Origin of the sequence: Oceaniovalibus guishaninsula JLT2003, assembly GCF_000299575.1 — a bacterium.
GTDB classification, from domain to species: domain Bacteria; phylum Pseudomonadota; class Alphaproteobacteria; order Rhodobacterales; family Rhodobacteraceae; genus Palleronia; species Palleronia guishaninsula.
Window position 1 is genome coordinate 1 of the sequence record NZ_AMGO01000004.1, and the last position, 46,740, is coordinate 46,740.

General features: G+C 64.4%; 51 protein-coding genes, 1 tRNA gene and 1 pseudogene. 24 read left to right on the forward strand and 29 right to left on the reverse strand.

The window, feature by feature from the left end; translation table 11 throughout:
* A pseudogene (locus tag OCGS_RS15180) lies at positions 1-651 on the forward strand (hypothetical protein); the annotation flags it as partial.
* Positions 652-669: 18 nt separating this feature from the next.
* Here the strand turns inward: OCGS_RS15180 and rpsI are convergent.
* Both rpsI and rplM read right to left on the reverse strand, forming a co-directional pair.
* Positions 670-1,158, reverse strand: coding sequence for a 30S ribosomal protein S9 (gene rpsI / locus OCGS_RS00695; RefSeq protein WP_007425288.1), 489 nt, complete (start codon positions 1,156-1,158; stop codon positions 670-672).
* 2 nt (positions 1,159-1,160) lie between these two features.
* The gene (gene rplM / locus OCGS_RS00700) at positions 1,161-1,622 is read right to left on the reverse strand and encodes a 50S ribosomal protein L13 (protein WP_007425289.1); all 462 of its coding nucleotides are present in this window, start codon (positions 1,620-1,622) and stop codon (positions 1,161-1,163) included.
* Between the two features lie 313 nt (positions 1,623-1,935).
* Between rplM and speD the strand changes: the two genes are divergently transcribed.
* The 3 genes from speD to speE are packed head-to-tail and all read left to right on the forward strand — an operon-like array spanning position 1,936 to position 3,786.
* Positions 1,936-2,424 carry an adenosylmethionine decarboxylase gene (gene speD, locus OCGS_RS00705; RefSeq protein WP_040610229.1) on the forward strand — a complete coding sequence of 163 codons (489 nt, stop codon included), beginning with the start codon at positions 1,936-1,938 and terminating at the stop codon, positions 2,422-2,424.
* A gap of 10 nt (positions 2,425-2,434) precedes the next feature.
* Complete coding sequence (locus tag OCGS_RS00710; protein ID WP_007425291.1) at positions 2,435-2,938, forward strand: 2'-5' RNA ligase family protein; 504 nt, start codon at positions 2,435-2,437, stop codon at positions 2,936-2,938.
* Positions 2,935-3,786: a polyamine aminopropyltransferase gene (gene speE / locus OCGS_RS00715; RefSeq protein WP_007425292.1), complete on the forward strand. Its 852-nt coding sequence runs from the start codon at positions 2,935-2,937 to the stop codon at positions 3,784-3,786. The genes OCGS_RS00710 and speE overlap by 4 nt, the downstream gene beginning before the upstream one ends.
* Here the strand turns inward: speE and olsA are convergent.
* The 3 genes from olsA to OCGS_RS14670 form a co-directional block, all read right to left on the reverse strand.
* Positions 3,762-4,556 carry a lyso-ornithine lipid O-acyltransferase gene (gene olsA / locus OCGS_RS00720; protein ID WP_007425293.1) on the reverse strand — a complete coding sequence of 265 codons (795 nt, stop codon included), beginning with the start codon at positions 4,554-4,556 and terminating at the stop codon, positions 3,762-3,764. The two genes, speE and olsA, sit on opposite strands and share 25 nt — an antisense overlap.
* The gene (gene olsB, locus OCGS_RS00725) at positions 4,553-5,323 is read right to left on the reverse strand and encodes an L-ornithine N(alpha)-acyltransferase (protein ID WP_007425294.1); all 771 of its coding nucleotides are present in this window, start codon (positions 5,321-5,323) and stop codon (positions 4,553-4,555) included. Before olsB ends, olsA begins: the two co-directional genes overlap by 4 nt.
* A gap of 167 nt (positions 5,324-5,490) precedes the next feature.
* Positions 5,491-5,661, reverse strand: a complete 171-nt coding sequence (locus OCGS_RS14670) for a DUF3553 domain-containing protein (RefSeq protein ID WP_007425295.1) — start codon at positions 5,659-5,661, stop codon at positions 5,491-5,493.
* 36 nt (positions 5,662-5,697) lie between these two features.
* Here OCGS_RS14670 and OCGS_RS00730 point away from each other — a divergent pair, with 36 nt between their 5' ends.
* The gene (locus OCGS_RS00730; RefSeq protein ID WP_040610238.1) at positions 5,698-6,297 is read left to right on the forward strand and encodes a histidine phosphotransferase family protein; all 600 of its coding nucleotides are present in this window, start codon (positions 5,698-5,700) and stop codon (positions 6,295-6,297) included.
* Here the strand turns inward: OCGS_RS00730 and OCGS_RS00735 are convergent.
* The 8 genes from OCGS_RS00735 to OCGS_RS00770 form a co-directional block, all read right to left on the reverse strand.
* On the reverse strand, positions 6,287-7,552 hold the full coding sequence (locus OCGS_RS00735) for a glutamate-5-semialdehyde dehydrogenase (RefSeq protein WP_007425297.1): 1,266 nt from the start codon (positions 7,550-7,552) through the stop codon (positions 6,287-6,289). The genes OCGS_RS00730 and OCGS_RS00735 overlap by 11 nt on opposite strands.
* A gap of 30 nt (positions 7,553-7,582) precedes the next feature.
* A complete protein-coding gene (gene proB / locus OCGS_RS00740) occupies positions 7,583-8,695 on the reverse strand; it encodes a glutamate 5-kinase (RefSeq protein ID WP_007425298.1) in 1,113 nt (370 codons plus the stop codon).
* Positions 8,683-9,711 carry a GTPase ObgE gene (obgE, locus tag OCGS_RS00745; RefSeq protein WP_007425299.1) on the reverse strand — a complete coding sequence of 343 codons (1,029 nt, stop codon included), beginning with the start codon at positions 9,709-9,711 and terminating at the stop codon, positions 8,683-8,685. The genes proB and obgE overlap by 13 nt, the downstream gene beginning before the upstream one ends.
* Positions 9,712-9,741: 30 nt before the next feature.
* Positions 9,742-10,248: a GNAT family N-acetyltransferase gene (locus OCGS_RS14425; RefSeq protein ID WP_007425300.1), complete on the reverse strand. Its 507-nt coding sequence runs from the start codon at positions 10,246-10,248 to the stop codon at positions 9,742-9,744.
* Between the two features lie 5 nt (positions 10,249-10,253).
* Entirely contained in the window at positions 10,254-10,790 is a 537-nt protein-coding gene (locus tag OCGS_RS00755; RefSeq protein WP_052026091.1) for a GNAT family N-acetyltransferase, read from the reverse strand.
* Between the two features lie 134 nt (positions 10,791-10,924).
* Positions 10,925-11,194, reverse strand: coding sequence for a 50S ribosomal protein L27 (gene rpmA, locus OCGS_RS00760; protein WP_007425302.1), 270 nt, complete (start codon positions 11,192-11,194; stop codon positions 10,925-10,927).
* A 6-nt stretch (positions 11,195-11,200) separates the two neighbouring features.
* Positions 11,201-11,728 carry a 50S ribosomal protein L21 gene (gene rplU, locus OCGS_RS00765; protein ID WP_007425303.1) on the reverse strand — a complete coding sequence of 176 codons (528 nt, stop codon included), beginning with the start codon at positions 11,726-11,728 and terminating at the stop codon, positions 11,201-11,203.
* A 192-nt stretch (positions 11,729-11,920) separates the two neighbouring features.
* A complete protein-coding gene (locus OCGS_RS00770) occupies positions 11,921-12,751 on the reverse strand; it encodes a DUF2059 domain-containing protein (RefSeq protein ID WP_007425304.1) in 831 nt (276 codons plus the stop codon).
* A 120-nt stretch (positions 12,752-12,871) separates the two neighbouring features.
* Between OCGS_RS00770 and OCGS_RS00775 the strand changes: the two genes are divergently transcribed.
* Both OCGS_RS00775 and OCGS_RS00780 read left to right on the forward strand, forming a co-directional pair.
* A tRNA-Ser gene (locus OCGS_RS00775) sits at positions 12,872-12,961 on the forward strand.
* 280 nt (positions 12,962-13,241) lie between these two features.
* Entirely contained in the window at positions 13,242-14,597 is a 1,356-nt protein-coding gene (locus OCGS_RS00780; RefSeq protein WP_238538198.1) for a site-specific integrase, read from the forward strand.
* A gap of 28 nt (positions 14,598-14,625) precedes the next feature.
* Here the strand turns inward: OCGS_RS00780 and OCGS_RS00785 are convergent, their stop codons facing one another.
* On the reverse strand, positions 14,626-15,354 hold the full coding sequence (locus OCGS_RS00785; protein WP_040610231.1) for a hypothetical protein: 729 nt from the start codon (positions 15,352-15,354) through the stop codon (positions 14,626-14,628).
* Positions 15,355-15,491: 137 nt separating this feature from the next.
* Here OCGS_RS00785 and OCGS_RS00790 point away from each other — a divergent pair, with 137 nt between their 5' ends.
* A complete protein-coding gene (locus OCGS_RS00790) occupies positions 15,492-15,734 on the forward strand; it encodes a helix-turn-helix domain-containing protein (RefSeq protein ID WP_040610243.1) in 243 nt (80 codons plus the stop codon).
* Positions 15,735-15,826: 92 nt separating this feature from the next.
* On the opposite strand, the gene OCGS_RS00795 is transcribed toward OCGS_RS00790, so the two are convergent.
* From OCGS_RS00795 to OCGS_RS00850, 12 genes are all read right to left on the reverse strand, one after another.
* Positions 15,827-18,451: a DEAD/DEAH box helicase family protein gene (locus OCGS_RS00795; RefSeq protein ID WP_007425307.1), complete on the reverse strand. Its 2,625-nt coding sequence runs from the start codon at positions 18,449-18,451 to the stop codon at positions 15,827-15,829.
* Positions 18,448-20,385: a DNA methyltransferase gene (locus OCGS_RS00800; RefSeq protein ID WP_007425308.1), complete on the reverse strand. Its 1,938-nt coding sequence runs from the start codon at positions 20,383-20,385 to the stop codon at positions 18,448-18,450. Before OCGS_RS00800 ends, OCGS_RS00795 begins: the two co-directional genes overlap by 4 nt.
* 113 nt (positions 20,386-20,498) lie before the next feature.
* Positions 20,499-21,830 (reverse strand): hypothetical protein, encoded by a 1,332-nt coding sequence (locus OCGS_RS14910; protein WP_156800924.1) that lies wholly within the window; start codon positions 21,828-21,830, stop codon positions 20,499-20,501.
* Between the two features lie 730 nt (positions 21,831-22,560).
* Positions 22,561-24,399 carry a DEAD/DEAH box helicase gene (locus OCGS_RS00810; RefSeq protein ID WP_007425310.1) on the reverse strand — a complete coding sequence of 613 codons (1,839 nt, stop codon included), beginning with the start codon at positions 24,397-24,399 and terminating at the stop codon, positions 22,561-22,563.
* Positions 24,400-24,499: 100 nt separating this feature from the next.
* Positions 24,500-24,886: a hypothetical protein gene (locus tag OCGS_RS00815; protein ID WP_007425311.1), complete on the reverse strand. Its 387-nt coding sequence runs from the start codon at positions 24,884-24,886 to the stop codon at positions 24,500-24,502.
* Positions 24,886-26,208: a recombinase family protein gene (locus OCGS_RS00820; protein WP_007425312.1), complete on the reverse strand. Its 1,323-nt coding sequence runs from the start codon at positions 26,206-26,208 to the stop codon at positions 24,886-24,888. The genes OCGS_RS00815 and OCGS_RS00820 overlap by 1 nt, the downstream gene beginning before the upstream one ends.
* Positions 26,205-26,705, reverse strand: coding sequence for a DUF2924 domain-containing protein (locus OCGS_RS00825; protein ID WP_007425313.1), 501 nt, complete (start codon positions 26,703-26,705; stop codon positions 26,205-26,207). The genes OCGS_RS00820 and OCGS_RS00825 overlap by 4 nt, the downstream gene beginning before the upstream one ends.
* Positions 26,702-26,920: a hypothetical protein gene (locus tag OCGS_RS00830; protein ID WP_040610233.1), complete on the reverse strand. Its 219-nt coding sequence runs from the start codon at positions 26,918-26,920 to the stop codon at positions 26,702-26,704. The genes OCGS_RS00825 and OCGS_RS00830 overlap by 4 nt, the downstream gene beginning before the upstream one ends.
* 131 nt (positions 26,921-27,051) lie before the next feature.
* Entirely contained in the window at positions 27,052-29,082 is a 2,031-nt protein-coding gene (locus OCGS_RS14675; RefSeq protein ID WP_007425314.1) for a S8 family peptidase, read from the reverse strand.
* 309 nt (positions 29,083-29,391) lie between these two features.
* Entirely contained in the window at positions 29,392-30,474 is a 1,083-nt protein-coding gene (locus OCGS_RS00840; RefSeq protein ID WP_083848162.1) for an AAA family ATPase, read from the reverse strand.
* A gap of 254 nt (positions 30,475-30,728) precedes the next feature.
* Positions 30,729-31,343 (reverse strand): hypothetical protein, encoded by a 615-nt coding sequence (locus tag OCGS_RS00845; protein WP_238538199.1) that lies wholly within the window; start codon positions 31,341-31,343, stop codon positions 30,729-30,731.
* A 19-nt stretch (positions 31,344-31,362) separates the two neighbouring features.
* Complete coding sequence (locus OCGS_RS00850; protein ID WP_007425316.1) at positions 31,363-32,040, reverse strand: XRE family transcriptional regulator; 678 nt, start codon at positions 32,038-32,040, stop codon at positions 31,363-31,365.
* Positions 32,041-32,149: 109 nt separating this feature from the next.
* On the opposite strand from OCGS_RS00850, the gene OCGS_RS00855 reads away from it, so the two are divergent.
* From OCGS_RS00855 to OCGS_RS00920, 16 genes are all read left to right on the forward strand, one after another.
* Positions 32,150-32,833: a hypothetical protein gene (locus OCGS_RS00855; RefSeq protein WP_040610234.1), complete on the forward strand. Its 684-nt coding sequence runs from the start codon at positions 32,150-32,152 to the stop codon at positions 32,831-32,833.
* A gap of 212 nt (positions 32,834-33,045) precedes the next feature.
* Positions 33,046-33,252 (forward strand): helix-turn-helix transcriptional regulator, encoded by a 207-nt coding sequence (locus tag OCGS_RS00860; protein ID WP_007425318.1) that lies wholly within the window; start codon positions 33,046-33,048, stop codon positions 33,250-33,252.
* Complete coding sequence (locus tag OCGS_RS00865; protein WP_040610235.1) at positions 33,249-33,614, forward strand: hypothetical protein; 366 nt, start codon at positions 33,249-33,251, stop codon at positions 33,612-33,614. Before OCGS_RS00860 ends, OCGS_RS00865 begins: the two co-directional genes overlap by 4 nt.
* A 26-nt stretch (positions 33,615-33,640) precedes the next feature.
* On the forward strand, positions 33,641-34,129 hold the full coding sequence (locus OCGS_RS00870; RefSeq protein ID WP_007425320.1) for a hypothetical protein: 489 nt from the start codon (positions 33,641-33,643) through the stop codon (positions 34,127-34,129).
* The gene (locus OCGS_RS00875; RefSeq protein ID WP_007425321.1) at positions 34,126-35,016 is read left to right on the forward strand and encodes an ATP-binding protein; all 891 of its coding nucleotides are present in this window, start codon (positions 34,126-34,128) and stop codon (positions 35,014-35,016) included. Before OCGS_RS00870 ends, OCGS_RS00875 begins: the two co-directional genes overlap by 4 nt.
* 13 nt (positions 35,017-35,029) lie before the next feature.
* The gene (locus OCGS_RS00880) at positions 35,030-35,629 is read left to right on the forward strand and encodes a hypothetical protein (RefSeq protein ID WP_007425322.1); all 600 of its coding nucleotides are present in this window, start codon (positions 35,030-35,032) and stop codon (positions 35,627-35,629) included.
* Between the two features lie 7 nt (positions 35,630-35,636).
* Positions 35,637-36,866 (forward strand): DEAD/DEAH box helicase, encoded by a 1,230-nt coding sequence (locus OCGS_RS00885; protein WP_238538200.1) that lies wholly within the window; start codon positions 35,637-35,639, stop codon positions 36,864-36,866.
* 9 nt (positions 36,867-36,875) lie between these two features.
* Entirely contained in the window at positions 36,876-37,304 is a 429-nt protein-coding gene (locus OCGS_RS15375; protein WP_007425324.1) for a hypothetical protein, read from the forward strand.
* Positions 37,305-37,528: 224 nt separating this feature from the next.
* Complete coding sequence (locus OCGS_RS14915; RefSeq protein WP_007425325.1) at positions 37,529-37,729, forward strand: DUF6511 domain-containing protein; 201 nt, start codon at positions 37,529-37,531, stop codon at positions 37,727-37,729.
* Positions 37,729-38,487 (forward strand): PD-(D/E)XK nuclease family protein, encoded by a 759-nt coding sequence (locus OCGS_RS00895; protein ID WP_007425326.1) that lies wholly within the window; start codon positions 37,729-37,731, stop codon positions 38,485-38,487. Before OCGS_RS14915 ends, OCGS_RS00895 begins: the two co-directional genes overlap by 1 nt.
* Positions 38,484-40,775: an AAA family ATPase gene (locus OCGS_RS00900; RefSeq protein WP_007425327.1), complete on the forward strand. Its 2,292-nt coding sequence runs from the start codon at positions 38,484-38,486 to the stop codon at positions 40,773-40,775. Before OCGS_RS00895 ends, OCGS_RS00900 begins: the two co-directional genes overlap by 4 nt.
* Positions 40,776-41,242: 467 nt before the next feature.
* Positions 41,243-41,779 (forward strand): crossover junction endodeoxyribonuclease RuvC, encoded by a 537-nt coding sequence (locus OCGS_RS00905; RefSeq protein ID WP_007425328.1) that lies wholly within the window; start codon positions 41,243-41,245, stop codon positions 41,777-41,779.
* Entirely contained in the window at positions 41,776-41,973 is a 198-nt protein-coding gene (locus OCGS_RS14680; protein ID WP_083848163.1) for a hypothetical protein, read from the forward strand. Before OCGS_RS00905 ends, OCGS_RS14680 begins: the two co-directional genes overlap by 4 nt.
* Positions 41,970-42,398, forward strand: coding sequence for a DUF6362 family protein (locus OCGS_RS00910; RefSeq protein WP_040610237.1), 429 nt, complete (start codon positions 41,970-41,972; stop codon positions 42,396-42,398). Before OCGS_RS14680 ends, OCGS_RS00910 begins: the two co-directional genes overlap by 4 nt.
* A gap of 443 nt (positions 42,399-42,841) precedes the next feature.
* Entirely contained in the window at positions 42,842-44,218 is a 1,377-nt protein-coding gene (locus OCGS_RS00915) for a site-specific DNA-methyltransferase (protein WP_007425330.1), read from the forward strand.
* A 1-nt stretch (position 44,219) separates the two neighbouring features.
* Positions 44,220-44,972, forward strand: a complete 753-nt coding sequence (locus tag OCGS_RS00920) for a DNA cytosine methyltransferase (protein WP_238538201.1) — start codon at positions 44,220-44,222, stop codon at positions 44,970-44,972.
* Here OCGS_RS00920 and OCGS_RS14920 read toward each other — a convergent pair.
* From OCGS_RS14920 to OCGS_RS00930, 3 genes are all read right to left on the reverse strand, one after another.
* Positions 44,882-45,445: a hypothetical protein gene (locus OCGS_RS14920; RefSeq protein ID WP_156800926.1), complete on the reverse strand. Its 564-nt coding sequence runs from the start codon at positions 45,443-45,445 to the stop codon at positions 44,882-44,884. The two genes, OCGS_RS00920 and OCGS_RS14920, sit on opposite strands and share 91 nt — an antisense overlap.
* A gap of 36 nt (positions 45,446-45,481) precedes the next feature.
* A complete protein-coding gene (locus OCGS_RS00925) occupies positions 45,482-46,075 on the reverse strand; it encodes a DUF3489 domain-containing protein (protein WP_007425332.1) in 594 nt (197 codons plus the stop codon).
* 95 nt (positions 46,076-46,170) lie between these two features.
* On the reverse strand, positions 46,171-46,479 hold the full coding sequence (locus OCGS_RS00930) for a hypothetical protein (protein WP_007425333.1): 309 nt from the start codon (positions 46,477-46,479) through the stop codon (positions 46,171-46,173).
* Positions 46,480-46,740: the final 261 nt, after the last annotated feature.

Below are 46,740 nucleotides of genomic sequence, written 5' to 3' on the forward strand. Positions count from 1 at the left end.
AACGCGATCCGCGAGCGCGTCAGTATCATCCAGCGTGCGGGCGGTTGCAGCTCTCGTGTGGGCGCCTCATACATCAACGGAGCCGCCTACAATCCGCGCGTTCTGATCGCCCTGATGAACATATGGCGCGTGCACTACAACTTCTTCGACTGGAGACCCTACAGAACGCCTCTGGAGGCGGATGCTTCGACTGCGGAAGGCCCAGCGACTGGCGCTGCTGAAGATGGCGCTGGTCCAGCAGAGAATGGCGAACAGTTGAGGCGCCTCACGGTGCCCGGCACGGACAAGGTGATCTTTGTGCCGAAGAGGCGCGCCAACAAGGTCGCCCGGACCACTCCGGCGATGCGGATGGGCGTCCAGCAGCCATCGCAACCGAAGGATTCGGGGCAGGAAGCGGAGACCGCCGAGAAGGTGGAAGGCTCGCTGAAGCCGCCAAGAAGAAGCGAGACCGCCGACGGGACGACCGTCCTCACCTGCCCAACCTCGCCAGGATTCTCTACCAACCGTGGCTGTTCCACGGCACGCCGATGTGGGCAAAACTTCAGGGTCGATGACGGCCTGAAACGGAACACGGGCGACAGTTTCCTGCCGCCCGTGTCCTACAAGTCGGAATGGCTCCGGCAGAACCCCGGCCGTTTCGATAATCCATAGGCGCAAAGCGCCGGGCGATCAGCGCTTGGAGAACTGGAAGCTCTTGCGCGCCTTGGCCTTGCCGTATTTCTTGCGCTCGACCACACGGCTGTCGCGGGTCAGGAAGCCCGCGGCCTTCAGCGCGCCGCGCAGCGTTGGATCGTAAAGCTGCAATGCCTTGCTGACGCCATGCTTGACGGCGCCCGCCTGCCCCGACAGGCCGCCGCCCTTGACGGTGGCCACAACGTCGAACTGCCCTTCGACATTGGCGACGGTGAACGGCTGCTTGAGGATCATCTGCAACACGGGACGCGCGAAATAGGCGTTCACGTCCTTGCCGTTGACTGTGACGCTGCCCCGGCCCGGCTTGATCCAGACGCGGGCGACCGCATCCTTGCGCTTGCCGGTCGCATAGGCGCGCCCGTGCTCGTCGCGCACGGGTTCGCGCTGCACCTGGGGCGCCGCGTCGAGGGGGGTGCCCTGGACGGCTTCGTTCAGCTCTTCCAGCGACGTAATCTGTTCGGCCATGGTCAGCCCTCCCGCGTGTTCTTGGCGTTCATCGCGCGGACGTCCAGCGTCTCGGGCGATTGCGCGTCGTGGGGATGTTCGGTTCCCGCATAGACGCGCAGATGGGTCATCTGCTGACGGCTGAGCGGTCCGCCGGGCAGCATCCGCTTGACGGCCTGCATAACCACGCGTTCGGGGTGCTTGCCTTCGAGGATCTGGCCGGTGGTGCGCGACTTGATGCCGCCCGGATGGCCGGTATGCCAGTAATGCGGTTTCATCCGCTTGTTGCCGGTCAGCTGCACCTTGTCGGCGTTGATGACGATGACGTTGTCGCCCATATCCATATGGGGCGTGAAGGACGGCTTGTGCTTGCCGCGCAGTCGCATGGCGATGATCGACGCAAGGCGGCCCAGAACGACGCCCTCGGCGTCGATCAGGATCCAGCGCTTGTCGATATCCGCCGGGGTAGCGGTGAAGGTCTTCATTTTCTGTCCTGTCGCAATGGGGCAGCCCGCGCCGCCCGGATCGGATGCGGGGGTTCTATACCATGGCGAAGCGTCGTCAATGGTGTTCCAATGCCATATTCGCAATGAAAACAACACCCTGTAAATTAGGTACTCCAATACCCCACGTATCGTGCTTGCCTACCCTGTGAAAGTGCTTGCATCGCCGGACCCGCCCCCCTATCTCTGACCTACTTCTAAGGGACCGATCCCAACCCCTGTCGCGCGGTGTGCGGTCCAGGGGGGGGCGCTAAGGGACCACGGATTTCAATCTACTGGAAAGAAGGGGTGTGCCATGACGGGCTCCAACCTCTTCCAACTGGGGATCGGTCTGGAGACTGGCGCCCAAGCGGAAGACACCAACGTGTCGGCAGAAGTTCTGCGCGACGATCGTGACGATCACTTCATTCGCGAGGATGGCCGCGTATTCGCGGGCCGTCACCTTATCATCGAGGTGGTCAACGGCCACGGCCTCGACGACGAGGCGCGGATCCAGCGCGCGTTTCGCGACTGCGTGAGCGAATGCGGCGCGACCCTGCTGCACATCCATACGCACAAGTTCAGTCCGCAGGGCGTCAGCGGCGTGGCGGTGCTGGCCGAAAGCCATATCAGCGTCCACACCTGGCCGGAAATCGGTTACGGCGCGTTCGACGTGTTCATGTGCGGCGACGCGGATCCCTGGCGGTCGGTCGACGTGCTGAAGGCGGCCTTCGCCACCGACGACGTGCGGGTGCGGTCGCTGCGTCGGGGCGACGGGGTGGTGACGGACGTGGCCGCGGCCTGACGGCCGGACGGTGATCCTGACGCTGGGTTTCGATCCGGGCAGCTTTGCGCGGCTCGAACCCCTGCGTCAGCGATACTTTCCGCCGTCACGCAACTTCATTCCCGTCCACATCACGCTGTTCCAGCAGCTCGATCCCGTTTTGCTGAACCGGATCGTCGGGGACATCGCCTTTGTCTGCGATACGACCCCGCCCCTGCCCTTCACCGCGCGCGGGATCCTCGATTTCGGCGGCGGTGCGGCGGTCGATCTGGACATGCCGGGCGCGGACCCGCTGCACGATGCGCTGCGGCGGCGCTGGCGCGGCACCCTGACCGCAAGCGACGACCGACGCAGGCGGTGGCATGTCACCTTGCAGAACAAGGCGGATCGCGGCACGGCGCTGGCGACGCAGGCGGCCCTTCGCGCGGGCCTCGTTCCCTGGGACGGGCTGGCCGACCGGCTGATCCTGTGGCACTACCGCGGCGGTCCGTGGGAACGGATCGCGACATTTCCCCTGACCGGAGGCCCCCTATGACCGACATGACCGGATGGAGCGTGGAGCGTCTGCACGAGGATCATAGCCAGGCCCTGCGGGTGGAGCGGGTGCTTTACGAGGACGCGACCGGCCACCAGCGCCTGCGGGTGATCGAGAACCCGACCTTCGGGCGCGTCCTGACGCTGGACGGCGTGGTGCAGGTGACGGAACGCGACGAGTTCATCTATCACGAGATGCTGACGCATGTGCCGATCTTCGCTCACGGCACCGCAAAACGGGTGCTGATCGTAGGCGGCGGCGATGGCGGCATGGCGCGCGAGGTGCTGCGCCATCCGGTCGGCAGCGTCACCATGGTCGAGATCGACGCGGGCGTGATCGACTTTTCGCGCGAATACCTGCCTGCGATTTCGGATGGGGCGTTCGACGATCCGCGGCTTGAGGTCGTCATCGCGGACGGTGCCGATTACGTGCGAAGGACCGAAGGGGGCTTCGACGTCATCATCGTGGACAGCACCGATCCGGTCGGACCGGGCGAGGTTCTGTTCACCGATCATTTCTATGGTCATGCGGCGCGGGCCCTGGCACCGGGCGGCATCCTTGTGACGCAGAACGGCGTGCCGTTCCTGCAACCCGAGGAATTGCGCGGCACGATGCGGGCCTTTTCGCAGATCTTCGCGGACGCGACCTGCTATCTGGCGACGGTGCCGACCTATGCCGGCGGGGCAATGGCGTTCGGATGGGGAACGGACGGCGATGCGCGCAGGACCGACATGGCGGACCTGTCCCGCCGGGTCGCCGCCAGCGGGCTGACCTTCGGCTATTACAGCGCCGAGGTGCATAAGGGCGCGTTCGCGCTGCCGCCTTACGTTGCCAAACTGTTGCCCTGAACCTCGAACGGCGCGCGAACCGCGTCCTCGCAGGCTTGCGCCAACGCCTTGCGGTCGGGATGGGCCGCGGCGTCGATGGGCGCATGGCGGATGACCCTGACCCTGCCGTGGCGCTTGAGCGACAACATCCGCAGCAGGTGAGGGCCGAGCGCCATGTCGCCCCACCAGCCGTAAAGACGCGGATCGGCGCCGGGGGGCGCGTCATAGATCACGGTGACGGGCTGGATCCACAAAGGCTGGCCCGCGAAAGCGGCGAAGAGGGTCGTCTTGAAGGGCAGCACCCGCTGGCCGTCCGTCGATGTGCCTTCGGGGAAGAACAGCAGCCTTTCGTTCCGGGCGATCCGGTCGGCGATTGCGGCGCGCTGGGCGGTGGCCTCGCGTCGGTCGCGGCGGATAAAAAGCGTGCCTGTCGCGCGCGCGATCCGGCCGATGCCCGGCCAGTCCGCGACTTCGGCCTTCGACACGAAGGTCACGCGGCCGCAGGCGCTGAGCACCAGAATATCCAGCCAAGACGCATGGTTGGCCACCAGCGCGCCGGGCATCGTCATGGCACGGCCCACCGCCTCGACCCGCAGGCCGATCACGGTCAGCGCCATGCCCGACACGGCGCTGGCGACCGCCGCGCGGCGGTTCGTCGATTTCAGCAGCGACACCGCCAGCAACCCGCCCGCCAGCAGGGGCAGCAGGACCGCGCCGCGCAGGATCGCGCGCGTCCATCCCGACAGGTCGATGCGCGGTTCGGGCGGGGCGATGTCGGATCGCCATGTCATCGGCCGTCGCGCCGATAGATCGCCGCCCGCATCGCGTCGAGGCACCCGGCATCCAGAACCATGCAGACATCCACCGTGTTGAAGGCCCGATCGACGAACGCGCCATCCCCCACCACGCCGCCAAGCCGCAGATACGCCTTGATCAGCGGGGGCACCGCGCGCATGGCCGCGACGCGGTCGATCCTGTCCAGGAGCCGCGAGTTCATGGGCACCGCGCCGGGCGGCCGCGCACGAACCCGCAGGTGGGGCGGCGCGAGATGGCGGTGATGAAGCACCGATAGCGACGCCGCCAGAGCGTCCGTATCGGTACCGGGAAACGAGGCGACGCCGAACAGGATGCCGGTGTCATGCTGTCGGGCATAATCGGCCAGCCCCACCCAGAGGTGATGCATCGCCATGCTGCCGCGATAGGCGGGATGCAGGCAGGATCGGCCCAGTTCCAGCAAATTGCGCCCGCTGTCCAGAAGCGGCGCCAGATCGTATTCGCGCGCCGAACAGAAGCCCGGCCCCGCCCCCGCGACCTCGCCGCGCAGCAGGCGATAGACGCCGACCACACGCTCGCCTTCGGGGCGGGCCAGATCCTCCAGCAGCAGATGGTCGCAATGGGTGTCGAATTCGTCCCGTTCCAGCCGCGCGGCATGATCCACCCCATCGCCCGTGCCGCCGAGTTCGCCGACGAAGATCGCGTATCGCAGACGTTGCGCCGCCAGGACATCGTCGGCATCGCGCGCAGGACGCACGGCGAAGCGGGGGGTATGAAGGATCATGGAACGGCAACGCTCCGGCATGGGGCAGGACGGTGCAATCGGCTGCGATCCGGCGACCTGCTTCTAGGATGCAACACCGGGCTTGACAACCGGCGCCTGCCGCAAGGCCGGCAGGTTGACAGCCGGCGGGCGATGACACTGGGTAGGACGATCAACCTATAGACGAGTCAGGATGAGACGATGATCAGGTCCACGCGCGTTCCGTCCACCACCACCTTGCCCGCATCGCGGAACATCACCGTGATCCGTCCGCCGATATTCGACTGCACCTGCCCGTCGCCCCAATCGGGACGATCGGGATGGCGGACGATCATGCCCGGCTCCAGCAGGGCGTTCATGGGGTGGCCCGCTGTATGCCGGCCGGGGGCGCCGCATTGACCGGGCGTGTCGAGGGCGATCTTGCTCCGCTGGTCAGCTCGCGTATCTGCCACGATCTCGTCTCGCCCTTGGGCGCCATCGCCAACGGGGTCGAATTGATGCAGATGTCGGGTGCCCAGGCAACGCCCGAACTGGCGCTGATCGCGGAATCGGTCGAGAACGCCAATGCCCGCATCCGGTTGTTCCGGGTGGCCTTCGGCGCCGTGCAGCCCGGCCAGACCATCGCCCGGTCCGAGGCGGTGTCGATCCTGCGCGGGATCGGAAAGGGGCGCGGATTGCAGGTGGACTGGCGCCCCGAGACCGATCTGGCGCGGGATGAGGCGCGGCTGGCCTTCCTGCTGCTGCTGTGTTGCGAAACGGCGATGCCCTGGGGCGGCACGGTCGCCGCCGACCTGACAGCCGGGCGCTGGCGGCTGGAAGGACGCGCAACGCGGATGCGGATGGACGGGGATTGCTGGACTGCGCTGACGGGCCGTCCCGATGGCCTGCCCGCCCCGGCCGAGGTGCATTTCGCCCTGGCACGCGATGCCGCCGACAGGCTGGCCCGGCCCATCGGCGTGCAGCGGCAGGCGGATGCGCTGATCCTCACGGCCTGAGCGCGCCGTCCGCCCTGACGACATATTTCGTCGTCGTCAGTTCCGTAGCGCCCACCGGGCCGCGCGCATGCAGTCGCCCCGTGGCGATGCCGATCTCGGCGCCCATCCCGAATTCGCCCCCGTCCGCGAACTGGGTCGATGCGTTGTGCATGACGATGGCGCTGTCCACCCGCGACAGGAATCGCGCGGCCGCTTCCGCATTCTCGGTCACGATGCAATCGGTGTGGTTCGACCCGTGCCGGGCGATGTGATCCATCGCCTCGTCCATATCCGCGACGACCCGCGCGGCGATCGTCATGTCGAGGTATTCGCGGCCCCAGTCGGACGAATCCGCCGCAACGGTGCCCTCGATCGCCGAAAGCCGCGTATCGGCGCGCACCTCGACCCCCGCATCGAGAAGCGCGCGGACGACGCCCTGGCCGATATCGTCGACGATGCCGCGGTGGATCAGAAGGCATTCGGCCGCGCCGCAGATCCCCGGACGGCGGGTCTTGGCGTTCAGCACGATCCGCAGGGCCTTTTCGGGATCGGCGTCGGCATCGAGATAGATGTGCACGATCCCTTCCAGATGCGCGAAGACCGGCACGCGCGCGTCGCGCTGGACGCGGCCGACAAGGCCCTTGCCGCCGCGCGGCACGATCACGTCGATGGTGCCGGTCATCGCCAGCATTTCGCCCACCGCCGCGCGGTCGCGGGTCGGGACAAGCTGGATCGCGTCTTCGGGCAGACCGGCCATCCGCAACCCCTCGACGAGGCAGGCATGGATCGCCTGGGACGAATGCAGCGATTCCGATCCGCCCCGCAGGATAACGGCGTTGCCGGCCATCAGGCACAACGCGCCGGCATCGGCCGTCACGTTGGGGCGCGATTCGTAGATGACGCCGATCACCCCGATGGGCACGCGCACGCGCTGTATATGCAAACCGCTGGGCCGGTCCCATTCGGCCGTGACCTCGCCCACCGGATCGGTCTGGGCGGCGACGGCGCGCAGGCTGTCCTGCATGGCGCGCACCCGGACCGCGTCCAGCGCCAGACGGTCGAGCATCGCGCGGTCCAGCCCTTTCTGCCGCGCAAGATCCATGTCATTGGCATTCGCCTCGAGGATTTGTGCGATGTTGCGGCCCATCCCGTCCGCCGCCCCCGTCAGCGCGGCCCGCTTGTCGGCCGTGGCCGCACCGGCCAGAACACGCGCCGCGGTGCGGGCGCGTTGCCCGATATCGGCCATCAGCGCGGGGATGTCGGTGGTATCCAGCATCAGTCAACCCTTCCCTGGTCGGGCGATGAATTACAGCGCCATGTCGTCGCGATGGATCAGGGCCGCGCGGCCCGGATGGCCCAGCAGCGCCTCGATCTCGGACGACCGGCGCCCCTTGATAACCCGTGCCTCGGCCGCGTCATAGCGCGCCAGGCCCCAGCCCAGAACCCGCCCGTCGGCGGTCTCGATGGCGATTGGATCGCCGCGCCCGAACGCCCCCGCCACGCCCGTCACGCCGGCGGGCAGCAGCGACTTGCCCTGCCCCAGCGCGGCCTCGGCGCCGCTATCGACGGTGACGGATCCCTGCGGCTTCATCGCGGCAATCCACGCCTTGCGCGCGGTCTGCGGATCGGTCTGCGCGGTGAACCATGTGGCGGGCGCGCCGTTTTCCAGCGCCTTCAGCGGGGCCATGCGCGATCCTTCGGCAATGGCCATCGCGCAACCGGCGCCCGTCGCCGTGCGCGCGGCCATCAGCTTGGTCCGCATACCGCCCTTCGACAGCCCCGATCCGGCATCGCCGGCCATCGCCTCGATCTGCGGGGTGATGGCGTCGATCACGTCGAACCGCCGCGCCGCGGGGTCTTGTGCGGGGTTCGCGCTGTAGAAACCGTCCACATCCGACAGCAGCACCAGCCGGTCGGCCCCCACGGTCACAGCGATCTGCGCGGCGAGCCTGTCGTTGTCGCCGAACCGGATCTCGTCGGTCGCGACCGTGTCGTTCTCGTTCACGATGGGCAGCGCGCCCTGCCGCAGCAGCGTCGCCATCGTCGCACGCGTGTTGAGATAGCGGCGGCGGTCGGCGCTGTCTTCCAGCGTGGTGAGGATCTGGGCGGTGACGACGCCGCGCGGGGCGAATGCGGCCTCATAGGCGCCGGCGAGGCGGATCTGCCCCACGGCGGCCGCCGCCTGCGCCTGTTCCAGTGCCAGCGCGCCCTGTCCCAACCCCAGCACTCCTCGCCCCAGCGCGATGGACCCGGACGAGACCAGCACCACCTCGGTCCCGCGATCGCGCAGCCGCGTCACGTCGCAGGCCAGCGCGTCCAGCCAAGGACCGCGCAGCATTCCGGTCGCGCGGTCCACCAGCAGGGCCGAGCCGATCTTGACGACGACGCGACGCGCATCCCGCAGGGTCAGGGCCGCCACGGCGCTTCCTCGGGCATCGTCCGGCGCAGGCGGTCCGCGCCGATCCGCGCCTGCACGGCCCGCAGCACGTCGGTCAGCCCTTCGCCGCTGACCCCCGACATGGCCATGACCGGACCTGCCACCGCCTCAAGCGCGGCCCGTGCCGCGATCCGGGCGTCGTCGTCCAGCGCGTCGATCTTGTTCAGCGCGGTGATCCGCGGCTTGTCGGCCAGATCGCCGCCATAGGCCGCAAGCTCGTCGATGACGATGCGCCAGTCCGCGGCCACATCGTGCGACGTCGCATCCACAAGATGCAGCAGGACTGCGCAGCGTTCGACATGGCCGAGAAACCTGTCGCCGATGCCGCGCCCTTCATGTGCGCCCTCGATCAGGCCAGGAATGTCCGCCACGACGAATTCGGTCCCGTCGATGCCGACGACGCCCAGATTGGGGTGCAGCGTGGTGAAGGGATAATCGGCGATCTTGGGGCGCGCGTTCGACGTCGCGGCCAGGAAGGTGGATTTTCCCGCATTCGGCAGGCCCAGAAGCCCCGCATCCGCGATCAGCTTCAGCCGCAGCCACAATTCACGTTCTACCCCTGGCTGGCCGGGATTGGCGCGGCGCGGCGACTGGTTGGTCGACGACTTGAACCGCAGGTTGCCCCATCCGCCATTGCCGCCATGGGCCAGAACGACGCGCTGTCCCAGCGCGGTCATGTCGGCCAGCACCGTTTCCTCGTCGGTGTCCAGCACTTCGGTTCCGACGGGCACGCGCAGCACGATGTCCTTGCCGCGCGCGCCGGTCCGCTGCTGGCCCATGCCGTGCTGGCCGTTGCCCGCGAAGAAATGCTGCTGATAGCGGAAGTCGATCAGCGTGTTCAGCCCGTCCACCGCCTCGACGATGACATCGCCGCCATCGCCGCCGTCGCCGCCATCCGGGCCGCCGTATTCGATGAACTTCTCGCGCCGAAAGGATGCGGCGCCCGCGCCCCCGCTGCCCGAACGGACCGTCACCTTCGCCAGATCGAGAAACTTCATGGACATGCCTTCGCAGCGCTGACCTGCCGCCTAACGCAAGGCGGTTTGGTTCTCAAGCCAGACCGACCGCGTCAGCGCCATCCGGCCGGAGGCGACGGGCTGTCCCAGTGCCGCCGCTTCCCGCAGGCCGTCGCCGGTTCGCCGGAACCCCAGCCGCCGCAGCAGGCGCAGGGATCGGTCGTTGCCGTCCTGCACCCACGCGACGACATCGTCGTGGCAGCACGTGAAATGCAGGTCGAGCACGGGGCGCAGCATCTCGGTCCCGAAGCCCTGCCCCCACATGTCGCGCCGCAGCCAATAGCCGAGTTGCCCGTCGAGAGAGACGCCGCCGATGAGGCTGTCGGAATGAAGGACAAGCCAGTGACACGGCGAAGACGCCGTCTCCTCGATGAAGCCAGCCGCATCCTCGATGCCATAGGGATAGGGAACGCTGCCCAGCCAGCGCGCGACGCTCAGATGTCCCACGCCATCGGCCAGGGCCGCGGCGTCGGCGGGTCCGGCGGCGCGCAGAACCAGACGCGCGGTTCGCAACGGCATCGGCCTCAGCGCATCCGGCGCAGATAGGTCCATGTCGGAACGGCGCCGCCGCGCGCGGCGCAAAGGGCCTCGGCATCGCCGATATAGGCGAAACCGGCATTGGTCAGCACGCGGGCGGAAATCGGGTTGTCCTGAAAGACGCTTGCGAACACCGTGGCGCAATCCTGCGGATTGGCTTCGAGAAGCGCGCCGACCGCTTCGGATGCAAGGCCGGTATTCCAAAGATCGGGCGCTACCCAATAGGCGATTTCGGACTGGGCGCGATCCATCGGTGTCAGCGCGACGACGCCCGCGACCTCGGGCAGATCCGACCGGCTGCCATCCATGATCCAGGCATCCTCGGTCCGTTCGGGATGCGCGGATCTGGCGATGAACGCATCGACCGCGCCTTCGGGCAGCGGATGGGGGATGGACCGCGTGGCGCGCGCGACGCGCGGATCGGATGTGAGCGTCCACAATGCCTCGGCATCGGCGGGACGGGGCGGACGCAGTTGCAGGCGCGCCGTCTCGATGAAGGGCTGGTTCACGAGTATCCCGCTCATCGGGGCCTGCCCGGCCGGCCGCATTTCAATGTCAGACCGGCAATCGTCATTGCGCACCCGATCAACTGATACGACAAAAGAAAAAAGGACCGGCCAGGGTTGCCGGTCCTTCGGGATTCATCCGCGCCGAAGCGCTATTCGGCCGCTTCGGCCATCGGCGTCACCGAGATGAAGGTACGGCCCTTCAATCCCTTGTGAAACGTCACGCGGCCTTCGGAGACGGCGAAAATGGTGTGGTCGCGTCCCAGCCCGACGCCTTCGCCCGGCCACCACTTGGTGCCGCGCTGGCGGACGATGATGTTGCCCGGCACGACTTCCTGGCCGCCGAACTTCTTGACGCCCAACCGGCGTCCGGCGCTGTCGCGACCGTTGCGGCTGGAACCGCCTGCCTTCTTGTGTGCCATCTGTCGTTACTCCTTCTCGGGTGCCGCATCGGCCGCCGGTTCGGCGGATTTCTCGTCGGCCTGGCCGGTCGCCACGCGCTTGTTCATTTCGGCCTGGCCGGTCGCCACGCGCTTGTTCATTTCGGCCTGGCGTTCGCGGTTGGTGGCATAGCGCTCGCCGTCGCCCTCGACGCCCTTCCAGCCCGCGATTCCGGCGCCGATCGCCGCCTTCACGCCGCTATCGGCGGCGCCGCTGTCCAGGATGTCGCCGATCCGCACCAGCGTCAGTTGCTGGCGATGGCCCTTGGTGCGCTGGCTGGAATGCTTGCGCCGGCGCTTGACGTAATGGATGACCTTTTCGCCCTTGATCTGGTCGATCACGGTCGCCTGAACGCCCGCGCCTTCCACCAGCGGCGCACCGACAGTGGACCCGATCATCAGGATTTCGTTGAACTGGACGGTTTCGCCAGCATCGGCCGCAATCTTCTCGACGCGGAGGACATCCCCCGACTTGACCCGATACTGCTTGCCGCCGGTCTTGAGGACCGCGAACATCGTTTCTTCCTTCTCTGCCGCGTCCTTCGGCCCCCTTGCGGGCGTTCGGGGGAAATCCCCGCCTCGGACTGCGCGGCCCCGTCGGGCCTCGTTCGCCGCGTGCCCCATGCACCGCGGCCCCCGCGCGAACGATGTCCGCCGGGATGGCGGTGTATCCGGTCGCGGGGCCGGCTTGTCAAGCCATGCGGGCCGTCACAGATCCTCGCTTGCCATGAAGCGGGCCGCGGCAAGGCCCAGATCGCGGGATATGTCGACATAGACCTCGTCGAAGGCGGCAAACAGCGCCCGGTTCAGCGCCTGTCCTTCCGGGGTCCGCGACAATTCGGTATAGGCCGCCAGATCGGCGTCATCCAGCGGTTGGTAGGCCAGATTGAGATAGGAATAGAGCCAGCTCAGAGTCTCGTCGCGGATCTCGGGTTCCTGCGACCAGACATCGGCCAGCATCTGATCCTCGCCCAGTTCCGCGCCGAACGCTCCGCCATCGGCCAGCCCGGTCATGAAGGCGTAGTTCGCGTTCATCGCGCCGACGACGTTCTGTTCGATCAGGTCGTTCGCCTCGACAAAAGCCTCGATGCCGGCGATACGCGGATCGTCCTGCCTCTGCATGCGCTCCAGCGCGGCCTCGGCGGCTTCCTCCAGCGCCTCGTCCGCCATGGCGCGCCGCGCCTCCAGTTCCAGCGTCACGATCTCGGCGCCGGTATCCGAGGTGAAGAAGTCCAGAAGCGGCGTGACCGTCGCGTCTTCCATTCCTTCGACGAACAGGGCGCGCATCCGCCCTTCCATGTTGTCGGGGCCGTAGATGTCGGCAAGCGCGCGCTTCCAGCCAACACCGCCCCGCCCGGCGAAAAGATCGTCCTCCAGTTCCAGCCCGCTTTCCGTTCCCTCGACGCGCATGATGGCCAGAAGGTCGTCCAGCCGCAGCGCGTCGTAAAGCGCCTCGGCCTGCCGCGTATCGGTGGCGGCGGGCAGAACGCTGGCCGCCAGCAGCGGTAGGGAAAGGGCGGCGGCAAGGGCGAGGCGCATGGAATGTCCCGTCATGGTTCGGTTCGATCTAGGCCCGCGCGCGCCCGCTGCCAAGGGTGCCGAAGGCCGCAAGACCCCCTTGCGCCCGCCCCGTCCCGGTCTATTGCGCCCCCACCCCGCGGAGAGGTGCCGGAGTGGTCGAACGGGGCGGTCTCGAAAACCGTTGAGGGTGCAAGCCCTCCCAGGGTTCGAATCCCTGTCTCTCCGCCAATTCCATATAGATCAGTGACTTAATAGTTGGGCAGGCAAGTGCGACACAAAGTGGAGCACCACGCCCATGAAACTGTCCGCCTTCCTTTCGCCGTCGCGCCACGGGGTTTACTATTTCCGCTGGCCCTTGCCTTCCCCAGACCGCCAAAGCCGACGCACCGTCAGGATTTCCCTTCGCACCAAGTGCCCAGATCGGGCTGGCGATCTGGCCCGTCATCTTGCATCATGCGGGCGATTGGTTCGGGATAACAAGGCATTGGCGAGGCTCAGGCAAGATGAGATGCGCGAGATGGTGCGAAGCTACTTCGCGGCTTCGCTGGATGCGTATGTTGAGAAGCTGAACGATACCGGCCTGCCGGATCGGTCCCTTGACCTGCTGCGCCAAGAACTTGCTGCCCACGCGGACGCCGCAGAGGGCAATGACGACCTGTCGGACATGTTCCTTGACCCAGACGCCTTCCGGGCCTCAGCGGGCCTCACAGACGCTCAGTGGACCGAGAACGCGCCATCTCTGCGCCAAGAGATGCGTAAGGCCCGCCGGGACCAGATCAAAGCCATTCTAAGCGCCGCTGAGAGCCTTGAAGGCTATTCCTTCACCAAGCCTGCCCAGACAGCGCCAAGGCCATCACAGACCCGCTCAGCGTCTCTGAGCGCGGCCATCGCAGATTTCAAAGCCGAGCATGGGCCGCAATGGTCACAGGAGATGCGGAACAAGGCGGATGCGTACCTTGCCTTGCTGGTGGAGCATTTCGGACCGGATCGCCCGATGGACCAGATCAGCCGCCAAGACGCCGCTGACATGAAGAAGCTAGTGCAGGCCCTACCGGCGAACCGCAAGACCAAGCCCGAAACCCGCAATTTGAGTTTGCATGAAGCCATAGACGTTCCCGGCTTGCCCAAGATGGGCGTGAAGACTGTCAACAGTTACATCGACATGTTTCGCCGCTTCTGGGACTGGGCAGAACGCCACGGGCGCGCGCCCCACAAGCTGTTTGACGGCATGAAGGTTGCGAAGGCTAAGCAAGCCGCAGAGAAGCGCAAGGCGTACAGCAAGGAACAGCTTTCACGCCTCTTTGTCGAGTTGACGGAAAACCGCTCTGGGCTGGTCAAGAAGGACGATCACAAGTGGGGAACGCTTCTGGCCATGTTCACCGGGGCACGGTTGCGGGAAGTCGCGCAACTGGTGCCATCTGACATTCGGAGTGAAGGCGGCATCTGGTACATCGACATCAACGCGGATGGTGAGAAGAAAAGCCTGAAGTCGCTTGCCGCCAAACGCCGGGTGCCCGTCCATTCGGAGTTGATCCGCCTTGGTTTCCTTGAATGGGTCGAAGGCTGCGGGAAGCAAACGCGCCTGTTCATGTCGTTCACGCACAACACCAAAGAAGGCTATGGCCGCAATCTGGGCCGCTGGTTCGGCACGTTCCTGACCAAGATCGGCATGAAGGATGACGGCCTTGTCTTCCACAGCCTGCGCCACACCGCGATTACCCGAATGCGTCAAGCCAGTGTCGAGTTGTCACTTGTGCAAGAGATCGTCGGGCATGAGCGCGACACCGTGACAGACGGTTACTTTGGCGAGGGCTACACACTGGCGCAGAAGAAGGACGCGATTGAGAAAATCACCGCGCGTTAGACGCACAGCATAAATCACATGCAAAGGATCAGGACGAAGGAGTGGGGCCAAACCGCATGGCCCCTTCCGCCATATAGGCAAAACGGCCTGCTTCGTCGCGGATCGCTTCAAGCGCACTGGAAGTCATCGCTTCGTCGGTAACTTCAGCAATCCAGTCAGGATCAACCCTGTCAATGTCAATGCGTTCAAGGTTAGTCAGTTGGGCGAGGATAAATGCCGCGCCGTTGGTGTGCATATCAAGATCAGACAGCCGAAGGCGACATGCTTGCAGCGTTCCGTCGAATGCGCCAAGCGCGGCGGCTGCAAACTCTTTGTCGTCCACTTCGCGCTTCATTGCGTTGAGATACCCAAGATGGTGAATAGCAGCCGCATCTTGAACATGCTCCAAATCTTCAGACTGAGGCGCTTCATTGGGTTCATTTGCAGCAGGCTCACCCATAGGCGCGTTATCTTCGTGCCGGAGCGGAACAATGAAGTTGTCTTCCGCTCTCGGGTTCATTGCGCCCGCGCAAAAGGCGCTCACCACGAAAGCAACACCCAAGGGCATAACGAAAGCCAAGAGCAAGAAACCGGCAACGAGAAACAGCCACCAATACGCCCGGAATAACCGCATGGTGCCAGTGGCGAGCAAGAGTTGCATTTGCAGGTTCCACCAATAGCGCCCGATCACGCCAAGGCTGGCACTTGCAGCCGCAACACCTTCGGTCGCAGCACCGTAGGCGATGTGGTGGTCTGGTGACTTGTTGTTGAGGCTCATGGGGCGCTCCGACGGTGAGACTGACATGCGCCCCGGCACAGCCCTAAACTGGACAGCAAGGACGCTCAATATCCAGATTTTAGATACCTACTTTTGAGATATAGTCAATGCGCCCAGTGCAACAGCATGGGGCGTTCATGCCTAAAACTCTTGGAGATCATAGGCATGATGCTCTTGTCCGCTACCTCATCGAGAAGCGCGGAGAGGCAGGCTTGAAGCAGGTGGAACTTGCGGAGCGGATGAAGGTCTATCAGTCCTTCATCGCGCGGCTGGAAAGCGGTCAACGCCGCGTTGATGTGGTGGAACTGGTCAAGCTGAGCGAGGTGCTGGGCTTTGATCCAACCGAGATCGTGGGCAGGCTGGCGAGGATGTCGGACTGAGCCCGCCACGGTCCCAGCTTATTTGCCCCAGTAATAGGGAGAAACCATTTATAGGCCCGCCAATCCCGCAGACTTAGACAGGTGGAACCGGGCTATGCGTCCAGCACCTCAGTCTCGAATGCGGCTTTGAAGTCAGTATTGGTCTGCCCCGTCTCATTGAAGAAGGGCAGCCCCAGAACGGTATAGTCCCGCCCTTGGAATACCGTTTCAAGTCTGGCCTTGGCTTTCACTTGCGCAAGGAAGTCCTGCTTCCAGTCGTCTTGCGGGCGCAACTGGTCGCCCTTGGGTTCGATGAATAGCTGCAAGATCGTGCTGGCTTGCTCGCCCTTCTTCCTCAGAAACAGAACGAAGTCGGGTTCAAAGGCGCGTCCTGTGTCGAAGTCGTACAGCTTCACCGCCTTCTCGTTCCGAAGCAGGTAGAAGTCGTCATATAAACCGCGCAACCGGGCTTCCTGATCGTGCATGTACTTGATGAAGTGCTTTTCCTGATCGGTGCCATAGCTGTCGTCATAGGCGTGCCAGTCCTTGCCGCTCAGGTCGATCTGGTCCAGCCCCGGCACGTTGCTTTCGGTCCAGCTTAGCCCGGTCTCGCCTTCGATGCGCAGTTTCAGCACCTTGTCGGTGAAGCGGTCCTTGATGGGATAGGGCTTGAAGTCCTTGGTGCCGATAAACTCGACACTTTCGCGTTTCACGCCGCTTTCGATCTGGTGCAGGACGTATTGCGCGATGTCCAGTTTTTGCCGCGCGGTCAGGTTGTCCAAGTCATCGGGCAAGCCGCGCACACTCACTGTCACGCCGCCAAGATAGGTGTCAGAGGTGACAAACTGCGAGGCGCTGGCGAGTTGCGGGAAATAGGTCCGCAAGTTGGCGAAGTGGAAGAAGTCATTGGCATCCATCGCAAAGCCCAGAATGGCCCTGCCGAAGTCGGCCAGCTTGAAGTCGCGAGACACGGGTTCCTTGCTTGACGGTTTCAGCGTCAACTGCCCACCGCCAAAGGCTGAGGCTTGTGTCACGCGGCCTGTCATCAGGTTGGGATAGGTGAAGGGGCCTTCGATCTTGTAGGCGTCCAGCCCTGCCACACCGTCGCGCGGGTTGCGCACCCGATCATTCACCCAGACATGATCCCGCTCATAGAGGTCAGTCTGCTTGAAGCTGTCCTTGAGCCGCAAGCGCACCGTCCGGGCAGTGTCATCGAGCATCCCTGTTTCGCGCAGGGCGTTGCGAATGTCTTGGATGTACTTGGGATTGTGGGAACAGTGGTAGTGCAGTTCCTCCAAGATGCGCAGGGGCGTGTCCACGGCGCTGTCGTACTTGCGCTTTTCCCGCGCCGCGTCGGGCTGGTCCGGGGCCATGAAGGGGAAGTACCGCGCTCCGCGCCCGATCAACTGCGCCTCGGCCATCGTGGTCTTGCCCACCTTGTTGGCCTTGCCGTCGCGGGTGTCGTACAGGCGTACAATGTCGAACAGGTTCAGAACGTCCCAGCCTTCGTTCAGCTTATCGACGGCAAAGATCACCCGTATCTCGTTGTCCCGGTCCTCCAAGGCGTTCAACTCAATCTGTCTGTTTTCCAAATCCTTGGGGTTGTTGACGTTCACCACCTTCTCGGGGGCAAAATCGCCCTGTAGCTCACGGGCGAAATCCGCGCCGCTCATGGCCCTTTCATCCATGATGAAGGCAAAGACCCGCGAAAGCGTCTCATCGCCCTCAGAGGCCGCCCTGAGCGCGTCCAGCGCCTCGCCGGTCAGCCCGGCCACCATCGCAGTAAACGCGGCTTCGTTGTCGGCGCTTTCCTTGATCGTCTTGGACTTCATCAGGATCACGGGCTTGCACTGCAGCCCATGCGCCTCGGCCACCTTGCGGCGGTACTGGCTCAGAACCATCGCCTGCATCATCCGGGCCTCAGGCGGCAAATCGGCCTGCCGCAACTCGATGTCTTTGGAATAGCCGTCTTCGCGAAACTGCCGAAGCGAATAGTCGTAGAGTATCTTGTCGGCATACTTCGCCCGGATCGCCTCATGGCTCAGGTCCACGGTCGCGGTAAACTCCAACAGCATGTTCTCGGGGTGCTGGCGGAAAATCTCGGAAACAGTGCCTTCCCAACTGGCCTTCTCTGCCTTCTCGCCTTCCGTCAGCGTCTTCTTGGTCTCGGCGTTCAGGTGGTGCGCCTCGTCCGAGACCATCACCACCTTGTAGTCGCGGAAATCCTCGATGGTGACGGCATTCTCTTTCGGGTTCTGCATCCGGGTGTGCAGCCCTTGTATGGTGGTGAAGTGGATGTTGATCGCATCGCCTGACACCGCGTCGAAGGTGTCCACCGCGCGGATGTCCACGGGTTTGTCGTCAATGCGCACCGTGGGCGCGAACAGGTGTTTGGCCGATGCGGGGTTGAGGAAGTTTTCCTTGGTCTTCTCAATGATCTGAGCAGAGTTCACGAAGAACAGGAAGTTGCGATAGCCGCGCCGGTACAAGTCCAGGATCAGCACCGCCATCAGCACCGTCTTGCCGCTGCCCGTGGCCATATGGAACAGCAGGTGCGGGGCCTTGGGCCGCGCCTCATACTTGTCGATGTAGAACAGCCAGCGTTCAAGCGCCGTGTGTTGATAGGGGCGCAGGGTGATCTGTGGTGCAAGGTTGCCGGTGATGTCGTCGGGCAGGTCCGCTTTCAGCGCGCCATACTTGGCCAGCGCGTCAAACTCTTGGCTAAGCGTCTGGCTCATCTGTCCAGCCCATAGAAAGAGCGGGTGGCGCGGGCGTCTTCGTCCGAAATGTCGAAGTCCGCATCGCCAAGTGAGCCGAGATTGACATAGAGGTGGTTGGCATCGAGGCAGTCCATCAGCACGCGCTTGGCGTCATCCAGTGGAAGCGTTGCGAGGTCGTCGGTGTCGAAGGCGCTCAGGTCCACGTCATAGCGCAGATAGCCGGTGGCTTGGATGTCGGCATGGATGGTTTGCAGCGCGGCCATGTCCGGGGCCGCTTCGATCCGGTCGGCAAAAGCCGAGTTGGAAGCCGCGAGTTCGGCATAGACAAACGATCCGCCACCTTGCCACTCGACGGCTTTGGAAATGCCGCCCTGTTCACCTTCGATGACTTTCTTGAGGCGTGATGCGGGCAACTCAAGAATGTAATCCATCTGTTCAACGGCGATCCAGCGACGGCCCATCTTGTGCGCAACTGCGGCTGTCGTCCCTGAACCGGAATAGAAGTCCAAAACGATGTCACCGGGATTGGTGGCAATGTGGACAATGCGCTGTAACAGTCGCTCAGGCTTTGGCGTGAAGTCAGACGCTTCGTCGGAACCGACGATTGCATTTAGCTCCTTCTTTGCCTGTTCGTTTGTCCCTGCGTCTTGATGTGCCCACCAAGTCGATGACTGAATACCGTTTTCGTCCTTGAGGTATTTCTTGCGTCTCGGTTGATTGCTTCCATCCTTACCGAACCAAAGGCGCTTCTCTTTCTCAAGGATGCGGTATTCATCCTCCGTTACTTTCCAGCAATAACCTTCTGGCGGATAGAACCGGTCGCCAGACGGCGAAGTGATCCAGTACATCTGATTTTCACGGCCCCACTTGCCATTTTTCTTTTGGTTCTGGGCAGTGAAGTCTCTATGAACCCAAGGGCCTTTCGGGTCATTGTCTGGGTTTTTATATTCCGCGCGTTGCTTGTCTGTCATGGGCAAGCGATTGGCGCTTTCCTCAAAGATCGTCTTAAAAGTGCCGTTCGACCGCTTGGTTGTGCCTTGCTCACGGGCAAAGACAAGAATGTTGTCATGTGAGTTGCCAAGGATAACACGGTCGTCGGGTGAAGTTCTCTTTTGCCATGCAATATGTGCAACAAACTTTTCACGTCCGAAGACCTCATCCATCATCACTTTCGCGTAGTGTACTTCCGTATCATCCAGTGTGACGAAGATAGCACCATCGCGGGTTAGCAGCGACTTTGCGATTTCAAGTCGCCCCTTGAAGAAGGTCAGCCAAGCCGAGTGATTGAAGCGGTCATTGTACCGGAACCCGTCATTGCCGGTGTTATAGGGCGGGTCGATGTAGATCAGCTTCACCTTGCCCGCGTAGCGCGCTTTCAGGGAATGCAGCGCCAGCAGGTTGTTGCCCTTGATAAGCAGGTTGTCGTCCTCTGACACCTCGCCTACGGGCTTGGACTTGCCCTCTGCCACAGCCTCGCCGTCCCAGCGTTCCCAGCCGGTCAGCACCTTGGGCTCAAACAGCCGCGTGATGTCGTCCGGGGCCAGCGTCGTGTTCCAGAAGACCTCGTTCCGGCCCCGGTCCTCTTTCGTCATGCCGCCTTCCAGCACGCAATCCTTGTAGGGCCACGCCAGCACCACGTCGCGCGACTGGCTCAGGTAATCGCCGCGCCCATCAGTCAGGCCGATGCGGTTCTTGAAGGCAGTGTAGCTGTCGGGCAGGAAGGCTTTGTTGGACACGAAGTCCTGAAACTTCACCTTGTCGAAGACCAGCGCGCCCGCCACCTCGGTGAAGAAATGCGCCTTGATCGTGTCGGACTGCATCAACAGTTCCAACAGCCGCGCATCCATATTCAACGCCGCCTCGATCACCGCGTTCTTGAGGATTGCCCCGTCCGAGATGAACGCCTGTTCGGCTTGGAGAAGCGCCGTCAGGTCATCGAGAAGGTTCTGCATGGATGGTCGCCCCCGTGTTCGTCTTTTTTCCCTTTGTGCCTGACGGGACAGGGGAAATCCAGCGGTCCCTTATTTGCCCCGGTAATGGGAACATTGGGTTAATTAGGGGCAGGTCAGCGCAGGGCGTAGGACCGGGTGACTTTGACAGTGGGAACCTGCCCAAGGCGGGCCTTGAAGGTGTCCTTCATCACCTGCACCAGTTCCCGTTCCAGATGGGCCTGCACGATGAAGGCGTCATGGATGGGCAGGATCGCATGACCTTGCCTTACAAAGTGCAGCATGATCGCCTCTGCAATGTCGCTTTCCAGCCGTTGCAGGGTCAGGCCCTTGTCGGTGCCCAGCATGGCAGGAACCATCGGGAAGGCGTCCAGCACCTTGGCGCGAAAGCCCTCTGCCGTCATGCCCCACCGGGCGCTGTCGAAGTTGCGGGGTTCTTCGGTAGCGCCTGTCTTGGCGTTCAGCAAGGCCGCAAGAGTGGCCTTGGCATGGTTCCGTAGATCACCGGGCGCATTCGCCCCCACTATGGGAGAATAAGGGTCATCCGGTATGGGCTGGCCCGCCTCGGCCAACAGCACCGCCGGGTTGAAGCCCCGGAAGTCCGCTTCGATGGTATGCTGCCCGTCTATCGTGATCTTGGGCCGCGCATGTTTCTTGATGTTTTGCCACCACCCGCCATAGAACCGGCCTCCGTGGTCGAAGCTGTCCCGATTGAAGACCCGATGCAGCCTCACCTTCCGGCCTTTGTAGTCGGGTTTCTTGTCGTGGATCGTTAGCGGCTGCGTTGTATTGATCTCGGACACCTCCAGCTTTGCGTTGATCTCGGCCAGACGCGCCCGCATCGCCACTGTCCCGAGTGTGTCATCGTATCCGCAAAGCCGGTCTTCCATATTCTTCAATCGGATGGTCTCTCTGCCCCGGTCCACTTTGAAGTCGGCAAAGGTCCAATCCTCAACTTGCAGTTCGCTTTCGCCTTTTTCGGTTAATGCAAAACGGCTAGTCTGACTGTGGCCGGGAAGATTAAAGCCGCGCTTGACCATCTCGATAAGGCCAGCTTTGACAAGCCAGTCCTGCACTAGTACGAACCGATCAGCGGTCATGTATCTTGGCCGGTATCGCCTTTCACGGTCCAAAGCGCCTTGACCGCGATACATACCTATTGTCGTTGGCCACTTGTTGCACTTTGTGCGCATCAGGTTTGCAAGGATTGCACTGCCGCAGTCGATAAACTTCTGTTCAGTAACTCGGCTCGGTTTGCGGTGCGGGAAAGACGCAGCCCATTCTGCGCATACGTCATCCATGAGCAAGTCGATAAGGTTTTGTGCATCGGGGTTGGATGCCACAAGATAGGGTTCAAACGCCCACGACTGATCCCCAAGTTGGCTGGGCAGCTTCGCGGCTAAAGCTGCTGCCTTGAGGGCAAAGGGATGTTTCGGCTCATCAGTCATCGCAAAATCTCGGGACATTTTTTCGTGGCCCAATCTATACATCGCCACGGACCAACTTCCCCCATACCCCACCCATGCAGGCAGGGATACGCCCCGGCTCGCAACCCGGCCTCACCATAGGACAGAAGAAGCGTCAACTGTCGGCACCCGCACCACCTGTACAGGACAAGAACCGCCGCGTCGTGACCCGCCGCCACTATTGGACGAAGGGAAAGCCAAGGCGGCATTCGGGCCACCTATAGGACGATGGGAAGGCCACCTGAGCGACACCCAGCGGTTGACAGAAACGGCACTTGCGGACCATAAGTGGGGCGTCAAGTGAGACACCAGAGCAACCTTCGCGCTTGGATGTCCAGTTAAGTCAACGACTTACGAAAATGGTGGATTGTCCCTGTCTCTCCGCCATCACCGCTGTTGCGAACACGGACAGGCGCCCATAGCGGCGCGGAAATAGTCGTGTTTTCAAAGGGCTTTGCCTCCCCCATGCGAACCTCCGAGGCTGCGCGCCAGGCCCGTGCCGGGCTCTGAATGGCTCTCCGTCTCTGTTCGGGCGAACCTCGCGAAATTCGGTTCGGTCGGATTTTTCCACGCCTTTCCAATGGCCTGAGCTTCAACCCCGCCAAAACTTCGGGCCTTGCGTCCATCGCCTTCAAGGGGAACAGAGCCGCAACAGGCGAGAGGCGCAGCCGCTGGGTGCGCTGGCCGAATGGCGCGTAGCGGTGACGGTGCTCTAAGCTTGCCGGAGGCGAACTCGAAGCGGGTTTGCGTACTCACCGTTCCGATCCCAAAGGCGTCGTGCGCGATCAGATATGGCGAAAAGGAACGGGTTCCGAAGATCGGCTTCACCAGCGAGGATGATGAGGTGCGCTTGAGCACGGGACGCGGCAACGTTGATGAGCCGACGACCGGTCTCGCTGTTCAGAAACGGGCTCCCAGCATCGACGGGATCGAATATCACGATCTTTCGCTCGCTACCCTGTGCTCGGTGGACTGTACTGACACGAACTTCCTTCTGCCCCTGGCGTCCAAGCATCGACCTGATGAGCGCGCGCTGAGCGCGGAACGGTGTAAGGATCAGGATGTCGTCTGCTTCAACGTAGGATCCGAGCAGCTCGTGGACCAAGGCGGCGATGATTTCGGCGGATGCGAAACGGATCTTGCCATTGTACTTCTTCGACCAGGTCGCGTCGCCTGCACGGTCGTCTATGAGTACACGCGGTATCTCTCGACCATCGAGATACCATGGAGAACGAGCTCGCTTCCATTCCGGATCTCGAGCGGCTTTTCGGCATACAATGAGCTCGCCACCGTAGAATGTGTGCGAAACGATATCGCAGACGCCTTGGCACATCCGCGATTGCTCATTGAGGAAGACGCTGGGAGCATCCTTGAAGACGTCAAACGCTGTCTTGCCGAGGATCGCTTGCGTTGACAGATCGTCGCTTTGGACGATTGGAGCAAGCTGTTGCGGGTCTCCAGCAAACGTGGCGCATTTCGCGATGCTGGCGACCATCAGAGCCGCCGGCAACATGATCTGACTGGCTTCATCAGCGATTGTGAAATGCCACGCCCCAACGCCGGGGTTCGCGATGCTGTCGAAGTGGCGGAATAGGGAGTTGGTCGTGATCGCGACCACGCGCGAAGGAGCTGAGATGTGCGCGACATCCGTCTTCAGCTTGGCTCGCGCAGCCTCCAATTTCTCTTTCCAGGCGACGTAGCGCTCGATGTCGCTCTTCGACGGCTCCTCGAGCTCCAGCATGCTGATTTCCAGAGACGCCTCATAGATGCCCTTCGCGAGCAAATGATCACGACCGCGGAATTTTTGCGTGTCGAAACGGGAGCCTATCCGCTTCATGGACTGTCGGAGATCGTTACGACCAATTCGAGTTAACCAGTCATCCGCGGCAATCAGCGCCGAATCGACTGCCGTGTTTGTTGGGCCGCTGACGAGAATCTTCGCGTTCGTGAACCGGGTTAGCAAATACGCTATCATGCAGCCAATCGTGAACGTCTTGCCAGTGCCGGGCGGCCCATGAAGCAATCCCACGCGGTTCAACGGCAGTGAGACAGCCTGCACCTGCCGAACGCGGAGCATAGAAAAACCCGCGGGAAGCGCCTTCGTTTCCGCTGCGGGCTCTTTCTCACTCCGGCGTAGAGCCGCAGCAGCTTTCTTCCTGGTTCGCTCCCGCTGCCATAATTCAATGAGTGGCGTGATGAAGTCCTGGGGATAAAGTGTGACGCGTTCATCCGCGTCCGGGAGTGGGCCCTGGACGAAGCGAAGGGCAAACTCGCCTTTGTCGGGGTCGACAACAACGACCTCCCCCCTGCCGCCGGCCTCACCGTACCAAACTGCGCGCGAACCCTCGAGACTTTCATCAAGCGCAGCACTCGAACGTCCATCGCGCATGGGTTCGACGGCAAGAACGACAAGATTTGCTTGCCGCCGTGACGACAAGACCTTGAACGGCAGCCCGCGCTGCGCCGCTGTTCGCTCGTCCTCAAGAGCAGACAGAATCTTGTCCGCAGTGATAGCCATCAATATCCCGACCTGGAACCAAAGGGGCAGCACGAGCCCCTTCCTGACGGCAGGATAGTGCGGGATCGCAAGTCACCGCAATCAAAAGAAAAACGGTATCTGCGTTCTTTCCAGGATCTGATCGACAGAGAGTTCAGTCAGGATCAAACACCCGTCCCGGCTGCTCTTCCCACGGCAGAGACGCGACGAAGCACAGGTCGTAGATGCTGATCGTCGAGGGCTCTCGGTGGACGACCAACCGCTCGAGGACGTCAGGCGCGAGCCATGCGAGGCGCATCAGACGGCTGACGTAGCGATCGGACAGGCCCTCGTCGCCGGCCAGATCGCTGAGCGTGGCAACGTCGCCGCGTTCCAGCCGCTGCCGCCAGCCCCATGCCCGGCCAATGGCGCGCAGGAGGTGCGGATCCTGCCCGTGGTCCATGGCGGCCTCGACATGCTTCGGCGGCAGAATGCGGGGGCGGCCGCCGCGGCGGCGGAGTTCGAGCGGGATGACGATGCGCAGGGTCTCGGGCTGGGGCATCAGGCGACCTCCTTCTTCGGCGGAGCCATCAGCGCGGCGATGGCTCCGAGGCCTTCGTGACGCAGGTCGATGGCAAGGCCCGCCTCGCTTACCGTGATGCGCGCGACCAGCAGCTGGACGATTCGCGCCTGCTCGGCCGGGATGAGCGCCTTCCACAGGTCGTCGAACTGCGCCAGCGCGGCGAGAACGGTGGTCTCATCGAGATCGGGGCGGTCCTTCCGCACCGCTCGCGCGGTGCGCGCCGCCACCTCCGGCGTGCGCAGCATCCGGCGGATTTCGCCGATGACTGCATCCTCGACCATGGCACCCGGCAGCCGCTGCGGCCCCCGTAGCTCAGCCGCCGGGCGCTTCCGGATCACGTCCATCGAGGTGTAGTAGCAGTAGCGCTTTCCTTTCCGCTTGGTGTGGTGGGGCGTCATGGCCGCACCCGTCTCGGTGAAGATCAGCCCGCGCAGGAGCGCTGGCTGCGCCGCGCGCGCCACCGCCCCGCGGGCGACGCGGTTGTTGGCGATGACGGCGTGGACCTCGTCCCACAGCTTCTGGTCGATGATCGCCTTGTGCTCACCGAGATAGACCTCGTCCTTGTGCACCGCGAGGCCGAGATAGACCTTGTTGTGCAGGAACTTCAGCAGGTAGCCCCGGTCGAACACTGCGCCGCGCTTGGTGCGGATCCCGCGTGCGTGCAATTCCTTTAGCACCTGCGCGGTGGAACTGGAGCGGGCGTAGAGGCGGAAGATCGTGCGGACCTGCTCGGCCTCGACTGGCTCGATCACCAGCTTGCGGTCCTTCACCACATATCCGAGCGGAACCGGCCCGCCCATCCACATGCCCTTCCGGCGCGAGGCCGCAAACTTGTCGCGGATGCGCTCGCCGATCACCTCGCGTTCGAACTGGGCGAAGCTGAGCAGGATGTTCAGCGTCAGGCGGCCCATGGACGTCGTGGTGTTGAAGGACTGGGTGACCGAGACAAAGGTGACGCCGTGGCGGTCGAAGATCTCGACCAGCTTCGAGAAGTCCATCAGCGCGCGGCTCAGGCGGTCGATCTTGTAGACCACGACCACGTCGATCAGCCCGGCCTCGATGTCGGCGATCAGCTGCGTCAGCGCGGGCCGGTCCAGCGTCCCGCCGGAAAAGCCACCGTCGTCATAGCGGTCCCGCAGCGCCACCCAGCCCTCGGCGCGCTGCGAGGCGATGTAGGCCTCGCAGGCTTCCCGTTGGGCGTCGAGGCTGTTGAACTCCATGTCGAGCCCTTCCTCGCTCGACTTGCGTGTATAGATGGCGCAGCGCAGGCGGCGGACGGGTTCGAGCTTTGCGCGGCTCATGAGCGGGCCTCCGCGCCATGGGCCAGCCCGAAGAACTTCCACCCGTTCCAGTGACTGCCGGTGATCGCCCGCACTGCGGCCGAGAGCGACTTGAAGCGCCGCCCCTGCCATTCAAAGCCTTCGGTCAGCACCGTGACGACCTGCTCCTCGCCCTGCCATTCGCGCACCAGCTTGGTGCCGGGGATCGGGCGGCGGGGATCCGCGATCAGCGGGCCCGGCGCGCCCGTGGCGACCTCTGCCGCCAGCGCATCCAGCGTGCGGCGTGTGGCGGGCTTGATGCCGCCATGGGCCAGTTCCTGAATGCGATAGCCGATACGCAGCTCCAGGTTCCCACGACTGGCGTTGGGGGCGTGCTCGCCGAACATCACCCGCCACTTGCTCTGCAATTCGGGCACCGTCATCGCCTTCAGCGCCGCCAGTTCGGCCAGGACGTCAACCTCCGCCGCCTGGCCGGTGAGCGTAGCCTTTGCGCCTGATTTCCTTGCGTTTTTCTTCATGCGTCGTCTCCAACTCGGTTTTGCACCTGTCTCCGACGACGGCGTCTGAGGGCGAGAATGTCCAGCGAACTGTCTCCGTCGAGCGGAGAATTTTCGTTCATTTCCCGTGGGTTGGTGCGCGCGACGGTGCTGGCGAGGATGGCGGCCAGTTCCGCCAGCCGCTCATCGGTCGTGAGCGTCTCGGCGGGTGGCGCGAAGGCGATGTCGTCTTGCATGGGGAGCGAACCTCCTGAGGCGGTTTGCTCCGTGTTCACCGCGCGTGGCGATGGATTTCAAGTTAAAACAAGGGGTTGTCGTATGCCCGCGTGCTCACGCGTAGCTTATGGTATCCAACGACGACATGACGTCAGACGCCAATCTGGGCAACATTCAGGTTCGCGATCGCCGTTTCTACTTCGGTGTAAAGGTCAGCCTCAACGTCACCGGCATCCAATTCAACGACAAGTGCAAAGCGCGCCGCCTTCCGGTCGACGTTCTGAACCGACTTGGATTTCCACCATCCCGCCACTGGTTGGACGGCGAGGAGATTTCGCTGTGCGAGATCCGAGGCAGGACAACGAAGCTCATCGATGTGCAGGGAACCCACGTCACGCCAGTTGCGACCGAAGATCCAGCCGTCATTGTCGGCTACCGGATCGGCATCCGAGTCATCGGCCAGCTTGTTTATCCGTGCCTGGAATTGCGCCCGGTTCTCGTTGGCTCGGTTCAGCTTGAACCGCAGATTATGGGAGGCATAGCGGAATTTCGAGCCGCGAGCCGCTTCCGAAGGATTGGGTTCGACAAAAGTGCTGAGTGCCACGCGAAGAGTGACCTCCGTCGCACCCAGCTGCCGGAGCGCCTCTCTTGGCCAAGGCAGCTGGAAAAATTTCATCTGGTTGTGGACGGGCTCGGCTCCAGCGGTGGCGCTTGGCCGGTACGGAGTGATCGTGTCTTGAACGATGAGGGACAGAGCATTTTCGGCGCTACGCCTTGCGCGCGCCTGATCGGGCACGCCGTAGCCGTATCTCTGAAACAGTCGTACGAAGTCGCCCTTTGAAGGATTTGCCGGAAGGTGCGCCTCCATCTGCCGCGTCCATCGCGCAGACGAGACGAAAATCGCCCGGATCGTTTCCGGCCACAGGTGTGGGTAGTCTTCCCAAAGCTCGGTGATCGCTTTGGCTGCCAGCGCCGTCGCGGCGCTTGTGTCAGCAGTCGTCGTAAGCGACCGCAGTGGGTATTGATGGTCCGTGGTAAGCAGCGAGAGCGCCGGGTGACTCAATGGCGGCGGAAGGTGATCTTGAACCCAGTTTCCGCCCTCCATCACGATGTCGGGCTTGATCGGCCAGTGTTTCGACCAGCTTGCGGTGCGCGACGAAGGTGCCAGATCGCCTGCAATAGCAACGGCCTGCCCGGGCAGGCCAGCAGGCATCCTCACCTTTTCGGTGTAGGCGCCGACACAGATAGAGTTCCAAGCCTGTGCCGGAGATTCAATCTCGTGGTCGGGGTCGTCGCAAACCGAAAGGTATTCACCTCCCTGGAAGCGGTTCTGGTCAGTGTTGCCTGCGGAAAGCACGAATAGCCGCTGTCGATTCTGATTGCCCGACACGCCAGCTGTCAGCTGATCGATTTCGCTCGACCATGAAGTCGGTGCGCCGTCATGAGGTGTGTCTTCGTCGGTCGTGCTGGCCATCGAAAACGTTCGGCCGCGCTCGGCATTTGCCTCGACCGCGTTGACAGCATTGAGCACTACGGCTCCCAGCAGATGGTGAGGGTTCTGGCCAGCATCAGGGATGATCTTGGCAGACTCGAGCCGATGCCTGACATGAACCGGCATGTTGCTTTGGATCACTGGCAGCAGGTCTCCGTAGAGCGAAAGGCCCGCCAACTGTGTGCCGTGCCCACGGCTGTCGTCTAGACTCCAGCCCGGTTCCGCTGCGTGGCGGTCGGCCGGGTCAAGGAAAGGTCGAATCAAGGGATGATTCAGCCCGATGCCGCTATCGAGGAGCGTGATGCATCGCGGATCCGCAGCGTCGGGGGGCTGCAATAGATCCTCCATCGCTCGCGCCCACTCAGCCTGTTCTTCAGGCGGCATTCCTTCGAAAAAGTCGGATAGGACCGTGGGCGCGGCGAGAGCTTTCACTGTTCCATAATGGCGAACAGCCTCGGCGATCTGGTCGTGGGTGCCATAACCGATGACGACAACGTCCTCGGGGAACTGCAGACGATCGGCCTCGAAACGGATCCCGAGAGCGTTTGCCCGCTCAAGAAATTGGTCGGCTTCGTTTCTTTCTAACCATATCTCCCAGGGATGGACCGGGCCCTGAGCGGGAAATCTCGCATGCGGGCTCCGCCAGAGGGCGCGCAGTCCTGCTTCGACGATGGCCGAGATGCTTTGCACGAAATCCGCGTTTTTTGGCCTACCCTTCTTCGTGTTCTCGTCTTGGAAGGCCTGGACCTTCTTCCGCAGACTGCTTACGCCGGTTGGCGACGCGAAACGGTTGCACGGGCCGGAGCTGCTTCATTCTCGGGGTCGGTAGAAACCTTTAGAAGACGGAGGCCGCTGGCATCCAGGCTCTTCGTCACAAAGGGTTCGTTCGGCCTCGCTTGGATCTCGAGGTAGACACCGGGGCGGTCCTGCGCGGCCAAATTGCCGATCTCGTCAATCGCTCGGAGGAGCGCCTGCGCATGTGCGCGGCGGTTCGGTACGTCACTCGGTCGCCTTGGCTGACCTCCGCCCTTGGCCTGAAACGCGACCGCCTGTCCGAGGTTGTTTACGATCAGATGAGGGCGATTTCGTTCCATTCGGCAATGTTCCAAGTCCCTGTAACGAACGCCTGCGTTCCATCGAAGCGATCAGCGTGTCCGTCAGAATTCGGTCTGTCGAGGACAAGACAGCGCGTCTTCCCGCATCTTCGCCCGCAGCAACAACATCTGCCGTCGAAAGGCCTTCCGCAACCCTAGATACAGCGTCCCAGTCCACATCATCGACGTTGAAGCCGATCAGGCGCCGCCGCATCGCCTTCTGGACGGCTTCCCTTGAGGGCAGCTCATAGGGCAGCACCAGTTCGAAACGCCGAAGGATTGCCCTATCGAGAATTTCAGGAATATTGGTGGTGGCGACAACAATCGAAGGGCCAGTATCTTCATCGAGGAACTGCAGAAACGAGTTCAGAATTCGCCTAGCTTCGCCAACGTCGTTTTCGTTTCCACGGGAAGCCGCCAGCGCATCAATCTCATCGAACAGATAGACACCGCGCGTTGTGCGGATGGCATCAAAGATCAGGCGCAGTTTCTGCGCAGTCTCACCCTTGAATTTGGTTATGAGTCCGTGCAGAAGCACCGTGAACAACGGGAATTTTAGCTCTCCGGCCAATGCCTCGGCGCTCAGGGTTTTTCCTGTCCCAGGCGGACCGGAAAAAAGAAGGCGTCGGCGTGGATGCAGGCCCTTTTCCTCCAGAAGGTCACGTTTCCGAGTCTCGACAACGATCTGGCGCAATTCGTCGGAGAGGTGGTCTGGTAAGATCAGATCGCTGAGAGTGGTTGTCGGATATCGTGCACCCAGGATGCCGGCGAGATCGCCGCGCGGCGCGGCCAGCGGTGTCAGCTTTGCAGTAACACTGGTCTTTGGAACGCGCGATGCCTCCGCCCACTGGCGCAGCTGTTCCGCCAGTCGAGTGTGCCCACGCTGCTCTTCCGCGGCGGCAAGCTGCATCGCGAGATCGAAGAAACGCTCTTCGTCCCCCTCCGCGTGGCTCTTTACAAGCCCGATAAGTTGCTGTGCCGACGCCATTTTCGAGCCTTTACGACTTTCTCGGCGCAGCCTAAACTACCGCGCCTTTCTCCATTGTTTAGCAATGTCGCTGGCTGATGCGCCAGCGAAACCGGTCCTGCGACCTGAGTTTTTCTGTCACGTTGCCGAGGAGACTCAACGCCGCCTCGGGCGATCAATGCCGCGTCGCCCCATGAGCTACCCCATCTGTCTCCAGCCGCAGCGTCGCCCGCCACAACGGTGTCTTCATGAACACGGCCTCCTCGAAGCGATAGCTAGCCGTGCCGCGTCCCTGCTGTAGCAGCCCCGCCCAGCAGAGCGGGCGCAGCACCTGGATGTAGAGCTGGCCCATCACCTCGTCGTAGCGCGGCAACGGCCCCATCTCCGGGTTCTCCGAAGAGCACGCGGCGGAGGTGCCCGCCGGTGGTGCCGTCTTCGGTTTCGACGTTCAGCACGTTCAGGAACACGTCCCAATTGCCGAGGATCAGCGCGTCGTCGAACCGCGACATGCTGGCGTGGTTGATCCGGAACAGGAAGAACGGGACGACCGTGCCGAAAACTCGGCCGGGATGGCCCGCCAGCGCCTGGCCAGCCTTGGTCAGGCGGAACTCGCCCTTGTAGTGGCGTCCGAGCTTCATCGCGATCATCAGGTCGTGCAGCACCATGAGCGGGGCGAAGTCGGGCTCGTTCAGCACCTTGTTGACCGCGAAGAGATCCGCCTCGGTGTGGCCGGGCCAGTCGAACTCCGCCGCGGCCCAGTGCACGAACACCCGCTTGAACGCCTTGGACGGCGTCAGGGGGATGCCGCCGTGTTCGCCGATCCAGGCGAAGGTCTTCTCGACACCACGCACTAGCGGCGAGAACGCCAGCGCCGGATCGGAATCGTCCATCTCCCGAAGCGCGATCACCTCAGATCTCCCGCGCGAACCAACGGATGCGGCCGACGATGTGGATCTCGTCGGCCGTTCTTTCATATTCGGGGTAGTGCTTGTTGTCGGAGATGACGCGCACCGCGGGCGGGTCGCTGTTCGGGATGTGCTCCAGCCGCTTGGCGACCAGCCCCATCCCGTCGTCCAGCACGAAGATGCCGGGTGGGTTGGGCGCGCGACGGGTCATGTCGACCAGCACCGCGTCGCCGCTCACGAGCGTCGGCGCCATGCTGTCGCCCTCGACGTGCATGATGCGCAGCTGCGACGGGCTGGCCTTAAGCTTGTGGCGGATCCACGACTGGCGGAAGTGATAAACACGGCCGGGCGTGTCGCCGTCCTCGGTTACCACCGCGCCGCCGCCCATCGCGGGGCGAGGGGTGGCGTGGGCGATGGCGACGAAGGCATCGTCAGGATTGTCCACGAAGGGGGGCGTGCCCTCGACCTCGCCGATGCCGTGGATCAGCCAGTCGCGGTCTACCTTCAGCACGCGCGCGACCTCGGCCAGCCGGTCGATGCCGGGACGCGCGGAGCGGCCGCGCAGGATGTCATAGACGAAGGAGCGGTTCACGCCGGCCATCTCGGCGACATGGGCAGGCGTCAGGCCGAGCTGATGGGCGCGGGCCCGCAGGCGGTCGGCCAGGGTGTGCTGCTCGGTCATGTTTTCCCCAAGGGTATGTGGATGAAATAGGATAAAACAGGATTGATGCGGACCCGTCAAGCGATTAGAACAAAACCTAAACAATCGCACATGGGAGTCGGGGGTCCGGATGGAGATCGAGAAGTCGTATTTCACCCTGCCGGAGATCCTCGAGCGCTGGTCCATGTCAGAGGCGGACCTCGTCTACCTCGCAGAGAACGACCAGCTGCGGCTGTCGATTCGGGTGTTCAACCTGGCCGTCGAGTTCGGCGACTACGAGGAGACACCAGAGGGGGAGCGATTCTCCGTGCCCTTCGAGCGCGGCCCGTTCAACGGGCTCCTGGATCTCCACGCCCATGACGTCTTCCAGCTGTTCCGGCATGGCGAGGTGAAGCTCAGCCGCTTCCGCTCGCACAAGGCCGACTATGCCTGCCTGACCGGGGAGCGAGAGCTGATCACAGTGCGGCAGCGCGATCTTTTCCTAAGGAGGGACGAGCGTGACCGGTTTGAGGCCGAGACGAGATTTGCCGGAGCGGCTGCGGGACCACGACCCGGCGCGTTCCATACCTCGACCGACTACCAGGACGTCGGCTGCAACGGACAGCACTTCCGGCTGGGCGCAATCCAGGCGCAGGTCGTGCGTGCGTTGCACGAGGCCGCTGGCCGCGGCGAGCCCTGGCAAAGCGGAAAGGCGATCCTCGCCGCGGCGGGCTCGCGCAGCCTCAAGATGTCCGACGTCTTCAAGTCGAAGAAGAACTGGCGCCTCCTGATCGAGTCGGACGGCCGCGGCGCCTATCGCCTGCTCGGGCTCTGATCTCGCGCCAACTCTCCCGTTCGCGCGCCCTCCCGCTTCCCCCTGGGGGATGCGCCGGGGGATGAGAGGGGGATGACGATCCCCCACAGAGCCGTTCTTCCTTGGATTGAAAAGCTCCTGACAATCCCCCTCCGAATCCCACTCCAATCCTGACGACATCCCCTCGCGGGATTTCGCATCGTGCTCCCGACAAACGACATCGGGAGACGACGATGCAGCAGAAGACCTGCCTCACACAGAAGGAGCTCGCGCGGCGCTGGACAATCTCGCACCGCACGCTCGAGCGCTGGCGATGGGCCGGGGAAGGCCCCGCCTACATGAAACTCGGCGGCCGGGTGGTCTACCGGCTCGAGGACATCCTCGCCTTCGAGAAGGACCAGCTCACGCATACCGCCGACAGCGCGCGGGGGGCGGCATGATGGAGCGCCCGTCCACCATCCACGGCAGCCGCGTCGTGTCGATCTTCGGCGCCGCCGGTCCCGCGCTCGACGAGGTGGGGCTTTCCGCCTGGATCGCGCAGGCCGCCCCGGGCGAGGCGCTGGTCTATCACCGCGGGTTCCTCGCCGTCGACGCCACCGGTGCCGTCTCGAACCTCACGCCCGAGCGCCAGCGCACCCTGCGCGGTGTAGCGGCCGCCGCCTTGCGCGCCGCCGAGCAGCGGCTCGTCCACCTCGTGCAGGCCCGGCTCGGCCCCGACCACTTCGCCTACATCGCCGTCGCCCGGCCGAAGCCCGGCCCCGCCGGCGCCGCCCTTTCGATGCGCCTCCTCGAGGCCGCCTGACCCTATCCCCCATCACGGAGATCCCCATGCCGTTCCCTGAAAACACCCCCTCCATCGACGAGCTGATCAACCTGCCGGCGGGCGAGATCGCCCAGCTTCCGGTCGAGCTTCTGGCCGCCATGCAGCGCGAGATCGACGCCGCCGCCAAGCAGATGAAGGCCGTCACCGCGCGCTTTTCCACCGCGCTCGAGGTCCGCTACGCCACCCGCGCCGCCGAGGCTCGCCGCGCCTGCGGCAAGGACACCGGCACGGTGCGCCTCGCCGATGGCGATTTCACCGTGGTCGCCGATCTGCCCAAGCGCGTCGAATGGGACCAGACCCGGCTCGTCGCCATGGTCGAGCGCATCCGTGCCGCGGGCGACTATCCGTCCGAATATGTCGAGATCAGCTTCAAGGTGCCCGAGCGCGCCTATGTCGCCTGGCCCGAGGCGATCCGCCAAGGCTTCGAGCCCGCTCGCACGGTGAAGACTGGCGCGCTGAAAATTTCGATCCTGCCGCAGGAGGACCGCGCGTGAACCTCCCCATCATCACGGCCGATCAGCGACTGGCCGAGACGCGGGGCGTCAAGGGCGTGATCTTCGGTCCCTCCGGGATCGGCAAGACCAGCCTGCTTTGGACGCTGGAAGCCTCGACCACGCTGTTCTTCGACCTCGAGGCGGGCGACCTCGCCATCGAGGGGCTCCACATCGACGTGGTCCGGCCGCGCACCTGGAAGGAGTGTCGGGACTTCGCGGTTTTCATCGGCGGCCCGAACCCGGCGCTCCGGCCCGAACAGCCCTACAGCCAGGCGCATTTCGACGAGGTGTGCGGCCGGTTCGGCGATCCGCGCGTCCTCGCCAAATACGACACCGTCTTCATCGACTCGATCACCGTTGCCGGGCGGCTCTGCTTCCAGTGGTGCCGCGGTCAGCCGGAGGCGCATTCGGAGAAGACCGGCAAGCCGGACGTGCGCGGCGCCTACGGACTGCACGGGCGCGAGATGATCGGCTGGCTGACCCACCTCCAGCACACGCGCGGCAAGAACGTCTGGTTCGTCGGGATCCTCGACGAGAAGCTCGACGACTTCAATCGCAAGGTCTTCGTCCCGCAGATCGACGGCTCGAAGACCGGGCTCGAGCTGCCCGGCATCGTCGATCAGGTCATCACCATGGCCAGCCTGCCGGACGAGCAGAACCGGCCCCAGCGCGCTTTCGTCTGCCAGACGCTGAACCCGTGGGGCTACCCGGCCAAGGACCGCTCCGGCCGTCTCGACCTGGTCGAAGAGCCCCATTTCGGCCGGCTGATGGAGAAGGTCCGCGGCCCGCTGATCCCTGCGGAACGGCGGCTGACCTATTCGCCGCCGCAGCTGCCCCCGCCGCCCGGTCCGACGGCGACCGACACCCATTCCTATCCCACCAACTGAAAGGACCCGAGCCATGTCCGGTCTCTGGAACGACTTCAACGATGCGCAGTCCAACACGAACTTCATCCCCAAGGGCACGCTCGCCAAGGTGCGGCTGACCATCCGCCCCGGCTTCGACGACCCGTCGCAGGGCTGGACCGGGGGCTATGCCACCCGCGGCTCGACCGGGGCTGTCTACCTCAACGGCGAGTTCACGGTGACCGAGGGCCAATACGCCCGGCGCAAGATCTTCACGCTGATCGGTCTCTACAGCCCCAAGGGTCCGGACTGGGCCAACATAGGCCGCAGCCTCGTGCGCGGCATGCTGAACTCGGCGCGCGGGATTTCGGACAAGGATCAGTCCCCGCAGGCGCAGGCGGCGCGGCGGATCGGCGGCTTCGCCGATCTCGACGGAATCGAGTTCGTCGCCCGCATCGACGTCGGCAGTGACGCCATGGGCGAGGAGAAGAACGAGATCCGCGCCGCGATCACGCCCGATCATCGTGACTATGCTCAGGTCATGGGGCTGGCGGCGCAGCACGGGTATCAGCCGCCAGTTCAACCCGCGCCGCAGCAGCCGGTCCAGCCACCTGCGGCATCGCCGGTCCCCGGTCGTCCCGCCTGGGCGCAGTGAGGGCTCGATGCTCCTCCGTCCCCGCCAGAAACTTTTCGTGGAGCGCAGCCTTGCTGCGCTCTCGACCCGCGACAACACGCTGGGCGTGGCGCCAACCGGCGCGGGCAAGACGATCATGCTCTCGGCCGTCACCGGCAGAATGACCGGGGACGGCGCCAAGGCATGCGTGCTCGCCCACCGCGACGAGCTGACCAGCCAGAACCGGGCGAAGTTCGCCCGGGTCAATCACCGCACGGAGACCTCCGTCGTCGATGCCACGACCAAGTCTTGGAACGGACAGGTCACCTTCGCCATGGCGCCGACGCTGGCGCGGGCCGCCAATCTCGCGGCCATGCCGAAGCTCGATCTGCTGGTGATCGACGAGGCGCATCATGCGGTGGCAGAGAGCTACCGCCGGATCATCGGCCGGGTGCGAGACGCCAATCCAGAGGCCCGCGTCTTCGGCGTCACGGCGACACCGAACCGGGGTGACCGGAAAGGGCTGCGCGAGGTCTTCGACAACGTCGCCGACCAGGTCCGGTTGGGCGAGCTGATCGCGTCCGGTCACCTCGTGCCGCCTCGCACCTTCGTCATCGACGTCGGCGTGCAGGAGCAGTTGCGCGCCGTCCGCAAGACCGCCGACGATTACGACATGGGCGCGGTCGCGGCGATCATGAACCGCGCGCCCATCACCGAGGAAGTGGTGCGGCACTGGGAGGAGAAGGCCGGGAACCGTCAGACCGTGGTCTTCTGTTCGACCGTCGCGCACGCCATGAACGTGGCGACCGCCTTCAACGAGGCCGGAAACCCGGCCGCCGTCGTCCTTGGCGACATGGGCTCCACTGAGCGGAAGATAGTGCTCGAAGCCTATGCGTCCGGGGAAGTACAGGTCATCGTCAATGTCGCGGTTCTGACCGAAGGTTGGGACCACCCGCCGACCTCATGCGTCGTGCTGCTGCGGCCCAGCTCCTACAAGTCCACGATGATCCAGATGGTCGGGCGCGGCCTGCGCACCGTCGATCCGGCCGAACATCCCGGCGTGGTGAAGATCGACTGCATCGTTCTGGATTTCGGGATCTCGAGCCTGACGCACGGAACGCTGGAGCAGGACGTCGATCTAGACGGTCGCGATCCGACACCGGGCGAAGCCCCGACGAAGACCTGTCCGGACTGCGAGGCGGAGATCCCGCTCGCGTCGCGGCAGTGCCCGATCTGCGGCCACGAATTCCAAGGCGGAACCGTGACGACGCCGCTCTAGAACGTCGTCATGTCCGAGATCGACCTTCTGAAGCGGTCGAGTTTCGTATGGGAGGATCTGTTCGGCGACGATGCCGCGCTGATGGCCAGCGGCTTCAGCGCCTGGAGCGGCGTGTTCTTCCTCGAAGGCCGCTGGCATGCCGTGGGCGGCGCCAGAGGGCAGCCGACCTGCCTTCTCGGCGTGGGGGATCGGACGGTCTGCCTCGCGCAGGCCGACGATTGGCTGAACGAACACGAGAGCGATGAGAGCGCCTTCAAGTCGAAGCGCTGGCTGACGCAGACGCCGACCGAGAAGCAGCTGCAATACCTCTCGCCCGCGCAGCGGCAGGATTGCGGGCTGACCCGCTACCGCGCCTCGGCGCTGATCACCTTCCAGTTCAACCGCCGCGACATCCGGCGTCTCGTCATGTCGGCCGCGCCCGAGCGGAGGGCGGCGTGAACCATGTCGCGCAAGTCTCATCCCCGCCCGCAGAGACTCCGGATCGACCGGGCCGTGATCGCCTCTGGCATCCGCAACCGATGCTCTGCGCCGTCTGCACATCCCGCACCCGCGGCTTCGGCTGGTTCGATCCCCACCGGCCGCGCCCAACCCGCACCCGCCGCTGGTTCTGCTCCATGGGCTGCCAGGCGGCCTTCACCCGCAAAGCGAAGAGAGGACTGAGCATGGTCGATTTCACCGAAGAGGAAACCCAGGCGCTGCCCGCCGTCATGCACGGGCTCGCCCCCGAGATGGAGCGGATCGGTTGGGACCGGCCGCTGGGACAGCTGACGCAGAACGACATGCATCGGCTGATCGTCACCGCCATCGAAGCCTTCCGCGCCGAGATGGCCGAGATCGCCAGCCAGTCGGAGATCCCGTTCTGATGCTGGACTTCAACAAGCGCCCCGGTATCGCCGAGCGCATCAACGCGCTGGTCGACGCCGCGCTGATCGCCGAGCGGGAGGCCACGCCGTCGCGCGACTATCTCGGCGCGTCCCGGCTCGGCCATCCTTGCGAGCGCGCGCTGCAGTTCGAATTCGCGGGCGCGCCGAAGGATGAGGGCCAGGACTTTTCCGGCCGGTCGCTCCGGATCTTCGCGATCGGGCATGAGCTCGAGGATCTCGCCATCCGCTGGCTGCGGGCGGCGGGACTCGATCTGGTCACCCAGAAACGTGACGGCGGCCAGTTCGGCTTCTCGGTCGCGGGCGGCCGCATCCGCGGCCATGTCGACGGGATCATCGCCGAGGCCCCCACGGCGCTGGGGTTGCGCACCCCGGCGCTCTGGGAATGCAAGACGATGAACGCGAAGAACTGGCGCGAGACGGTGGCCAAGGGCGTGACCGTGGCGAAGCCGGTCTACGCTGCGCAGATCGCGCTCTATCAGGCCTACATGGAAGCGACGGAGCCCGGCATTTCCGCTGCGCCGGCGCTGTTCACCGCGATCAACAAGGACACGGCCGAGCTGCACCACGAGCTCGTGCCCTTCGACGCCGATCTCGCGCAGCGCATGTCGGATCGGGGCGTGCGGATCCTGCGGGCGACCGACGCGGGCGAGCTGCTGCCGCGCATCGCCGCCAATCGCGACTTCTTCGAATGCCGTTTCTGCCCGTGGGCGGAGCGCTGCTGGAGCCTGCCAGCATGAGCGACGACAACATCGTCCACTTCAACCCCTGGCGGGATTTCAACGACGCGGCGCCGCTGCCCGATCCCTTCGCCGTCGAACCTGACGCGGACCAGATCGCCCGCTTCGTCGACGTGGTCTTCGGCTATTCCGAAGGCCTGATCCCGGTCCGCGGCTTTGTCGACAAGGGTCAGGGCAAGGACGGCCGCCCCCACAACATCTGGATCGACGCGGACGCCTCAGCCCCCGAGAAGCTCGCCACCTTCGCCGGCTGGGCATCGCGCGAGGGCGCCGCGGTCTACGTCATCCCCGGCACAGTGGCGGAGACGGGCCAGGCCCGCGCCGCGGACGTCCTGCAGATGCAGAGCCTGTTGGTCGATCTCGACTCGGGCGACATCCCCGCCAAGCTCGATCACCTCGTCCACCACCTCGGGCGACCGACCCTGATCGTCGAGAGCGGCGGGCGCACGCCCGAGGGCGCGACCAAGCTGCATGTCTGGTGGAAGCTGACCGAGCCCGCGGAGAGCGCCGATCTCGGACGGCTCTGCCAGCTCCGCGGCGAGATCGCGCTGAAGGTCGGCGGCGACACGCATTTCCGCTCGGCCCATCAGCCGATCCGCGTGCCCGGCACGGTCTATCACAAGGGCGGGCTCACGCGGCTGGTGCAGATCCGCGAGGCGACAGAGCTCGAGGTCGATCTCGCCGAGATGGCCGAGGGCGTCGCCGACATGTCGCCCATGCCCGGCGTCGGCATGGCGACGGCCGAGCCCCGCGAGAAACCGGCCATCGGCGACGTGCTGGTGACGCCGGTGCATGAGGGCGGCACGGACGAGTGGTCCCGCTTCGAGGGCGCCTCGGCCGCCATCGGCTATTTCCTGCGGCTGGTCCACGAAGGCCGGACGTCGATGGACGAGGGCTGGACGGCGATCTGCGGCTACAACGCCGCGATGCTGCGCCCCGCCTGGCCGCTCGACCGGCTGAAGCGCGAGACCAACCGGCTGTGGGAGCTGCACATCAAGCGGCACGGGCCGCCGCTGATCCGCCTCGACGGCGCGGCCCCAGCGCAGACCGAGCTGCCGACCTTCACGCTGGGCGCGCTTCTGGACGACACGAGCCCGATGCCCGACGACATCATTGGCCCGCGCGTGCTGACGCCGGGCGGGCTCCTGGTGCTGGGCGGCGCGCCCAAGGTGGGCAAGAGCGACCTGCTGATCGCCTTGCTCGTGCACATGGCGGCGGGCGTTCCCTTCCTCGGATTCACCCCGCCACGGCCGCTCCGGATCTTCTACCTGCAGGCCGAGATCCAGTACCACTACCTGCGCGAACGCATGCAGCAGATCGGCCTGCCGCCCGAGTTGATCGCCGCCGCGCGCGACAACCTGATCGTCACGCCGAAGCTGCGCATGCTGCTCGATGCCGAGGGCAGCGCCCGCGGGGCCGAGGCGATCAAGGCCGCATTCCCCGGCGAACCGCTCGACATCCTCTGCATCGACCCGATCCGGAACCTCTTCGACGGCGGCCCAGACGGCGGCGGCGAGAACGACAACGCCGCGATGATGTTCTTCCTGAAGGACCGGGTCGAGGTGCTGCGCGACCACGTCAATCCTGACTGCGGCGTCATTCTGGTCCACCACACCAAGAAGCTCTCGAAGCACCAGGTGAAGGAAGATCCGTTCCTCGCCCTCTCCGGCGCCAGCGCGCTCCGGGGCTTCTACACCACCGGCCTGATCCTCCACCGGCCTGAGGAGGACTCGACCCAGAGCCGCCTCGAGATCGAGCTGCGCAACGGCCCGGCGCTGCCCGCGAAGCTGGTGGACAAGGTCAAGGGCAAATGGGTCGAGATCAACCCGATGAACGAGCGGCTCGTGCGCCCCGAGGTCGGCGCGAGGCATGACGCCGAGCGCGATCGCAAACGGGACGTGATCCTCTCGATCCTGCTCGAGGAGGCGGCCGAGGGGCGGCTCTACACAATCAACCAGTTTGCCGAGGCCTTCGAGAACAAGGGCGGTCTGGGCGGCAAGGACGCGATCCGCGACCGGATCGCGGTTCAAGCCACCAAGGGCGCCATCAAGTTCATCCGTGACGGCGCGCCCTACGGGCTTGGGCCGTCGCGGTCGCGCTTCGGATACCTCTGCGTCGAGGGGATGGTCATGCCCACGGACGGCGAGGCGGTCGATCCGGCGACCGGAGAAGTCACCCCCGCCAGCATCGCAGTGCTGCCCACCCACTACAAATCGCCGCAGACCGGGGCGCTGCTCGAGGTCGAGAACCCTCAGGTCTGGGTCTATCCGGAGGGGGAACGGCCATGATCGCCCCGGCAGATCGTTCTGCGCAGAATTGCGCAGGGGCCAGTTTGAACCAGATGCGGCGCCTTGCCGAAACTGCGCCGCCACCCTCACGCAGAAACGCGCATGAATCCGATGTGGCCAGTTTCGGCCCGCTTCCGAAACTGCCCCCGCAGAATTGCGCTGATGCCGCAACCGCTACGCTGCACCCAGTTTCGGCAGGGTCAGCCGCAAGCGCACTCCCGAAACTGGAATTCTCTCTTCCTGTCAGTGTGTTGCTTCGGTTGTCCAGTTTAGGGGGTGAAACCACCCCCTACGGGGGTGGGGGAGAACGCCGCAGGCGGGTTCTCCCACGCCCACCCCCAGGGGTTTCGCGCGCGTGGCTCGTCCCCGCCCAAACCTCCCGATCCGACGACGGCGGCCCCGTACCGCCAAGCACCAGGCCACCGTCGTCTTCCACCCGAGCAGCCAACCAGAAGAGGAGACCACCCATGGCTGACCTGACTCTCGCCACCTCCAGCCGCGAGGCAATCCCCGATCTACGGCCCGTCGTCCGCGCCAACCGGGTGATGCTGGCGCTCGACCTCGGCACCACGACGGGCTGGGCGCTGCACGGCATCGACGGGCTGATCACCTCCGGCACCGTGTCCTTCCGGCCCGGCCGCTTCGACGGTGGCGGCATGCGGTATCTCCGCTTCACCAACTGGCTCACCGAGATCGACCGGCTGTGCGGGCCCGTCGCCGCCGTCTGGTTCGAGGAGGTCCGCCGCCACGCGGCCACTGACGCGGCCCATGTCTACGGTGGGCTGATGGCCACGCTGACCGCATGGGCCGAACTGCGCGGCATTCCCTACGAGGGCGTCCCGGTCGGCACGATCAAACGCCATGCCACGGGCAAGGGCAACGCGCCCAAGGAGGCGATGATCGCCGCGGCCCGCGCCCGCGGCTTCAGCCCCGCCGACGACAACGAGGCCGACGCCATCGCGATCCTGCTCTGGGCGCTGGAGACCAAGGGGGGCCTGCAATGAGGCGGTTTCCCCGTGGCTATGGCGGCGAGCGCCGCAACCCCGAACAGGTCAAGCGCGACGGCTGGAAGGAGCAACGCGTGTTCGCAGTTTCCTTTGACGACCAGAGACTTACTTGGCCTGAGCGGGAACTGGTGCGGCAACTCGGCGAGCGTCTCTACGGCGCGCGCCCAACACAACGAGAGGTGAGGAAATGACCCATTGGACACCAGCCGACGTGGAGGCGCGGCTCTCCGAGGCGGGTATGATCCTGCGCCGTCTGCCGGAGCCCCGGCGCAACGGATACTTCAGCACATGGCCGGAGATCGTCCACGGTTTCGCCGACAAGGTGGGCCAGGAGTCGAAGCCCATGCGCGTCTCGCCCTCGCCGCGGGACATCGCGCGGATGGAGGAGACGCTGACCTGGACGAACTGCCTTGAGCCCATCGACGGCAAGATCGTCTGGATGAAGGCGCATGACGAGCGCTGGAAGAACATCTGCTGGCACGTCGGTCTCTGCCACGCCGCTGCGCATCAGCACTGGCGCTACGGCCTGTCGCTCATCGCGCTGACCCTCAACAAGCAGCCCTTCAACCGGAAACTGCCGATCCTCGAGGTCATCAAGCTGGCGCGCAGCCTGTAGGAAAGTCTCGTGTAGAGGGTTTTCGCGCAGACAAAAACGCCTCTCCCGGGCTAGAAAGTGGATATACTCGGGAGAGGCGCGCGCGGCGCTGCCCTGAACGAAACCATCCTTTCGTTGGCGAGGGCCGTTGGAAAAGGAAAGGCGCTGATCCTTTCCTTGCGGGCCGCTGTCCGCCCCCGCCACCCCCCTCAGACGACTTCGCGGTTCCTTCTGCGCGACATTCGTATGCTGGCGGGCGAAGCGCGGGACTTCGCCAGCGCCAGGGCCGGATTTTTGGGAAGCCACCCGGAAGCCGGACCCACGCGCGCCCCGCGCGAACACCAATGAACGCTGGCCTTCCGACCGGACACCGCTGGTGGCCGCTGGACCCCGTGTGGAGTCCAGCGCGGCATCCGGAGTCCGGAAGCCACCGGCATCCACCCGACCGAGGAACCTTGCCCACCATGACGCTGAGCTTCGCCCCGGACGCGATCGAGACCTGGCCGCTGGCAAAGCTGCAGCCCTACGCGAAGAACGCGAAGGCGCATGGCGCGGACCAGGTGGCAAAGATCGCCGCCAGCATGGCCGAGTTCGGCTGGACCGTGCCATGCCTCGTGGCCGAGGACGGGGAACTAATCGCGGGGCACGGGCGCGTGCTGGCGGCAACCCAGCTGGGACTGAACGAAGCGCCGGTCATCGTGCTCGGGCATCTGACCGAGGCGCAGCGGCGGGCGTACCGCATCGCGGACAACAAGCTGACGGAACTCGGCAGCTGGGACGAGGCGCTGCTGTCGGCCGAGCTGCAGGATCTACTGGCCGACGACTACGACCTGTCGCTGGTCGGCTTCTCGGATGGCGAACTCGACAAGCTGCTGGCTTTCGATCCGGACGGGGGCGGTGAAGAAGGTGGCGCCGGGGGTTCTGTGCCGCCGGTGACCATCCCCGAGCCGCCGCGCAACCCGGCATCGCGCGCGGGCGATCTCTGGATCCTCGGCGACCACCGGTTGCTCTGCGGCGACAGCACCAGCGCTGCCGATGTCCGCCGACTGATGAACGGCGAGCGCGCGATCCTGTTCGCGACCGACCCGCCGTACCTGGTCGATTACGACGGCTCGAACCATCCGACCCGGAACAAGGATTGGTCCGCGTCCTATGGCACCACCTGGGACGACAGCAGCCAAGGCGCGGAACTCTACGACGGGTTCATCGCCGCGGCGGTCGCAGAGGCGATCACGGACGACGCCGCCTGGTACTGCTGGCACGCGTCCCGCCGGCAGGCGATGCTGGAGGCCTGCTGGGAAAAGGCCGGCGCCTTCGTCCATCAGCAGATCATCTGGGTGAAGGACCGCGGAGTTCTGACCCGCTCGCACTACCTCTGGAAGCACGAGCCTTGTTTCATGGGCTGGCGCCGCCCGAACCGCCCGCCGAAGGTGGCGGAGCAGACGCTGCCCTCGACCTGGGAGATGCCGTCCTTCGCCAAGGACGAGCGCCCCGACCACCCCACGCCGAAGCCGCTCGACGCCTTCGGGATACCGATGCGTCAGCACGTTGCGCGGGGCGGGCTCTGCTACGAGCCGTTCTCCGGCTCCGGCTCGCAGATCATGGCGGGCGAGGCCAACGGCCGCCGCGTCTTCGCGATGGAGATCAGCCCGGCTTACGTCGATGTCGCCGTGGAACGCTGGCAGGCCGAGACCGGCCGCGACGCGATCCTCGACGGCGACGGTCGGACCTTCGCGCAGGTGAGGACCGAGCGGCTGGGCGACGATGCCGAGGCCCGGGCCGATACGCCGGACACGGACGCCGAACCCGAACCCGCGCGCAAACCCAAATCCGCCGCGTGACATGCATGACCTGGCTTTACCTTCCTCCGGACGCGCTTCCGGAGCCGGAGACGCTTGCCTGTTCGGCCTCTCCCTGTGCTCCGGCGCCGGTGGCATCGACCTCGGGCTCGCCATCGCCTTGCCCGGATATCGAACTGTGGGCCATGTCGAACGGGAAACCTACGCTGCAGCCACTCTCGTGGCGCGGATGGAAGACGCGTCCCTGGATCAGGCTGTTGTCTGGGACGACGTTGGAACCTTCGACGGCGGCCCTTGGCGCGGCGCGGTGGACATCGTCACTGCGGGATATCCGTGCCAGCCGTTCTCGGTCGCGGGCCGACGGCTCGGTGCCGAGGATCCACGCCACCTTTGGCCACATGTCGCCCGCATCATCGGCGAGGTCGAACCGCCCTTCGTCTTTCTCGAGAATGTCGCCCATCATCTCCGCCTCGGCTTCCCCGAAGTCGCCAACGGACTGGTCAGCATGGGCTACCGCCTTGCGGCAGGCCTCTTCACAGCGGCGGAAGTCGGCGCGCCCCGCACGCGCGAGCGGCTCTTCATCCTCGCCATCCGCGAGGGAGACGAACTGGCCGACCCCGCGCGCCTGCTCGGGGACGCGCTCGAGCGGCGGGAACCGGATGCGAAACAGGGCCCATCAAGGATGCCGTTCGGGTTGATTGCACATCAGTCGCCGACAACCAACCACGGCTCTTGTTCCATGGAAATCTTGAGAATTTTAGTGGTCAATCCGGATGCTGCAAAATACGTATCGTGAGCTAGAGATGCGGCCTTTCCACTAACTGTTGCAAACGTGTCCGATGTGTATTCGTTGGCGCCTCCAAATCCAGAAGCGGCAAGATCAACCTCGTGCCGAGCGCGAAACAGGTATTTATCATCCTTGGTCATAACAGACAAAAGTACATGCATGTGCTGTTCAAGTGTCCGATGGCCGTTGCTAAACTTCGTGGTGATTTGCCAGTCACCGGCCCGCCTCAGCCATACCCGTGTAAACGATTGAACATACCTGGCGTACTCGTGCCAATGTTCTTTATAAAATACGACCGGATTAGACGATTGCGCTGTCTGCGTATCTTCGCTAGGCGGATTAAGCCCGGGAATGGAAATACTTTCTGAAGGCGTATCAAGGTCTTGAATAAACGTAGGGCTAATGTTTGCCATGATCTCGGCAGCTCGATTGTCTCGAACTTCTATTTCTCGACAATCTCCTGAAAGCCTCAAGCTCTTCATCTAAACCTCCCGATTTACGTTGAGGAAGGCTACACTTTACCAGCGGTTGTGGCAACGGCGGCTGCGCAGCAGGCTGTACACGCGCCCCCGATCCTCGACCTTCTCCGAGGTCACTTCGAGCCCGAGCTTCCTCTTCAGCGCCCCGGCCATCGCACCGCGCACCGTGTGCGGCTGCCAGCCCGTCGCGGCCATGATCTCCTCGATGGTCGCGCCGTCCGGTGCGCGCAGCATGGCGATCAGCGTGGCCTGCTTGGTGCCCTCGCGCGGCGTGCGCGTCTTGGGCGCGGGCTCGGTCTCGTTGGGGGTGTCCGGCGCGGGCTGCTCGGTCGGCGCGTCCGTCGCGCCCACAGGCGCGGTGTCCGCGTCCTCGGTCTCGACGCCGATGGCGGCGAGGCCTGCGTCGGTGGCGACCAGCGTGACGCCGTGGCCGTCTCCGGTCTCGCGCCACATGGGTTCGCCCTTGCGCACGTCGGCGTCGACCTCTTCGAGGAAGCCCTTGGCGAGCATTGCGCCGACCACCTTGGCGGCGGCGCCGCCGCGCAGGCTCTCGGGCAGCGGCAGGGCGATGCGGTCCTCGCGCTGTGCGGCGGCGCTGAGGATGATGGCTTGGGTATCGGAAAGCTTGGTCATGGGGTCGTCTCCGTATTCGGGCCCGCGTCATGCGGCGCCTTCTACGACCCCGAGCCGCGCAGGGCGCGCGGCGGGAGTTCCGGCGGTGCCGGAGATCAGCGGGCGTGTTCGCCCTCGCCGAAGGCGCTGTCGGTGATGCGCTTCAGGAGGCTGGCGTAGTGTTCGAGGGTGCCGACCATGGCCCAGCCCGCCTCGTCGGGATGGCAGTTGAAATGGTCGTCGCTGAGCGCCTGCAGGCGGGCGAGCATCTCGTCGATCTCCGCCTTCTTGCCGATGAAGGCGCTCAGCGCGTTCGCCCGGTTCCTCGAACCGGTGGCGGAACCGGGCTCACCCTTGTTCCGCCGGACCTTCTCGGCGCGGAGTTCGTGGCGCGGGGTGGTGATCGGGTTCAGGCGGGTGGTCATCGTGGTGGCTCCGTGGTGAGTTGCATCGCTTCGTTGGAGTGACGTTCGCTCCGGTCGCGACGCTTATCACCTCGATATACACATGATCTTGAATGATAATCGGAGCCGTCGATGCAGGGCATGAGCGAGCGCCAGTACGCCGCGCATGTCGGGCTGTCGCGGGGCGCGATCCAGAAGGCGAAGACGGCCGAGCGGCTGGTGCTCTATCCCGACGGCAGCATCAACGCGGCGGCCAGCGACGCCAGACGGGCCGAGACGACG

Excerpts from the sequence above, each read along its gene's own strand:
- rplU (WP_007425303.1), bottom strand. The coding sequence starts at position 11,728 with ATGTTCGCGGTCCTCAAGACCGGCGGCAAGCAGTATCGGGTCAAGTCG.
- OCGS_RS00900 (WP_007425327.1), top strand. The coding sequence starts at position 38,484 with ATGAGCGACGACAACATCGTCCACTTCAACCCCTGGCGGGATTTCAAC.
- speE (WP_007425292.1), top strand. The coding sequence starts at position 2,935 with ATGACCGACATGACCGGATGGAGCGTGGAGCGTCTGCACGAGGATCAT.
- OCGS_RS00770 (WP_007425304.1), bottom strand. The coding sequence starts at position 12,751 with ATGCGCCTCGCCCTTGCCGCCGCCCTTTCCCTACCGCTGCTGGCGGCC.
- speD (WP_040610229.1), top strand. The coding sequence starts at position 1,936 with ATGACGGGCTCCAACCTCTTCCAACTGGGGATCGGTCTGGAGACTGGC.
- OCGS_RS00925 (WP_007425332.1), bottom strand. The coding sequence starts at position 46,075 with ATGACCAAGCTTTCCGATACCCAAGCCATCATCCTCAGCGCCGCCGCA.
- OCGS_RS00865 (WP_040610235.1), top strand. The coding sequence starts at position 33,249 with ATGATGGAGCGCCCGTCCACCATCCACGGCAGCCGCGTCGTGTCGATC.
- OCGS_RS14425 (WP_007425300.1), bottom strand. The coding sequence starts at position 10,248 with ATGCCGTTGCGAACCGCGCGTCTGGTTCTGCGCGCCGCCGGACCCGCC.
- OCGS_RS00825 (WP_007425313.1), bottom strand. The coding sequence starts at position 26,705 with ATGAAGAAAAACGCAAGGAAATCAGGCGCAAAGGCTACGCTCACCGGC.
- OCGS_RS00930 (WP_007425333.1), bottom strand. The coding sequence starts at position 46,479 with ATGACCACCCGCCTGAACCCGATCACCACCCCGCGCCACGAACTCCGC.
- olsA (WP_007425293.1), bottom strand. The coding sequence starts at position 4,556 with ATGACATGGCGATCCGACATCGCCCCGCCCGAACCGCGCATCGACCTG.
- OCGS_RS14680 (WP_083848163.1), top strand. The coding sequence starts at position 41,776 with ATGAGGCGGTTTCCCCGTGGCTATGGCGGCGAGCGCCGCAACCCCGAA.
- OCGS_RS00840 (WP_083848162.1), bottom strand. The coding sequence starts at position 30,474 with ATGGCGTCGGCACAGCAACTTATCGGGCTTGTAAAGAGCCACGCGGAG.
- OCGS_RS00850 (WP_007425316.1), bottom strand. The coding sequence starts at position 32,040 with ATGACCGAGCAGCACACCCTGGCCGACCGCCTGCGGGCCCGCGCCCAT.
- OCGS_RS00795 (WP_007425307.1), bottom strand. The coding sequence starts at position 18,451 with ATGAGCCAGACGCTTAGCCAAGAGTTTGACGCGCTGGCCAAGTATGGC.
- OCGS_RS00815 (WP_007425311.1), bottom strand. The coding sequence starts at position 24,886 with ATGCCCCAGCCCGAGACCCTGCGCATCGTCATCCCGCTCGAACTCCGC.
- OCGS_RS00780 (WP_238538198.1), top strand. The coding sequence starts at position 13,242 with ATGCGCGAGATGGTGCGAAGCTACTTCGCGGCTTCGCTGGATGCGTAT.
- OCGS_RS00895 (WP_007425326.1), top strand. The coding sequence starts at position 37,729 with ATGCTGGACTTCAACAAGCGCCCCGGTATCGCCGAGCGCATCAACGCG.
- OCGS_RS00915 (WP_007425330.1), top strand. The coding sequence starts at position 42,842 with ATGACGCTGAGCTTCGCCCCGGACGCGATCGAGACCTGGCCGCTGGCA.
- OCGS_RS14915 (WP_007425325.1), top strand. The coding sequence starts at position 37,529 with ATGGTCGATTTCACCGAAGAGGAAACCCAGGCGCTGCCCGCCGTCATG.
- rpsI (WP_007425288.1), bottom strand. The coding sequence starts at position 1,158 with ATGGCCGAACAGATTACGTCGCTGGAAGAGCTGAACGAAGCCGTCCAG.
- OCGS_RS00800 (WP_007425308.1), bottom strand. The coding sequence starts at position 20,385 with ATGCAGAACCTTCTCGATGACCTGACGGCGCTTCTCCAAGCCGAACAG.
- OCGS_RS00790 (WP_040610243.1), top strand. The coding sequence starts at position 15,492 with ATGCCTAAAACTCTTGGAGATCATAGGCATGATGCTCTTGTCCGCTAC.
- OCGS_RS00785 (WP_040610231.1), bottom strand. The coding sequence starts at position 15,354 with ATGAGCCTCAACAACAAGTCACCAGACCACCACATCGCCTACGGTGCT.
- OCGS_RS00870 (WP_007425320.1), top strand. The coding sequence starts at position 33,641 with ATGCCGTTCCCTGAAAACACCCCCTCCATCGACGAGCTGATCAACCTG.
- OCGS_RS00920 (WP_238538201.1), top strand. The coding sequence starts at position 44,220 with ATGCATGACCTGGCTTTACCTTCCTCCGGACGCGCTTCCGGAGCCGGA.
- OCGS_RS14920 (WP_156800926.1), bottom strand. The coding sequence starts at position 45,445 with ATGAAGAGCTTGAGGCTTTCAGGAGATTGTCGAGAAATAGAAGTTCGA.
- rpmA (WP_007425302.1), bottom strand. The coding sequence starts at position 11,194 with ATGGCACACAAGAAGGCAGGCGGTTCCAGCCGCAACGGTCGCGACAGC.
- OCGS_RS15375 (WP_007425324.1), top strand. The coding sequence starts at position 36,876 with ATGTCCGAGATCGACCTTCTGAAGCGGTCGAGTTTCGTATGGGAGGAT.
- OCGS_RS14910 (WP_156800924.1), bottom strand. The coding sequence starts at position 21,830 with ATGACTGATGAGCCGAAACATCCCTTTGCCCTCAAGGCAGCAGCTTTA.
- OCGS_RS00905 (WP_007425328.1), top strand. The coding sequence starts at position 41,243 with ATGGCTGACCTGACTCTCGCCACCTCCAGCCGCGAGGCAATCCCCGAT.
- OCGS_RS00755 (WP_052026091.1), bottom strand. The coding sequence starts at position 10,790 with ATGAGCGGGATACTCGTGAACCAGCCCTTCATCGAGACGGCGCGCCTG.
- rplM (WP_007425289.1), bottom strand. The coding sequence starts at position 1,622 with ATGAAGACCTTCACCGCTACCCCGGCGGATATCGACAAGCGCTGGATC.
- OCGS_RS00880 (WP_007425322.1), top strand. The coding sequence starts at position 35,030 with ATGTCCGGTCTCTGGAACGACTTCAACGATGCGCAGTCCAACACGAAC.
- OCGS_RS14670 (WP_007425295.1), bottom strand. The coding sequence starts at position 5,661 with ATGAACGCCCTGCTGGAGCCGGGCATGATCGTCCGCCATCCCGATCGT.
- OCGS_RS00830 (WP_040610233.1), bottom strand. The coding sequence starts at position 26,920 with ATGCAAGACGACATCGCCTTCGCGCCACCCGCCGAGACGCTCACGACC.
- OCGS_RS00860 (WP_007425318.1), top strand. The coding sequence starts at position 33,046 with ATGCAGCAGAAGACCTGCCTCACACAGAAGGAGCTCGCGCGGCGCTGG.
- OCGS_RS00885 (WP_238538200.1), top strand. The coding sequence starts at position 35,637 with ATGCTCCTCCGTCCCCGCCAGAAACTTTTCGTGGAGCGCAGCCTTGCT.
- OCGS_RS00845 (WP_238538199.1), bottom strand. The coding sequence starts at position 31,343 with ATGGACGATTCCGATCCGGCGCTGGCGTTCTCGCCGCTAGTGCGTGGT.
- OCGS_RS00855 (WP_040610234.1), top strand. The coding sequence starts at position 32,150 with ATGGAGATCGAGAAGTCGTATTTCACCCTGCCGGAGATCCTCGAGCGC.
- OCGS_RS00820 (WP_007425312.1), bottom strand. The coding sequence starts at position 26,208 with ATGAGCCGCGCAAAGCTCGAACCCGTCCGCCGCCTGCGCTGCGCCATC.
- OCGS_RS00910 (WP_040610237.1), top strand. The coding sequence starts at position 41,970 with ATGACCCATTGGACACCAGCCGACGTGGAGGCGCGGCTCTCCGAGGCG.
- obgE (WP_007425299.1), bottom strand. The coding sequence starts at position 9,711 with ATGAAGTTTCTCGATCTGGCGAAGGTGACGGTCCGTTCGGGCAGCGGG.
- OCGS_RS00735 (WP_007425297.1), bottom strand. The coding sequence starts at position 7,552 with ATGCTGGATACCACCGACATCCCCGCGCTGATGGCCGATATCGGGCAA.
- olsB (WP_007425294.1), bottom strand. The coding sequence starts at position 5,323 with ATGATCCTTCATACCCCCCGCTTCGCCGTGCGTCCTGCGCGCGATGCC.